The organism is Candidatus Tenderia electrophaga, assembly GCA_001447805.1.
Lineage (GTDB): Bacteria > Pseudomonadota > Gammaproteobacteria > Tenderiales > Tenderiaceae > Tenderia > Tenderia electrophaga.
On sequence record CP013099.1, the window covers coordinates 114290 to 171960 of the forward strand.

General features: G+C 59.4%; 49 protein-coding genes and 1 tRNA gene (2 of these 50 running past the window's edge). 18 read left to right on the top strand and 32 right to left on the bottom strand.

From position 1 onward, the window contains the following. The 6 genes from Tel_00595 to Tel_00620 all read right to left on the bottom strand — a co-directional run. A protein-coding gene (locus tag Tel_00595) for a hypothetical protein (protein ALP51756.1) crosses the window boundary here: on the bottom strand, window positions 1-264 show its 5' portion. The gene continues 84 nt to the left of window position 1, outside the view; only the first 264 of its 348 coding nucleotides appear in the window; its start codon is at window positions 262-264; its stop codon lies beyond the left edge, outside the window. 9 nt (window positions 265-273) lie between these two features. Then, window positions 274-1320, bottom strand: a complete 1047-nt coding sequence (locus tag Tel_00600) for a hypothetical protein (GenBank protein ID ALP51757.1) — start codon at window positions 1318-1320, stop codon at window positions 274-276. A gap of 63 nt (window positions 1321-1383) precedes the next feature. Next, window positions 1384-4482, bottom strand: coding sequence for an acriflavin resistance protein (locus Tel_00605; GenBank protein ID ALP51758.1), 3099 nt, complete (start codon window positions 4480-4482; stop codon window positions 1384-1386). Beyond that, window positions 4479-5657, bottom strand: a complete 1179-nt coding sequence (locus Tel_00610) for an RND transporter (protein ID ALP51759.1) — start codon at window positions 5655-5657, stop codon at window positions 4479-4481. Before Tel_00610 ends, Tel_00605 begins: the two co-directional genes overlap by 4 nt. Before the next feature lie 187 nt (window positions 5658-5844). Next, window positions 5845-9135 (bottom strand): IMP dehydrogenase, encoded by a 3291-nt coding sequence (locus tag Tel_00615; protein ID ALP51760.1) that lies wholly within the window; start codon window positions 9133-9135, stop codon window positions 5845-5847. A gap of 12 nt (window positions 9136-9147) precedes the next feature. Further along, entirely contained in the window at window positions 9148-9930 is a 783-nt protein-coding gene (locus tag Tel_00620) for a peptidase (protein ALP51761.1), read from the bottom strand. A gap of 284 nt (window positions 9931-10214) precedes the next feature. Between Tel_00620 and Tel_00625 the strand changes: the two genes are divergently transcribed. Both Tel_00625 and Tel_00630 read left to right on the top strand, forming a co-directional pair. Next, window positions 10215-10424 carry a hypothetical protein gene (locus tag Tel_00625; protein ID ALP51762.1) on the top strand — a complete coding sequence of 70 codons (210 nt, stop codon included), beginning with the start codon at window positions 10215-10217 and terminating at the stop codon, window positions 10422-10424. 117 nt (window positions 10425-10541) lie between these two features. Continuing rightward, window positions 10542-11417: a hypothetical protein gene (locus Tel_00630; GenBank protein ID ALP51763.1), complete on the top strand. Its 876-nt coding sequence runs from the start codon at window positions 10542-10544 to the stop codon at window positions 11415-11417. Here the strand turns inward: Tel_00630 and Tel_00635 are convergent. From Tel_00635 to Tel_00655, 5 genes are all read right to left on the bottom strand, one after another. Next, window positions 11414-12118, bottom strand: a complete 705-nt coding sequence (locus Tel_00635; GenBank protein ALP51764.1) for a hypothetical protein — start codon at window positions 12116-12118, stop codon at window positions 11414-11416. The two genes, Tel_00630 and Tel_00635, sit on opposite strands and share 4 nt — an antisense overlap. Further along, the gene (locus Tel_00640; protein ID ALP51765.1) at window positions 12119-13006 is read right to left on the bottom strand and encodes a malonyl-[acyl-carrier protein] O-methyltransferase BioC; all 888 of its coding nucleotides are present in this window, start codon (window positions 13004-13006) and stop codon (window positions 12119-12121) included. A 149-nt stretch (window positions 13007-13155) separates the two neighbouring features. Beyond that, the gene (locus tag Tel_00645; GenBank protein ID ALP51766.1) at window positions 13156-13932 is read right to left on the bottom strand and encodes a hypothetical protein; all 777 of its coding nucleotides are present in this window, start codon (window positions 13930-13932) and stop codon (window positions 13156-13158) included. A 150-nt stretch (window positions 13933-14082) separates the two neighbouring features. Continuing rightward, window positions 14083-15231, bottom strand: a complete 1149-nt coding sequence (locus tag Tel_00650; GenBank protein ID ALP51767.1) for an 8-amino-7-oxononanoate synthase — start codon at window positions 15229-15231, stop codon at window positions 14083-14085. A 159-nt stretch (window positions 15232-15390) separates the two neighbouring features. After that, a complete protein-coding gene (locus Tel_00655) occupies window positions 15391-16428 on the bottom strand; it encodes a hypothetical protein (protein ALP51768.1) in 1038 nt (345 codons plus the stop codon). Between the two features lie 76 nt (window positions 16429-16504). Between Tel_00655 and Tel_00660 the strand changes: the two genes are divergently transcribed. From Tel_00660 to Tel_00680, 5 genes are all read left to right on the top strand, one after another. Continuing rightward, window positions 16505-17215 (top strand): hypothetical protein, encoded by a 711-nt coding sequence (locus Tel_00660; protein ID ALP54678.1) that lies wholly within the window; start codon window positions 16505-16507, stop codon window positions 17213-17215. A 213-nt stretch (window positions 17216-17428) separates the two neighbouring features. After that, the gene (locus Tel_00665; protein ALP51769.1) at window positions 17429-17962 is read left to right on the top strand and encodes a hypothetical protein; all 534 of its coding nucleotides are present in this window, start codon (window positions 17429-17431) and stop codon (window positions 17960-17962) included. A gap of 47 nt (window positions 17963-18009) precedes the next feature. Continuing rightward, window positions 18010-18384 carry a hypothetical protein gene (locus tag Tel_00670; protein ID ALP51770.1) on the top strand — a complete coding sequence of 125 codons (375 nt, stop codon included), beginning with the start codon at window positions 18010-18012 and terminating at the stop codon, window positions 18382-18384. Window positions 18385-18391: 7 nt separating this feature from the next. Beyond that, on the top strand, window positions 18392-18886 hold the full coding sequence (locus tag Tel_00675) for a hypothetical protein (protein ID ALP51771.1): 495 nt from the start codon (window positions 18392-18394) through the stop codon (window positions 18884-18886). Between the two features lie 185 nt (window positions 18887-19071). After that, entirely contained in the window at window positions 19072-20013 is a 942-nt protein-coding gene (locus tag Tel_00680; protein ALP51772.1) for a thiamine monophosphate synthase, read from the top strand. A 196-nt stretch (window positions 20014-20209) separates the two neighbouring features. Here the strand turns inward: Tel_00680 and Tel_00685 are convergent, their stop codons facing one another. The 15 genes from Tel_00685 to Tel_00755 all read right to left on the bottom strand — a co-directional run bounded on the left by Tel_00685 (window position 20210) and on the right by Tel_00755 (window position 39075). Further along, window positions 20210-20407, bottom strand: coding sequence for a hypothetical protein (locus Tel_00685; protein ID ALP51773.1), 198 nt, complete (start codon window positions 20405-20407; stop codon window positions 20210-20212). After that, window positions 20404-21246: a hypothetical protein gene (locus Tel_00690; GenBank protein ID ALP51774.1), complete on the bottom strand. Its 843-nt coding sequence runs from the start codon at window positions 21244-21246 to the stop codon at window positions 20404-20406. Before Tel_00690 ends, Tel_00685 begins: the two co-directional genes overlap by 4 nt. A 99-nt stretch (window positions 21247-21345) precedes the next feature. Then, window positions 21346-21960 carry a dephospho-CoA kinase gene (gene coaE / locus Tel_00695; GenBank protein ID ALP51775.1) on the bottom strand — a complete coding sequence of 205 codons (615 nt, stop codon included), beginning with the start codon at window positions 21958-21960 and terminating at the stop codon, window positions 21346-21348. An 899-nt stretch (window positions 21961-22859) separates the two neighbouring features. Further along, window positions 22860-23735: a methyltransferase gene (locus Tel_00700; protein ALP51776.1), complete on the bottom strand. Its 876-nt coding sequence runs from the start codon at window positions 23733-23735 to the stop codon at window positions 22860-22862. 15 nt (window positions 23736-23750) lie between these two features. Beyond that, window positions 23751-24977, bottom strand: a complete 1227-nt coding sequence (locus Tel_00705; GenBank protein ALP51777.1) for a type II secretion system protein F — start codon at window positions 24975-24977, stop codon at window positions 23751-23753. Between the two features lie 3 nt (window positions 24978-24980). After that, window positions 24981-26669, bottom strand: a complete 1689-nt coding sequence (locus Tel_00710; GenBank protein ALP54679.1) for a type IV-A pilus assembly ATPase PilB — start codon at window positions 26667-26669, stop codon at window positions 24981-24983. 665 nt (window positions 26670-27334) lie between these two features. Continuing rightward, window positions 27335-28288, bottom strand: a complete 954-nt coding sequence (locus Tel_00715) for a hypothetical protein (GenBank protein ID ALP51778.1) — start codon at window positions 28286-28288, stop codon at window positions 27335-27337. Next, window positions 28289-29317, bottom strand: coding sequence for a hypothetical protein (locus Tel_00720; GenBank protein ALP51779.1), 1029 nt, complete (start codon window positions 29315-29317; stop codon window positions 28289-28291). Next, window positions 29304-30572, bottom strand: a complete 1269-nt coding sequence (locus Tel_00725) for a hypothetical protein (GenBank protein ID ALP51780.1) — start codon at window positions 30570-30572, stop codon at window positions 29304-29306. Before Tel_00725 ends, Tel_00720 begins: the two co-directional genes overlap by 14 nt. A gap of 781 nt (window positions 30573-31353) precedes the next feature. Continuing rightward, window positions 31354-32241: a glycosyl transferase gene (locus Tel_00730; protein ID ALP51781.1), complete on the bottom strand. Its 888-nt coding sequence runs from the start codon at window positions 32239-32241 to the stop codon at window positions 31354-31356. Window positions 32242-33004: 763 nt separating this feature from the next. After that, on the bottom strand, window positions 33005-34999 hold the full coding sequence (locus tag Tel_00735) for a hypothetical protein (protein ALP51782.1): 1995 nt from the start codon (window positions 34997-34999) through the stop codon (window positions 33005-33007). A gap of 43 nt (window positions 35000-35042) precedes the next feature. Next, a complete protein-coding gene (locus tag Tel_00740; protein ID ALP51783.1) occupies window positions 35043-35474 on the bottom strand; it encodes a hypothetical protein in 432 nt (143 codons plus the stop codon). A 362-nt stretch (window positions 35475-35836) separates the two neighbouring features. Next, window positions 35837-37114: a two-component system response regulator gene (locus Tel_00745; GenBank protein ID ALP54680.1), complete on the bottom strand. Its 1278-nt coding sequence runs from the start codon at window positions 37112-37114 to the stop codon at window positions 35837-35839. Between the two features lie 59 nt (window positions 37115-37173). After that, complete coding sequence (locus Tel_00750) at window positions 37174-38799, bottom strand: hypothetical protein (GenBank protein ID ALP51784.1); 1626 nt, start codon at window positions 38797-38799, stop codon at window positions 37174-37176. A 63-nt stretch (window positions 38800-38862) separates the two neighbouring features. Beyond that, window positions 38863-39075, bottom strand: coding sequence for a hypothetical protein (locus Tel_00755; GenBank protein ALP51785.1), 213 nt, complete (start codon window positions 39073-39075; stop codon window positions 38863-38865). Window positions 39076-39265: 190 nt separating this feature from the next. Between Tel_00755 and Tel_00760 the strand changes: the two genes are divergently transcribed. Both Tel_00760 and Tel_00765 read left to right on the top strand, forming a co-directional pair. Next, window positions 39266-40090 (top strand): hypothetical protein, encoded by an 825-nt coding sequence (locus Tel_00760; protein ID ALP51786.1) that lies wholly within the window; start codon window positions 39266-39268, stop codon window positions 40088-40090. Between the two features lie 40 nt (window positions 40091-40130). Beyond that, window positions 40131-41948 carry a hypothetical protein gene (locus Tel_00765; GenBank protein ALP51787.1) on the top strand — a complete coding sequence of 606 codons (1818 nt, stop codon included), beginning with the start codon at window positions 40131-40133 and terminating at the stop codon, window positions 41946-41948. A gap of 11 nt (window positions 41949-41959) precedes the next feature. Here Tel_00765 and Tel_00770 read toward each other — a convergent pair. Both Tel_00770 and Tel_00775 read right to left on the bottom strand, forming a co-directional pair. Then, window positions 41960-42036 (bottom strand) — tRNA-Pro (locus tag Tel_00770). A gap of 7 nt (window positions 42037-42043) precedes the next feature. Continuing rightward, window positions 42044-42973: an octaprenyl diphosphate synthase gene (locus tag Tel_00775; protein ID ALP54681.1), complete on the bottom strand. Its 930-nt coding sequence runs from the start codon at window positions 42971-42973 to the stop codon at window positions 42044-42046. 269 nt (window positions 42974-43242) lie between these two features. Here Tel_00775 and rplU point away from each other — a divergent pair, with 269 nt between their 5' ends. The 4 genes from rplU (at window position 43243) to Tel_00795 (ending at window position 46188) form a co-directional block, all read left to right on the top strand. Then, window positions 43243-43554 carry a 50S ribosomal protein L21 gene (rplU, locus tag Tel_00780; GenBank protein ID ALP51788.1) on the top strand — a complete coding sequence of 104 codons (312 nt, stop codon included), beginning with the start codon at window positions 43243-43245 and terminating at the stop codon, window positions 43552-43554. Window positions 43555-43580: 26 nt separating this feature from the next. Beyond that, window positions 43581-43838, top strand: a complete 258-nt coding sequence (gene rpmA, locus Tel_00785) for a 50S ribosomal protein L27 (protein ALP51789.1) — start codon at window positions 43581-43583, stop codon at window positions 43836-43838. A gap of 157 nt (window positions 43839-43995) precedes the next feature. After that, window positions 43996-45021, top strand: coding sequence for a GTPase Obg (obgE, locus tag Tel_00790; GenBank protein ALP51790.1), 1026 nt, complete (start codon window positions 43996-43998; stop codon window positions 45019-45021). Window positions 45022-45060: 39 nt separating this feature from the next. Next, entirely contained in the window at window positions 45061-46188 is a 1128-nt protein-coding gene (locus Tel_00795) for a gamma-glutamyl kinase (GenBank protein ALP51791.1), read from the top strand. Between the two features lie 237 nt (window positions 46189-46425). Here Tel_00795 and Tel_00800 read toward each other — a convergent pair whose 3' ends face one another. Beyond that, window positions 46426-46689 carry a 30S ribosomal protein S20 gene (locus Tel_00800; GenBank protein ALP51792.1) on the bottom strand — a complete coding sequence of 88 codons (264 nt, stop codon included), beginning with the start codon at window positions 46687-46689 and terminating at the stop codon, window positions 46426-46428. A 225-nt stretch (window positions 46690-46914) separates the two neighbouring features. On the opposite strand from Tel_00800, the gene Tel_00805 reads away from it, so the two are divergent. The 5 genes from Tel_00805 to ispH all read left to right on the top strand — a co-directional run bounded on the left by Tel_00805 (window position 46915) and on the right by ispH (window position 54102). Then, entirely contained in the window at window positions 46915-48414 is a 1500-nt protein-coding gene (locus Tel_00805; protein ALP54682.1) for a murein biosynthesis protein MurJ, read from the top strand. A 49-nt stretch (window positions 48415-48463) separates the two neighbouring features. Continuing rightward, a complete protein-coding gene (locus tag Tel_00810) occupies window positions 48464-49393 on the top strand; it encodes a bifunctional riboflavin kinase/FMN adenylyltransferase (protein ID ALP51793.1) in 930 nt (309 codons plus the stop codon). Between the two features lie 405 nt (window positions 49394-49798). Beyond that, window positions 49799-52630: an isoleucine--tRNA ligase gene (gene ileS, locus Tel_00815; protein ID ALP51794.1), complete on the top strand. Its 2832-nt coding sequence runs from the start codon at window positions 49799-49801 to the stop codon at window positions 52628-52630. Window positions 52631-52643: 13 nt separating this feature from the next. Next, window positions 52644-53165, top strand: a complete 522-nt coding sequence (locus tag Tel_00820; GenBank protein ALP51795.1) for a signal peptidase II — start codon at window positions 52644-52646, stop codon at window positions 53163-53165. 10 nt (window positions 53166-53175) lie between these two features. Further along, window positions 53176-54102 (top strand): 4-hydroxy-3-methylbut-2-enyl diphosphate reductase, encoded by a 927-nt coding sequence (gene ispH / locus Tel_00825; GenBank protein ID ALP51796.1) that lies wholly within the window; start codon window positions 53176-53178, stop codon window positions 54100-54102. 20 nt (window positions 54103-54122) lie between these two features. Here ispH and Tel_00830 read toward each other — a convergent pair whose 3' ends face one another. The 3 genes in view from Tel_00830 to Tel_00840 are tightly spaced (at most 37 nt apart) and all read right to left on the bottom strand, a layout consistent with a single transcriptional unit that may run on beyond the window. Continuing rightward, window positions 54123-55154, bottom strand: coding sequence for a hypothetical protein (locus Tel_00830; GenBank protein ID ALP51797.1), 1032 nt, complete (start codon window positions 55152-55154; stop codon window positions 54123-54125). A gap of 37 nt (window positions 55155-55191) precedes the next feature. Then, a complete protein-coding gene (locus tag Tel_00835; protein ALP51798.1) occupies window positions 55192-57603 on the bottom strand; it encodes a hypothetical protein in 2412 nt (803 codons plus the stop codon). Window positions 57604-57619: 16 nt separating this feature from the next. Continuing rightward, a protein-coding gene (locus tag Tel_00840) for a hypothetical protein (GenBank protein ALP51799.1) crosses the window boundary here: on the bottom strand, window positions 57620-57671 show its final stretch. It continues 482 nt past the right edge of the window; 52 of the gene's 534 nt are visible here — the last part of the coding sequence; its start codon lies beyond the right edge, outside the window; the stop codon is at window positions 57620-57622.

The following is a 57671-nucleotide window of genomic DNA, read 5'->3' on the forward strand; positions in this document are numbered from 1 at the left end:
TGCCGCCGGTGTGGGGTCGTCTGCACAGCTGCAGCCGGCGACCGTGCCGGCATAAAAGATCCCCGCCTTCACGCCGACAACTGCGCCGCGATCCGACACGGCGTTGACCATCACCTGGAACGGTTGATCCAGGGCATAGCTGCTGCTGGACAGGGCTTGTTGCAAGGGCAGCTGCGCCACCGACAACTGCTCGATCTCCGACTTCAGGGTGTCTTCGAAGTCGGCTGTTCCCCAGCGCGCCATGGCATTGCTAAGCTTGAGCACGCTTGCCGCCTAAAAGTTCGGTGTGCCCCACTCGCCATGGCTGGCGTTGAGCCGGCTGTTGCCGGTGGGGGCGGTGTCCGCCGTCACCAGGCGGTAATGGGTGTTGACCGTACCGCCCGGCAGACTGTGCTCCAGTTCCAGCATGCGCCGGTCCAGGATGGGTGGGGCGCCGTAACTGCGTACCCCGGCCCCGGCGAGCACCTCGCCCAGGGCGGCGCCTACGGCATTCATGTCGCTGCCCAGGGTGGCGAGCTGGGTCGTGCCCTTCACCGCATTGCGCGCCCAGGAGCGCTTTTCCAGCTGACGGGTCAGTATGCGCAGATCTCGCTTCAGGGCGGCCTTGTTAGTTTGAATGCTGAAGAATTTTTTCAGCTTCGACGAGGCCTCCAGCAGATAGGCGTCTTCCAGGATCTCGGCGAGCCGTTCACCGATCAGCAGATTGCGGTTCGGTGCGATGCTTAGGCCCGGCACCTCTTCCACGCGCGTATAAGCCGAGAATATGGATTCCAACAGCGCCAGGCGGGCCCCGGCCTCGCCCTTGACCTTGCGCGCCTCCAGCCGGGCGAAATTCTGGCGCGGCACATCCAGGTTGAAGGTGACGCCGGCACCGCTGCGCGAGGCGACGATCATCAGATACAGCGGCCAGGCGATGAAATCCAGATACGCCGGCCGCGCCACCGCCTGCTGGATGGGCTGGAAATATTTTTGCACCGCCTTCCAAACATTCTCGCTGCGATCGGCGAAGCCGGTGTGCTTGCGCAGGGTCGGTGAGAGCGTCGCGCGAATGCGCCGCGGCTGCATCCACAGGGTTGGATGGGGGCGGGGAATGGTGAGCTTGGTGGAGAGGGTGGCCACTAAGGCGCGCGCGTGCAGTTCAAAGGCGTCGCTGTAGCGCTTGAGAAAATGGTCGCGCCACTGGGGCAGCGGCGGCTTGCGGGTGAGGAAGTTGACATTCCATTGGCTGAATCGCTCGTCCTCTTCCGTTTCTTTTTCGTCGCCGGACGGTGGTGGGGGCTCCCACAAGGTCAATGTGCTTACCAGCCGGTGATCGCTCATGGTTGAGGCGTCCCTGAATCCTTTAATTCAGTAACTATAGTGCAAACACCTCAATACCGCGCCTCACGTCGTCGACGGCGCCGCGTGCCGCTGCGCCCGCCCGCCGTGCACCAGGGAGTAGACCACCGGGATCAGCGCCAGGGTGATCAAGGTCGAGGAGAGCAGACCGCCCACCACCACGCGCGCCAGCGGCGCCTGAGCGTCGGCCCCTTCGCCGATGCCCAGGGCCAGGGGCAGCAGGGCCAGGATGGTGGTGCACGTGGTCATCAGCACCGGGCGCAGCCGCCGCCGCCCCGCCTCGGCCACGGCGGCGTCGATGGCCAAGCCCTCGCGCCGCAGCCGTCCGGCCTGGTCCACCAGCAGGATGGCATTGTTCACCACGATGCCGCCCAGCATGATGCAGCCGATGCCGGATTGCAGATTCAGGGTCGTGCCGGTGAGAAACAGGGTCAGCAGCACGCCGATGGCCGCCAGGGGCACGGTGAGCATGACGATGAGCGGGTCGATGAAGGACTCGTACTGCGCCGCCAGCACCATGTAGACCAGCGCCAGGGCCAGGATCAGGGCCGCCAGCATCTCACCAAAGGCCTTCTGCTGCTCCTCGACGTTGCCGGCGATGGTCAGGTCGTAGCCCTCGGGCCGGGGGATGCGGTCCAGGCGGTCCTGGATGGCCGCGGCCACCGAGCCCAGGTCGCGCCCGGCGACATTGCCGCTGACCGTCACCACGCGCTGCTGGGCCTGGCGCTGGATGGTGACCGGGCCGGTGCCGGCCGCGCTGCTAACCAGGTTGCGCAGCGCCACCAGACCCTCCTCCGGGGTGCGCAGGGTGAGGTCGAGTATTTCATCCAGGGAGCGCTGCTCGGCGTCGGCCAATTGCACCAGGATGCGATAGGAATTGCCCGCCACGCGGTACTCGCTGGCCTTGGCCCCGGCCACGGCGATCTGGATGGCCTCGCTGACGTCGCGCACGCTCAGGCCCAGGTCGGCCACTTTGGCCCGGTCCACCTCGATCTCTTGCTGCGGGATGCCGGCCTCGCGGCTCAGCGCCACGTCGGTGATGCCGTTCACACCTTGCATGGCCTCGGCCACCTGGCGCGCCAGCAGGTCCAGGGTCTCCAGTTCGAAGCCGCGCACCTCCACCGTCACCCCTTCCTCGCTGCTGAGCAGCCGCTCCAGCAGGAACTGGCCCTGGGGGGCGCGGGTGCGGATGGTCATGCCCGGGATCTGGCCCTCCAGTCGTTGACGCAGGGCCTCGGCGATCTGTGTGTTGGAACGCTCACGCGCCTTGGCCGGCACCAGGGAGAGGCGGATCTCCGTTTCCGCCTTGGCGCTGCCGCGGGTGCCTGAGGCGGTGATGCTCACCACCGAGGAGACCGCCTCGGGCACGTGGGCGAAGACGATCTGCTCCATGAGGCGCGACTGGCGGTCGATCAGCTCCAGCCGCGTGCCCACCTCCATCTCGCCGCTGACGCGCACCTCGCCCTCGTCGCTGGGCGGGATGAACTCGGTACCCAGCAGCGGTGCCAGCGGCAGGCTGGCGGCGAACAGCAGCAGGGCCACCAGCAGGGTCGGCCAGCGCCGCCGCAGCAGGCGGGCGAGCAGAGCGCCATAGCCGGTCTCCAGCGCCGCCAGACCGCGGCCGCTGGTGGCCGCCAGGCGCGCGCGCCAGCCCTGGCGTTGGGGCTTTGCGCCGCGGCGCAACAGGCGCGCCGCCAGCATGGGCACCAGGGCCAGGGCCACCAGCAGGGCGCAGGCCAGGGAGAACATGATGACGTAGGCCAGCTCCTTGAACAGCACCCCCGAGACCCCTTGGATGAAGATCAGCGGCAGAAAGATCACCAGGGTGGTGAGGGTGCCGGCCAGCACCGCTGAGGCCACGCCGTCGCTGCCGCGCACCGCCGCCTCTTCAGGGGGTTCGCCGCGCTCGCTGTGGTGGCGGAAGATGTTCTCCAGCACCACCACCGAGCTGTCCACCATCAAGCCCACCCCCAGGGCCAGGCCGCCCAGGGACATGAGATTGAGGGTGAAGCCGCCGAAATAGAGCAGCCCGAAGGTGGCGATGAGCGAGATGGGGATGGCCAGGGCGATCACCAGGGTGCTGCGCAGATTGCCGAGAAAGAACAGCAGCACCAGCACCGCCAGCAGGCCGCCGTAGAGCAAGGACTGGGCCACGTTGGCGATGGCCCGTTCGATGAAATTGCCCTGGTTGATCACCGGCACCACCTGGATCTGGGGAAAGGCGCGGTTGATGGCCTCCACCTCGGCCAGGATGCCCTGGGCTACCTCCACGGTGTTGGCCCCCGGCTGTTTGCGGATGGCCAGGCGCAGGCCGCGCTCGCCATTGATGCGGATGATGCGGGTCAAACGTTCGTAGGTGTCTTGCACTGCGGCGACCTGTCCCAGGGTCACCGGCACGCCGTCGCGGCGGGTGATCACCGTGGCGCGGATCTGGTCCAGATTACGGAACTCGGCCGGGGCGCGCAGGGTGACTTCGTATTGGCCTGCCTCGATCTTGCCCGCCGGCAGGTCCAGGTTGGCGTCCTCGATGGCGGCGGTGATGTCGTTGAGCGGCAGGCCCAGGGCGTTGAGCTTGACCGGGTCCAGGGCCACGCGCACCTCGCGCGTGAAGCCGCCCCAGGGGTCCACCTGGGCCACGCCGGGCACGCGCGCGAAGCGGTAGCGGATCTGGTCCTCCACCAGCTGGGTGAGTTCCACCGGGTCGAGGCGGCTGGAGATGCCCAACAGCACCACCGGAAAGGTGTCCACGTCGAACTTGCTCACGCGCGGGCCGATGATGTCGTCCGGCAGTTCGCTGACCTCGTCCTCCAGGGTGGCCTGCACGTCCATCGCCGCGGCGTTGATGTCGGTGCCCCACTCGAAGCTGACCCGTACCCGGCTGTTGCCCTCGTAGGACTCGGAGGTGAGCTCCTCCACCCCGGGCACGGTGGCGATGATCTCCTCCACGATTTGGGTCACCAGGCGCTCCATTACCACCGGATCGGCGCCCGGGTATTCGGTGCGCACGGTGATGGTGGGCAGCTCGATGCTGGGTAGCAGGTCGATCTGCAGTCGGCTCAGGGCCATGCTGCCCAGCACCACCACCATCAGGGTCACCATGGTGGCGAACACCGGGCGGCGCACGCTGGCACGGGCCAGATTCATTCGGCGCCGCTGCGGGTGATGGCGCTGCCGTCGTCCAGCAGCTGCTGGCCCAGGGTGACCACCCGGCCGCTCAGCCGCTCACCTGTGATCTGGACCCTGCCGGCGTCGCTGATGCCCACCGTTACCGGCCGCCAGTGTGCCCGCCGGCCGTCGGCGCCGACGACGAACACCCCGGTCTGACCGTCGCGCTTGGTCAGGGCCTGTTCCGGGACCACCCTGGCCTCTGCCACCGACGCCAGTATCACCTGGGCGCGGGCGAACATGCCGGGCTTGAGGCGCAGGTCGGGATTGGCCACGTGCACCTCCACCCGCGCCTGACGGGTGTTTTCGCGAAACACCGGGGCGATGCGGGCGATCCGGCCGGAAAAGGTCTCACCGGGGTAGGCGTCGGTGCTCAATGCCACGGCCTGTTGCGCTTGCAGCCGGGCGTAGTCGCGTTCGGTGACGAAGAACACGGCGGTGACGGGGTCGAACTCGACGATGCGCAGCAGCGGGGCGTTGGCCGACACTGTCTCGCCCTCGTCCAGAAAGCGTTCGGCCACCACGCGACTGTCGTTGCCGCCGCGCCAGGCGGCGCGCACCTGGGTGTAGCCCAGGCGGATGCGTGCCGCCTCCAGTTGCGACTCGGCGCGCATCACCTGGGCCTGGGTGACCTGGACGTGGGCCTCACGGGCCAGTTGCGCCGCCTTGGCCACGTCGCGCTGGGAGGCGGAGCTGACGCCGCGTTCGCTGAGCTGGTCGAGACGCTCCAGCTCGCGCTCGGCGATCACCCGCTGGCTGCGCGCCTCGGCCAGATTGGCACGCGCCACCGCCAGGTCGGCCTCGGCCTGGGCCACGCTCTGGCGATACTCGGCGTCATCCAGGCGCGCCACCACCTGGTCGCGGCGGACGGCGTCGCCCAGGTCCACCTCCAATTCGACCAAGCGACCGTCGACCTTGGGCGAGACGGTGAACTCGGCGTGCGCCTCCAGGGAGCCGGTGAAACCGCGCCGCAGGGCGATGGGACGCTGTTCGATGAGGGCGGTTTCCACCGGCACGGGGCGTGTCTCGTCACCCCCGGCGGGTTTGGCGTCGCCATCATCAGGGGCCTGCAAGCGCGGGTAGGCGAGCCAGCCGAGACCCCCGACCACCAGGACCAGCAACAGGGTCGTCGGTAACAGTTTTTTGAAAGGCATGCGGGTTCCGGGTAACTCCAAAGTGACGTGCCTGGCAAGATAACCGGAGTGGGGCGGTTTGTTAAGCGTTTGTCCGAACCGGTCACAGGGGCCGGGCGACCCATATATCTCCTCTCCCCCTTGAGGGAGAGGGGCACCCGCTAGCCGGTGGCATAGGATGGGTGGCGCGCAGCGTCACCCATCCGACTCAGCCTGGCCGGTAACGCAGATCCAGGGTGCAGGGAAATTCGGGATTGGGCAGTTCTTCGCGCGGCAACAGGGGGCCGGTGGAATGGCCGTGATCCCAGAAGCGGGCGATGCGACGCGCCTCGGCCTCATTGGCATTGACCGGCAGGCGTTCGTAGTTGCGGCCGCTGGGGTGGGCGACGTGATAGGTGCAACCGCCGATGCTTTTCCGGTTGGCCAGATCGACAATGTCGAACACCAGCGGGGCGTCGGCGGGCAGGCGCGGATGCAGGCCGAAGGTGGGCTGCCAGGCCTTGAAGCGTACCCCGGCGACGTATTCGCCGTTGACCTCGGTGGCCTGCAGCGGCACGCGCCGGCCGTTGCAGGCGATGCAATAGCGCTCCGGGTTGAAACGGCTCACCTTGACCTGCAGCCGTTCCACCGACGAGTCGACGAAGCGCGCCGTGCCCTGGGAGGTGACCTCTTCGCCGAGCACGTGCCAGGGTTCGATGGCGCCGTGCAGTTGCAGCTCCATGCCCTGTCGTCGCAGTTCGCCGTAGTGGGGAAAGCGGAATTCGAAAAAGGGGGCGAACCAGGCCGGGTCGAAGTTGAAGCCCGCCTGTTTTAAATCCTCCAGCACCTGATGAAAATCCTGCTGCACGTAGTGGGGCAGCATGAAACGATCGTGCAGGGTCGTGCCCCAGCGCGCCGGACGTTGCCGGAAAGGCCTGTGCCAGAAGCTTGCCACCAGGGCGCGCAGCAGCAGCATCTGCACTGCGCTCATGCGCCAGTGGGGCGGCATCTCGAAGGCGCGGAATTCCAGCAGGCCCTGGCGACCGTGGGGGCCGCCGGGGTTGTAGAGCTTGTCGATGCAGAACTCGGCGCGGTGGGTGTTGCCGGTGATGTCCACCAGGAGGTTGCGGAACAGACGGTCCACCAGCCAGGGTTCGGTGACCTCGCCGGGTGCCAGCTGCTGGACGGCGATTTCCAATTCATACAAGGCATCGTCGCGCGCCTCGTCCACCCGCGGCGCCTGCGAGGTGGGTCCGATGAACATGCCGGAAAAGAGATAGGAGAGCGCGGGGTGGTGCTGCCAGTAGAGCGCCAGGCTGGCCAACAGATCGGGGCGGCGCAGAAACGGGCTGTCGACCGGGGTGGCCGCGCCCAGGGTGACGTGATTGCCCCCGCCGGTACCGGTGTGGCGGCCGTCGAGCATGAATTTTTCCGTGCCCAGGCGGGTCAGGCGTGCCTCTTCGTAAAGGGTCGCGGTGTTTTCCACCAGTTCGCGCCAGTGGTGGGCGGGGTGGATGTTGACCTCGATCACGCCCGGATCGGGGGTGACGGCCAGCTTGCGCAGGCGTGGGTCGTGGGGTGGCTCGTAGCCTTCCAGGTCGATGGCGAGATTGCACTGGCGTGCCGTCGCTTCGAGGGCGCCCATGAGCTCGATCCAGTGTTCCAGATGGGTGAGCGGCGGTAAAAATATCCACAAGCGGCCGTCGCGGGGTTCGACGCAGAGGGCGGTGGGCGGGATTTCCTCCAAATCATCAACATCCGCCGCGGCTTGCTCGCTGAGGGGCTGGGTCACGGGCGCCGTGGGTTGGAACAGGCTGTAGCGCCGCGCGATCTCGCTGGCCGAGACCAGCGGTGTGCGTGCCTCGAAGCCGTCGCGCGGCGGCTCGGTCTTGCGCCGCGTCTGTTTGGGCAGGGCGTCCAGCGGCAGGCGCAAACCCATGGGCGAGTCGCCGGGCAACAGGGTGAGACGCTCATTGCGCAGCGGCCAGCGGGCGCTGTGCCAGCGCCCATGTGCGCTGGCACAGCGCAACGGCAGGGCGTAGCCGGCGACCGCGTCCAGGCCCCGGTTGAGTAGCCGTGCCAGGCGCCGCCGTTCCAGCGGGTCCTTAAGGTCGGCCCGGTGCGGGTCCATGTCTACGGGCAGTGAATTTTCGGCGTGCAGGTAGTGGGCGGCGTCCTCATAGGCGGGCATGAGTGCGGCGTCGCTCACGCCCAATGTGCGCGCCAGGGTCTGGGCGAAGCGGCGCGCCTCGCCGATCCCGATCTTACGCGTGTCGGCCGGTGACAGCAGCGCCGTGTCATGCCACAGCGCTTCGCCGTCGCTGCGGAAAAAACAGCTGTAGGCCCAGCGCGGCAGCGCCTCACCCGGGTACCACTTGCCCTGGCCGTGGTGCAGCACACCGTGGGCGGCGAAGCGCCGGCTCAGCCGTTGCAACAGTTCGCGCGCCAGGCGCTCCTTGCGCGCTCCCAGGGCGGCGGTGTTCCACTCGGCGCCGTCCGGGTCGTCGATGGAAACGAAGGTGGGCTCGCCGCCCTGGGTCAGGCGTACATCCTGATCCTGCAGGCGCTGATCGACCTGCTCGCCCAGGGCCATCACCTGTTGCCACTGCGCCTCGGTGTAGGGCTTGGTGACGCGTGGGTCCTCGTGGATGCGGGTGACACGGTTGTCGAAGTGAAACACGGTCTCACAGGGTTCCACCAGGCCGGTGACCGGTGCGGCGGCGCCGGGGTCCGGGGTGCAGGAGAGGGGAATGTGACCCTCGCCGGCGAACAGGCCCGAGGTGGGGTCCAGCCCCAGCCAGCCGGCGCCGGGGACGAAGACTTCGGCCCAGGCGTGCAGGTCGGTGAAATCCGTGTCAGTGCCGGAGGGGCCGTCGAGGGATTTGACATCGGCGGCGAGCTGCACCAGATACCCGGAGACGAAACGCGCCGCCAGGCCCAGGTGGCGCAGGATCTGCACCAGCAGCCAGCCGCTGTCGCGGCACGAGCCGGTGGCGGTTTGCAGGGTCTGTTCGCAGCTTTGCACGCCCGGTTCCATGCGGATCAGGTAGCCGATCTCCTGCTGCAGGCGCTGATTGAGGTGGACCAGAAAGTCCACGGTGGGCGTCGCCTCGCGTTTGACGCTGGCGACCCACGCGCGCAGCAGGGGGCCGTCCTCGCGAATCTTGAGATAGGGGGACAGTTGGTGGCCCAGCTGTTCGTCGTATTCAAAGGGCCAGTTGTCGGCGTACTCCTCGACGAAAAAGTCGAAGGGATTGATCACCGTCATCTCGGCGATCAGCTCCACATCGACGCTCAGACGGGTGATCTTTTCCGGGAACACGTAACGGGCGACGAAGTTACCGAAGGGGTCCTGCTGCCAGTTGACGAAGTGGCTTGAAGGCTCGACCTTGAGGCTATAGCTGTGGATCGGTGTGCGGCAGTGGGCCGCGGGACGCAGTCGGATCAGGTGGGGCGACAGGCGTACCGGCCGGTCGTAGTCGTAACGGGTCTGGTGACGAATGGCGACGCGGATCGACATACCCTAAGCGCGCTATGTGTTGTTTTCGTTGCTGATGGCCTGCAGCGGTGGGATCTCTTCGCTGCGCTCCTCCCAGTCCAGTTGGGGCAGTTCGGCAAAGGACAGTTTGAGCGCCTCATTCCAGGCCTGGCGGATGTCACGCAGGTATTCGTCGTCCTCGTCCAGGCGCATGTAATGATTTCCCTCGAAGGTGTCGCTTTCGTAGACCAGCAGTTCGATGGGCGGGCCCACCGTGGCATTGGACTTGATGGTGGAATCCATGGAGACGATGCTGCAACGCGCCGCGTCACCCAATGAGGTCTCGCGCGTCAGGATGCGATCCAGAATGGGTTTGCCGTACTTGCTTTCGCCCACCTGAAGAAAGGGATTTTCGTCCGAATCGGTGATGAAGTTGCCGGCCGGGTAGATCATATAGATGGCCGGCGCAAAGCCCTTGATCTGGCCGCCGAAGATCAGGGTGCAGGAGGTGTCCACATTGCTGCCGGCGGCGGACGACTTGGCGCTGGCCTGCTCCTCGCCGCTGATCTTGCTGACATAGCGCGCCGCTTCCACCATTTTTTTGCAACTCAGCAAATTGGTGGTGTCGGGCTCTTCCAACTCGTGCTCGATACGGCTGATGATGGCCTGGGTGGTGGCCAGATTGCCCGCGGTCAGGATGACGAACATGCGGTCCGCCGCCGGGTTGTAGACATGCATCTTGCTGTAGGTCGAGATCATGTCCGGCCCGGCATTGGTGCGCGAGTCAGAACAAAACACCAGCCCGTCGTTGACCGAAATGGCAACACAATAGGTCATCGCAACATCCCTAAATTCGTATGTCGGGCTAGTTTAGCCGACTTCGGCAGGCCATGCCGCAGGTTTTTGCATAGCCACATGCCTGGCCGGGGATCCGGGGAATTTTCTAATGCGCTGAATGAATTGGATAAATTTGACTGATTTGGGCGGATATCGGCATGCAAATTTTTTCCATGCTGCGTCGCAATTGAGCTGTTATGATTTGCCCCAGGCCATGGGAGTCATGTGGATGGCAAGGCTATAGAGTCTTGCGCTTTGTTCAACCAAAAACAGGATCATTTGCCATGAGTGACACGCCTAAATCCGATGCCGGGAGAGATGTGCATGACAGCGTCATTGAATCGCTGGCCATGCAATACCAGTTGGACGAACACCATATCCGGCGCCTGTACGAACAAGAACTGAGCAAGCTCATGTCAGATAGTCGCGTCACGTCGTTTCTGCCGGTGCTTTGCAGTCGGCACGTGAAAGAGAGATTGACCACGGATAGTTAGAGTGGCTTCGGTGTGCGCAGTAACGCCGAGACATACACATGAGGCGCGCTTAGCCCGCGCCCTGTTATTGTGAGAAAATGCGCCGTTCGCCCATGAATGTCACCGCGATTTTCTTACATGACCGACAACACGCACAGTGCCGCCAAGGGAATAGTTTTATCGCTGCTGGGCTTTAGCCTGCTCTCCTTCGGCGATACCACCATCAAGTACCTGAGCAGTTATTATTCGACGTATTCCATCGTCTTCTACAATTCATTGTTCGGCTTGATCGTTCTGCTGTTGCTGTCGCCGTGGTTGGGCGGGATCAAGAACACGCTCAAGGACGGACGTCGCGGTTTGCATGTATTGCGCGGCGTGTTGGTATTCGCGCAGCTGTCTCTGATCGTCTATGCCTTCACGCAACTGTCCCTGGCCACGGCCTACGCCATGGCCTTTATGGCGCCCATTTTCTCCGCCCTCTTGGGCATACCCTTATTGAAAGATCGGGTCAGCCTGCGTCATGTGTTGGCCATCGTGCTGGGTTTTGCCGGGGTGTTGATCATTTTGCGTCCCGGCCTGATCCCCTTGGAGCCGGCCTCGCTGGCGGCGCTGGCCTCGGCGCTGTTCTTTTCCCTGGTCAATATCACCGCGCGCTACATGCGCGACAGCAATCACACCCTGCTCTCCTGGGCCTTTTATCCGCACCTGGTCATCATCGCCATCCTGATGCTGGTCTTTTTCGACAAGCTGCAGGGGCCTCGTTTGCAGGACCTGGGCTATCTGGCCTTCATGGGCGGGGTCTCCGCCTTCGGCGCCATCGCCATCGCGCGCGCCTTTGCCCATGCCCGCACCGCCACGGCGGCCTCGTTCCATTATGTGCAGATGGTTTGGGGGGTGGTGCTGGGTTATTTCTTCTTTGGCGACCGCATCGATCTGTGGACCGCCGTGGGGGCGCTGGTGATCATTGCCAGCGGCCTGTGGTTGATGCGGGTGGAGCGCAGTGTGGTGGTTTAGATGGCCCAGTCCGGTCTGAGCGTATTGCGCGCCGGCGGCAAGCTCAGCCGGTCGGCGATGGCATTTACATCCAAGTGTTCGAGATAGGGGATCCGACCCAACAGCGGGGCTTCGATCATGCGCTCCAGGGTGGCTATATTCTCATCCAGACGAGCCATTTCCGGCGTGAGTTGATTGGCCACCCAGCCGGCCAGCGGCAGGCCGCTGGCGCGGATCGATGCCACCGTAAGTAGGGCGTGATTGAGGCAGCCCAGACGCAGGCCGACGACCAGGCACACCGGTAACGCCAATCGTTTGGCCAGCTCGGCCATGGTCTGGAAATCATTCAAGGGCACCTGCCAGCCACCGGCGCCTTCCACCACCACGCAGTCGCTTTGGGCGGCGATGGCTTGAAACTGTGCGTGCAGGGTTTCGATATCCATGCGCATCGCCGCTTCGGCGGCGGCGATGTGGGGGGCGATGGCCGGTGCGAAGGCGTAGGGATTGATCTGGTCGTAGGCCAGTTCCACGTTGCTGTGCCGTTGCAGCAGCAGGGCGTCTTCGTTGCGCAGGCCGGCGCCGGTTTGCGCACAACCGGCGGAGACGGGTTTCATGACGCCGACCGTGTGGCCGCGGCGTTTCAAGGCCTCGACGATTCCCAGACTGGTCCAGGTCTTGCCGATGTCGGTGTCGGTGCCGGTGATAAAATAACCGTCCATCATCTATCCCCGTTTAAGTTGGGATAAGGGCACATGCACCGTACCGTCCTCGTGCACTTGTCCCGCCCCCACATCACTGCCCCAGGCGTGACCATACACCACCTCATAGGTCGCCGGCAGCAGTCCCGCGCTGTTCCTGAATTGCTCGTAGGCGGCCAGCATGTGTTGCAATTTTCGCTTACCGGTAAGCCCGTGATGGCGACCGGCCGAGACATTGTGCGCGCCCATGGCCTTGAGGTCGCGCATCACGCCCATGCCGTCGGCATAGGTCAGGGTGAGGCGCTCGGCGTCCATCACCGGTTCGGCCAGCTTGGCGCGCATCAGGGCATCGCCGATGTCGTGCATGTCGATGAAGCTGTTGACGTGCACGGCGTCGTCCACCGCGCGCCAGGCCTGGCGCAGCTCGGTGAGGGTGTCGGGGCCGAAGCTGGTGAACAGTAGCAGGCCGTCGGGGCGCAGCACGCGCTGGAATTCGGCGAAGGCCCGGTCCAGGTCGCTGCACCACTGGATGGCGAAGTTGGAGAACACCATGTCGACGCTGTTGTCGGCCAGGGGCAGCTGTTCGGCGTCGCCGCAGACGAAGCGCTGTCGGCCCAGCCAACGCTCCACCAGACGCCGCCGTTGGCGCGCCCGTTTGAGCATGCGCGGGGCCAGGTCGAGGAGGATCACCTCGCTGCCCTTGTAGCGCTTGGCCAGGGCCGCGCCCAGCTCGCCGGTGCCGGCCCCGATGTCGACGATGGCGCGCGGCTGCAGCTTGATCAGATCGAGCCGTTCCAGCAGGCGGCGGCCGACCTCGCGCTGCAGGATGGCGACTTCGTCATACGCGGCCGCGGCGCGGTCGAAGGCGTCGCGCACCAGGCGTTTGTCGAGTTGATAAAGCGTATTGTCCATATTTTTGTCTGCTAAAAAGTTTTACCGCAAAGGACGCGAAGGCGCGCTAAGCGTGTAGTCGGTCCGGTTCTCTGCGATGTGAATTCACGCTGCATGCTGTCCGCGCGGTTCGAAAATTCAACTTCGCGTTCCTTGGCGTCCTTTGCGGTTCAATAATTTTTCTCCATAAAGGCCCCGAGCGGTTTTAAAAATTCATCCGTATGCGAAAAAAACGGGATATGCCCGGCCTGGGGCAGGATGTCGATACGCGCCGTCGGGACCCGGGTCCCGATGGCCTTGGCCGCGGCCACCGGCACCAGCATGTCGCGCCCGCCGAGAATGAACTGCAGCGGGCGCTGTATCTGGTTAAGGCGCGGCCGCAGGTTGGTGCTGCGCAGGATCTCCAGCCCCAGCCGCAGTGCCTCGGCCTGCGGCGGGGGGCGGGCGTCGACCAGGGCGCGCATGGCGCGCAGTTGGTCCTTTTCGTCCGCCGTGCCGCGCACCTGCAGGGCGAGGAAACGTTTCAGGGTCTGGTCGGTGTGCTTGACCAGGTTCTCAGCGAACTGGGCCAGACTCTTTTCCGGTGTGGCATGGGGCCAGTCGTCGCTCTGGATGAACTGGGGCTGGGCGGCCACCAGGGTCACTTTGTCGATCTGTTGCGGCCAGCGCAGCATGGCATTGAGCGCGGCCATGCCGCCCAGGGACCAGCCGACCCAGGCGGCTTGGGGTGGCGCGCTGTCGAGCAGCAGTTGCGCCAGTCGGTCGAGATCGAAGCCGCCGGCGGGCAGCGGGCTGTGGCCGTGGCCGGGCAGATCGACGACGGTGAGGCGATAGCGATGTTGCAGCGCCTCGACGACCGACTGCCAGATGCCGCCATGCAGCCCCCAGCCGTGGATCAGGAAGAGGTCGGGGCCGTGGCCATGGGTTTCGGTGTGCAAAAATGCCATGGTGGTATCAGCTTTTTACCGCACAGGACGCGCAGGAACGCGAAGTCGGACGAATTGCATTTGCAGCACATGCCGGCTGTTTAATATTGATAATGACCAGAGTTACGATTTTATCTTGGCGACCTTCGCGTCCTGTGCGGTAAAACAATCTCATGCCACCATCTCCAGCACGGTGAGCAGTTGATCCACGTCCACCTCGCGATGGGCGGCGGAGAGGGTGATGCGCAGCCGGGCGCCGCCCTCGGGCACGGTGGGCGGGCGGATGGCGCTGACGAGGATGCCCTGTTTCAGCAGGGCCTGGCTCAGGGCCACGGCCTTGTCATTGTCGCCGATGAGCAGCGGCTGGATGGGCGTCTGGGATTGCATCAGGGTCAGCCCCAGTTCTTCCGCGCCGCGGCGAAAACGTTGGATCAGGCTCTGTAATTTTTCCCGCCGCCAGGTGTCGGTCTGCAGCAGCTTGAGACTGACCCGGGTGGCCTCGGCTACGGCCGGCGGCAGGGCGGTGGTGTAGATGTAAGGGCGCGCCTTCTGGATCAGGAATTCGATCAGCGCGTCGGACCCGGCAACGAAGGCGCCGAAGCTGCCGAAGGCCTTGCCCAGGGTCCCGACCAGGATGGGCAGCGCGTCCATGCCCAGGCCGAAGTGTTCGGCCGTGCCGCCACCGTTGGCCCCCAGCACGCCGAAGCCGTGGGCGTCGTCCACCATCAGCCAGGCGTCGTGCCGTTTGGCTGTGGCGGCGAGCTGGGGCAGGGGGGCGAGATCACCGTCCATGCTGAAGACACCGTCGGTGACGACCAGTTTTTCACCTGTGGTGCGCTGCGCCAGTTTCCCGTCCAGGGCCGCGCCGTCGCCATGGGCGTAGCGCTGCAGCCGCGCCTGGGACAGCAGTCCGCCGTCCAGCAGCGAGGCGTGGTTGAGGCGGTCCTCGAAGACATGGTCGCCGCGGCCGCAAAGGGCGGCGATCACCCCCAGGTTGGTCATGTAGCCGGTGGAGAAGAGCAGGGCGCGGGGGCGATTGGTAAAGGCGGCCAACTCCGCTTCGAGGGCGTGATGGGCCGTCGTGTGGCCGTTGACCAGGTGCGCGGCGCCGCTGCCCAGGCCCCAGCGTTCGGCCCCGGCCTGCAGGGCCTTGACCACCTCGGGGTGGTTGGCCAGGCCCAGGTAGTCGTTGCTGCAGAAGGCGAGCACCTCGCGGCCGTCGGCATGGCCGTAGACGCCGGCGGCGTTGGCCATGATGCGGCGTTGGCGGTAGAGGCCGGCCTGGTGGAGGCGGGTGAGTTCGGTGTTTAAGTCGCGCACTGGGTTAACGTCTGAGGTCGGCTAAATCCCCCCTAGCCCCCCTTTTACAAAGGGGGGAATAGGGCTGTGGTGGACTCGAGATGTGGCGATAGCAGCGTAGCCTCCCCCTTTTCTAAAGGGGGATTGAGGGGGATTTAACTGCTTTCCATGTCTCCTCACTCAAACGGCCGCCGCAGCCTTGTTCTGCTGTGCCCGCCGTTGCTGGGTGTCGCCGCGCACCTCGAGCTTGAGGTCGCGGATCATCTTCAGGTCATCGTCCACGCTGCGCCCCTGGGTGGTGAGGTAGTTGCCGATCATCACCCCGGAGGCGCCGGCCATGAAGATCATGGACTGCATGTCGCCCAGGAACTGGCGTCCGCCGGCGATGCGGATCTCGGCGCGCGGCAGCATGTAGCGGTAGCTGGCGATGGCGCGCAGGATCTCGTGGGGCGTCATGGGGGTACGGTTGCCCATGGGGGTGCCCACGACGGGGGCGAGGAAGTTGAGCGGCACCGATTCCACATCCAATTGGCGCAGGGTTTCGGCCATTTCGATGCGCTGGTCGAGGGACTCGCCCATGCCCAGGATGCCGCCGGCGCAGACGCGCAGACCGGCGGCGCGGGCGTTATTGATGGTGTCGATGTTGTCCTGATAGGTGTGGGTGGTGCAGACCTGGTCGAAGAAGCTTTCGGCGCACTCCAGATTGTGGTGGTAATTCTCCATGCCCAGGGCCTTGAGTTTTTGTGCGGATTCCTGGGTCAGGGCGCCCAGGCTGGCGCAGCGGCCGATGTCGCTGCCCGCGTCCATGGCGGCGAAGTACTCCTCCAGCTGGGCGCTCTCTTTGTCGGAGCGCACGCCCCAACCCTTGGAGACCACGCCGAAATCGCTGGCGCCCCATTCGCGCGCCTGTTGCGCCTGGGCGACGAGGTCGGTGGCGGGAATGTAGTCGTAGGCCGGGGCGGCCGTCTTGTGGTGGCCGGACTGGGCGCAGAACGAGCAGTTTTCGGAACAGTTGCCGGAGCGCACATTGGCGATGGCGCAGACCTCGATCTCGTTGCCGCGGAAGGTCTTGCGGATGCGGTCGGCGCCGGCCATGAGCCAGGGCAGATAGTCGTCGTCGAGGCGGATCATCCAGCGGCCTTCCTCGGCCGTCATCTCGCCGCCGCCCAGGATGCGTTGGGTAATCTGGTCAATCTTGCTGAAAATCGCGTTGTCCATGCCGGTGTCCTTGTAATAGAGTGGCTAAAACGTCATGGGGGTGATGTTAATGGCTCGGGGGCGGCTGTCAACCAAAATAACTCTGCAGGTTAACGGCTGGCTAAAACATGCTCACGACTGGCTGTTGCCGGCCCGTTGCATCCTCTGTGGTCGCGCGGGCCATAACGGTCGCGATGTGTGTCAGTGCTGCGCCATGGAATTGCCTTATCTGCGCAGCGCCTGCCGCCGCTGCGCCATCCCCCTGTCCGAACCCGGTATCTGCGGCCGTTGCCAGCAAAAGGCCCCCAGCTTTGACAGCGCCTACGCGGTTTTCGACTACGGCCCGCCCGTGGCCCAGTTAATTCAGGGGCTCAAGTTCAACGGCAAGCTCTACAACGCCCGCCTGTTGGGCGTACTCATGGCTGAGCGCTTGGCGCAAGTGACGGCGGATGCGCCGGATATGCTCATCCCGGTGCCCCTGCATCCCGTGCGCCTGCGCCAGCGCGGCTTCAACCAGGCGCTGGAGTTGGCCCGGCCCGTGGCCCAGGTCCTGGGCTTGCCGTTGCAGCCTGAATTCTGCCGCCGGCGACTGGCCACCACACCCCAGACCGGGCTGGACGCCAAGGCCCGGCGGCGCAATTTGAAGCATGCCTTTGCGGTGTGCGGCGCGCCGGTGGGCCACGTCGCGCTGCTGGATGATGTGATGACCACCGGCACGACGGTGGAGATGCTGGCACGGACCCTGAAACGGGCCGGGGTGGAGCGCGTGGATGTGTGGTTGTGCGCCCGCGCCGCGCTGCAAAGCTGACCTGGAAAACCGGCGGGTGGTGGTCTAATGTAATACGGTTGTGGTTCGAAAAGGCTCAGGAACTTTTGCGCTCTGGGTCTCGTCTACACCGTGATACTATTAGCCCGCTGCTAGGATGTGCGGCCCGGAATTGTTCCGCGGCCGATAGCAAAATACATTGAATTTTCAGGGAGTTTGGAAATGAAATTGCGAGCGAGTGTTGCGGCATTGTTAATGCTTGCGGGCGCCGAGGCCGGCGCGCGGGAGCTGGACCTGAGTCTGAGTAATGATACGGCGCTGGTGCGTTACGCCACGCCGATCAGCTACAGCGGTTATGGTCAAACCGACGCCGAAGTCGGGTTTATGTACACCGAGTCCGACGATGTGATGATTGTCGGCGGCATCGAGATGATGGGCGAGGCTGGCAGCCATGCCCCCGGTCTGCACTTCGGTGTGGGGGTAAAGGGCTATGGCGTGTCCCTCGACAGCGGCGCCGATGTGGGCTCCATCACCCTGGGCGCCAAGGGTTGGTACGTGCCGCCGCAGTTCAACCGCATGGGCCTGGTGGCACAGCTCTATTTCGGGCCCGATGTAACCACCTTCGGTGACGCGGAAAGGTTTTGGGATTTCAGCGGTCGTGCCGAATACGAGGTGCTGCCCGAGGCGGCGGTTTACGTGGGCTACCGCAAGGTGCGCACGCGCCTGGAGAACAATGTCGATGTGGACCTGGATAAGGGCTGGCACATCGGCTTGAGGATGTCGTTCTAATCTAATCCCGCCTTGACGCGGGTGGTGTCGCAACAGACGGTAAGCATATGAGCGCAGCGGCGATCGCACACTATGTCGGTAACATGGTGAGGTATGATCCTCAGGCCGTGCAACGGCTGCGGGATGCCACCGCCCAGGCGCGCCAGCAGCAGCAACAGCCCAGGCTGGTCCAGCGCGAGGCGGGCGCTGCCGCCGAACACACCCTGGAAGGGGAACTGCTCAACAAGCAGGGGCGGCAACACGATCAGTCGCCGGCGCTGAGCGAAGAGGAATACCTGGCACGACATGAGCAACAGCATTCCCGTGCCTCAGAGGGCTATCAGGCGCCGGCCCAGCGCGCCATCGCCGCCTATGAGACCGCGGCGCAGCTAAGCCAGCCGGCCGATGTGGACCGGGTCGGCAGGTTGGATGTCTACGCCTGAGGGCGGTATGACGCAACAGAGCGCCGCCATGAAACCGATGGATCCCACCCGCTTGGCGCAGTTGCTGCGCGGCCAGCGTTGGGCCTGCCTGGGGACCCAGTCTGACGATGGACCCTATGTCTCCTGGGTGGCCTTCGTCGCCGTGGCGGATTTTTCTGCGCTGATCATGCATTTGAGTCGCCTTGCTCAACACACCCGCAATCTGGAGGCCGATGCGCGGGTTTCTCTGGCGTTGAGTGAGCCGGACGACGGACGGCGTGACCCACAGCAGCTGGCGCGCGTGAGCTTGCAAGGGACGGTTACAGCGGTCACGCCCGAGCACCCTGATTACGAACACCTCAAGGCGCTCTATCTCGCCCGCTTGCCCGACGCCGAAGGGCTGTTCCAGTTCTCCGACTTTTCCCTGTATCGCTTTGAGCCGCGCGCCGGTCGCTATGTGGAAGGCTTTGCCAGTAGTCACGCCATCAATGCCGAAAAGTTGAAGGTGGCGGCGGCGTGTTGATACCCCATGCCCCGATGCCATCTCCATGCCCATTCCCCCCCTTTGAAAAAGGGGGTAGGGGGGATTTAACCAGCGGTTGGATATAGCTCCATCGTCTAAATCCCCCTCGTTCCCCCTTTAATAAAGAGGGAGGTCGATAGCCAGGCCTGTCTTTAGGTATAGAATCAATATAAGTTTTTAAACGTATGGATTATATTCACGTCGCCGCCGCCCTCATCTGTAATGATCAAGGCCAGGTCTTGATCGCCAAACGTCCGGCGCACAAGCACCAGGGCGGCCTGTGGGAGTTCCCCGGCGGCAAGGTGGAGGCGGGCGAGGATGTGCTGGCCGCACTGACGCGCGAATTGGATGAAGAGGTCGGCATCCAGGTCGGGCGGGCCCGCCCCTTGATCCGGGTCAAGCATGCGTATCCCGACAGGTCGGTATTGCTGGATGTCTGGCGCGTGGACGGCTTTCGCGGCACGCCGCACGGGCGTGAAGGTCAGCCGCTGGCGTGGTGCCATGTGGATGAACTTTCCCGATGGGATTTTCCCGCCGCCAACCGGCCCATCATCGCCGCGGCGCAACTGCCCGACTGTTACCTGATCACCCCTGAGCCTGACGCGGTGGATGCGTTTCTTGCCCAGTTGCAGCAGGCCTTGGCGCAGGGCATTCGCTTGCTGCAGTTGCGTGCCAAGGGGTTGGCCGCTGAGGCATACAAGGCGCTGGCCCAGCAGGTGGTGCCACTCTGTCATGCCCACGGCGCGCGCGTGTTATTGAACGGCGAGCCGGACTGGGTGGCCGAAGTGGGGGCCGACGGGATTCAGCTCAGCAGCGGGCGGTTACACTCTTTGAGCCAACGCCCGTTGGATAAAAGTCTGCTAGTGGCGGCCTCCTGTCATAGCCGTGAAGAGCTGCACAAGGCGCTGCAGCTGGAGGCCGATTTCGCCCTGTTGTCGCCGATCAAGTGGACTCAAAGTCATCCCGATACCGAGCCCCTGGGCTGGGATGAGATGCGCCGCCTGGTGGATGAAATGCCCATCCCGGTGTACGCCCTGGGCGGGGTGAGTCGCGATGATCTGGCGCAGGCCTTCGCCGCCGGTGGGCAGGGGATTGCGGCGATTCGCAGTCTTTGGCCGGCGGGGTGAGGCGAGGATTAAATCCCCCCCGCCCCCCTTTAAAAAAGGGGGGAACAAAAAATCAGACCGAGTCGGGATTGGAGGATATTCAACAGCCGATCGATTATCTTAGTCCCTGACGGCGACCCCCTGCCTGCCTGCCCCCTTTGTAAAGGGGGCTGGGGGGATTTAAGGCCACCAAGCCCCGCGAAGTCTAAACACGCGTCTATTTGTTGCGCAAGAAGTCCTCGTTTTCTTCCGTCGCTGGCAGCTCTTCGCCGGGAATACGGTGAGATTCGCTGGCCCATTCCCCCAAATCAATCAATTTGCAGCGCTCGCTACAGAAAGGGCGCCATTTCGATGTCTCCTCCCATACCACTTGCTTGCCGCAGCTCGGGCAATTGACGACGGGCGCTTCGCTCATAGCATGCAGCAGGTGAGCTTGAAGGGGGTGTCCTGGTCGACTTGGGTGGGCCGGTCGCTGAAGCCGGTCTGCATGAAGCGGATGGTGAAGCGGTGTTTGCCGCCGCTGATCTCGGCGAAGTGGGGTGTCTCGCCGTCCAGGGTCACGCGGATCATCTGGCAGGCGCTGCTGGGGTCGAGGGATTTTTGGAAGAAGCCCGCCTCGGCGATTTCGCGGCTGGTCTGGGCGCTGTCGCGGATCAGGCGCAGGATCAGGTTTACGGATTGCTGGATCGGGTCGAAGGGTTTTAACCACTGCTGCATGTCGAGGATGCGTTGTTCCTGCGGACGCGACAGCCAGAAATGATAGGCCGGCAGGTCGAAGTCGCAGGCGCCGCCGGCGATGTGGTAGCGCTGCTTGATGCTGCCGAGGAAATCGTTGTTGCGGATGTCCATGTCCTGGGCCTTGAGGCCGTGCAACTGGTCGATGAGGATGTCCATCTCGTCGAGCACACTTTCCAGCCGGGCCTTATCGACCTGGGGGTTCTCGGCCAGCTTCTCCAGAAACAGGGCCTGGCGTTCCAGCTCTTTCATGATCTCGGTCTTGAGATCGGTACGGCCGAAGACATTGATGATGTCGAACAGGGCGTTGACGGCGGCGCGGTTGTCCCAGTTGCTGTGGCGATAGAGATGGGCGTTGGCCTGGGCGAACAGGAATTCGAGCCGCAGCAGGGTGCGGATGCGTTCATTCAGCGGTTGTTCATAGGTCACTTGTTCAGGCACGGTCTGCTGTCGCCCATAAGGTTCCACGGTTTGAGTTTGATGCTTCGGCTGCATGGCGGTCGCGGAATGCTTGCTCACGTTGGTGTTTAATCAAGTCAGGCTGTGCCTAATCTTGAGTAGTTTACGCGAACATCTCTGCCTGTAAACACGCTGCCACGCGCCATGCGGCGAAGTCGGTCATTTTCCTTGAAATTTTTCCAGTTGCGCCAGTTTTAAATAGCAGTCGTGTAAATCAAGCACTTGAGCGCGCAGATGCGCCAGGTCGGCCGCGTTGTGGATGATATCGTCGGCCTGGGCCAGGCGCGCTATCCGCTCGAGTTGGGCGGCGAAGATGGCGTCGATTTGGGCATCGTCCAGGCCGTCACGTTGTTTGAGACGCTGGCGGCGCAGCGCATCCGGGGCATCGACCACCAGGACGCGGTCCACCATGTCGGTTTGCCCCACCTCGATCAGCAGGGGGATGGCGAACACACAGTATGGCGCTTGAACCTGGGCCGCCTGTATGAGCATCTCGCGGCGGATGGCGGGATGGAGGATGGCCTCCAGCTGTTTGCGTTTGGCCGGGTTGGCGAAGATCAGAGCGCGCAGCCGGGCGCGATCCAGTAGGCCGTCCGGGGTCAATATCTCATCGCCGAAGGTGGCGCGGATCTGTTCCAGGGCAGGTTGGCCGGGTTCGACCACCAGACGCGCAATCACATCGGCGTCGATGACGGGGACGTCGAGTTCCGAGAACAGGGCGCAGACCGCGGACTTGCCGCTGCCGATGCCGCCGGTGAGGCCGATGATCAGCATAGTCGGGTATCTAGGTTTATTCTTGAATCGACCACTATAACCTCCCTCTTTGGAAAAGGGGGGTAGCGGGGGTGAAATCCGTCGCGGGTCCCCGACAATTTAATGTAGCCTGAGAGACTAAATCTCCCCTAGCCCCTCTTTGAGAAAGAGGGGAACATAAACGCTTAAGGTTGATGTGTTGGCGCTGACATCTGGAGTAGCTCCGTAACACATCCCCCTTAGTAAAGGGGGACTGAGGGGGATTTAAGGCCTTGCTGGCTCCCAGATCCTAGTAAAGTTATCACCCCTCTCGCATCGGTAGAGGCACCCAGGAAACCAATCAAGCCATCCCGCTAAACCGCAAACAGGCCCCGGTAATGTCATCAGCCCAATATAAAGACAATCAATCCGGTTAACGTGGCCTGAGAGACTAAATCTCCCCTAGCCCCTCTTTGAGAAAGAGGGGAACAAAACACCTCAGCCCAGGTGTTGGTACGGTCAAACCTCCCCCTTTGAAAAAGGGGGATGGAGGGGGATTTAAGCTCACGCCGGTGTCTCGTTGTTGTGAAATCCTTGCCCCATTTAAATGCTGATGCAGCCCGCTCAACGACCGCGAGACAGGCATCCGGTCAGGTCAAACCACTAAAGCGCAAACAGGCCCCGGTAATGTCATCAGCCCAATATAAAGACAATCAATCCGGTTAACGTGGCCTGAGAGACTAAATCTCCCCTAGCCCCTCTTTGAGAAAGAGGGGAACAAAACACCTCAGCCCAGGTGTTGGTACGGTCAAACCTCCCCCTTTGAAAAAGGGGGATGGAGGGGGATTTAAGCTCATGCCGGTGTCTCGTTGGTGTGAAACCCTTGCCCCATTTTGAGTGCTGACGCAGCCCCGCTCAACGACCGCGAGACAGGCATCCGGTCAGGTCAAACCACTAAAGCGCAAATAGGCCCCGGTAATGTCATCACCCCAATAAAAGACAATCAATCCGGCGATGGCGAGATAGGGCCCAAAGGGGATCGGGATGGTATGATCACGGCCGCGCATCAGCACCATGCCGATTCCAATCGCGGCGCCCACCACTGACGAGAGCAGGATGATGGCCGGCAATTGCTGCCAGCCCATCCACGCCCCCAGCAGGGCCAGCAGCTTGAAATCGCCGTAACCCATGCCCTCCTTGCCGGTGAGCAGCTTAAAGCCCCAGTAGACACTCCAGAGACTGAGATAACCGGCGATGGCGCCGATAACCGCCGCGCTGAGATCGGTGTAGAGCCCGAACAGGTTCAAGCCCAGGCCGAGCCAAAGAAAGGGCAGGGTGATACTGTCGGGCAGGAGCTGATGATCGATGTCGATCATGGTCAGCGGGATCAGGCCCCAGGTCAGCAACAGGGCGCCGGCCGTCTCCCAGGCCAGGCCGAAGTGCCAGGCGGCAAGGCCGGAGAGCAGGGCGGTGACGGTTTCGATAATGGGGTAGCGCGGGGAGATCTTGGCACCGCAGCCGGCGCAGCGGGCCTTCAAAAACAGGTAACTGAGGACGGGGATGTTTTCCCAGGCGCGAATCTTGTGGCCGCAATGGGGGCAGCGCGAATCAGGCTTGGCCAGGTTGAACGGTTCCTGGATCTGTTCGGGTGCCTCCGCATGCTCCAGCTCGGCGCACTGCTGGCGCCACTGCCGTTCCATCATGATGGGCAGGCGGTGGACGACCACATTCAGAAAACTGCCGACGGTCGCCCCCAGGAGGGCGACGGCCGTGATGAAAAAGGCGGGATTACCGGCCAGGTATTCGAGAATCGTCATCCCTGACGGCGTCGTTTAAACGACCTCGCCCATCTTGAAGATCGGCAGGTACATGGCGACGACCAGACCGCCGATAATGACGCCGAGAAAGGCCATGATCAGGGGTTCCATGAGACTGCTGAGGCCGTCTACGGCATTGTCGACCTCTTCTTCATAGAAATCGGCGATCTTGGCCAGCATGGCGTCGATCGATCCGGCCTCTTCACCGATGGCCACCAGCTGCACCACCATGTTGGGAAACAACTGGCTCTGGCGCATGGACTGCTGCAGGGAGATGCCGGTGGAGATTTCGTCACGCATACGCAGGATGGCGTTGGAGTAGACCACGTTGCCGGCAGCGCCGGCGACGGTGGTCATGGCCTCCACCAAGGGCACGCCGGCGGCGAACATGGTGGAGAGGGTGCGGGCAAAGCGGGCGATGGTGGCCTTGCGGATGATTTCACCGAAGATGGGGGCCTTAAGGGCAAAGCGATCGAGAAAATCTCGAAATTTTTGAGATTTCTTTTTTGCCTGGGTAAATGCGTAGACGATTGCTGCAATGCCCCCGACCACGATATACCAGGATTCGACCATGAAGTTAGACATATCAATGACGATCTGGGTCATGGCAGGGAGGTCGGCGCCAAATCCTTTGAATAATGCAGCGAATTGGGGCACGACAAAATACAGCAAAATACCGGTTACGATGATGGCCGCGACGATAACCGCTGCGGGGTAAAAAAGGGCCTTTTTGATTTTGCCCTTAATGGCCTCGATTTTTTCTTTATAAATAGCAATCTTGTGCAGCAGGCTTTCCAGTATACCCGCCTGTTCACCGGCATTGACCAAGTTACAGTACAGACCGTCGAATTGATTGGGATACTTGGCAAGTGCTTCTGCCAGGGAAGCACCGCCCTCGATATCGGTTTTAATCCGCATCAACATTTCCTGCATGGCAGGATTTTCGTGGCCACGGCCGACGATTTCGAAGGCCTGTACCAACGGCACCCCTGAACTCATCATGGTGGCCATTTGGCGACTGAAGACAGCGATGTCCTTGGCGGTGATCTTTTTCTTTTTGGCGGCCCCCCCGAATAGCGGTTTAGGCTTCTTTTTGACTTTTAGCGGATTGACGCCCTGACGACGCAGTTCCGCCTTCACTAGGGTGGGTGAATTGCCTCGGATTTCACCCTTGGCGCGATTGCCGCGCTTATCTGTGCCTTCCCAGATAAAGGTGTCGAGTGAAGCCGTTTTTTCAGCCATACATTACTCCGTGATGACCCGGTTGATCTCTTCCAAGCTGGTGACGCCTTGGCGTACTTTTTCCAGGGCAGAATCATGCAGATCCGGGATGTCTTCCTTTTTGGCCTGGTCAGCGATGTCGATGGCATTGCCGCCGGCCATAATGATTCTACCCATCTCTTCCGAGATTGGCATCACCTGGTAGATACCGACCCGGCCTTTGTAACCCTCGGTACACTGATCGCAGCCCACCGCCTTGTAGGTTTTCAGTGTGTCGACCTCGTCCTCGCGGAAGCCTTCCGCAATCAAGGTCTCTCTGGGTATATCGGCCGGTTGCTTGCAATGTGAACAGAGGCGCCGGCCCAGGCGCTGGGCGATGATCAGGGAGACGGCCGAGGCGATATTGAAGGGTGCTACCCCCATGTTCATCATGCGGGACAGGGTCTGGGGGGCGTCGTTGGTATGGAGCGTGGATAGCACCATATGGCCGGTCTGTGCCGCCTTGATGGCGATTTCGGCCGTTTCCAGGTCACGAATCTCCCCCACCATGATAATGTCCGGGTCCTGGCGCAGGAATGCCTTCAGGGCGGCGGCGAAGGTCAGTCCCACCTTGGGATTGACGTTGACCTGATTCACGCCGGGCAGATTGATTTCGGCCGGGTCTTCCGCGGTGGAGATATTGCGTTCCGGCGTGTTGAGAATGTTCAAGCCGGTGTAAAGCGAAACCGTTTTACCGCTGCCGGTGGGGCCGGTGACCAGGATCATGCCGTAGGGTTTGTGCAGGGCCTCCATGTACAGTTGTTTCTGTTCCGGGTCGTAGCCCAGGGCGTCGATGCCCAGCTGCGCACTGGTAGGGTCCAGGATACGCATAACGATCTTTTCGCCGTAAAGCGTCGGGCAGGTGCTGACACGGAAGTCGATGGCCCGGTTCCTGGACAGCTTCATCTTCATGCGGCCGTCCTGGGGGACTCGCTTTTCGGAAATATCCAGACGGGACATGACCTTGATACGGGCGGCCAGCTTGCCGGCCAGATTGATGGGGGGGGCGGCCACTTCGTGCAGCATGCCATCCTGGCGGAATCTGACCCGGTAAGTTTTTTCGTAGGGTTCGAAATGGAGGTCGGATGCGCCCTTGTTGATGGCATCCAACAGCACCTTGTTCACAAATCGAACAATTGGCGCGTCTTCGGTGTCTTTTTCGCTGACATCCTCGCCGGAAGATTCTTCTTCACCGCCGGAGATGTCAAGGTCATCCAGATCCTCGTCATCCAGGCCTTCCATGGAGGTGTCCATGGCCTCGAGGATCTTCTCGATGAGCTTGGCAAGCTTGTCATCTTCGACGATGACGGCCTCGGTGCTAACGCCGGTGGCGAATTTGATTTCGTCCAGGGCCTGGAGGTTGGTGGGGTCGGATACGGCTATATAGAGGCGATTGCCGCGCTTGGTAAGAGGCAACGCGTTGTGTTTTCTGATTAATTTCTCATCAATTAGTGAGGCGGCGGCCATTTCCATGTCCATGACGTCCAGGTCGAAGACTGGGGTGCCGAATTCGTTGGCGGCGGAGACGGCTATATCACGGGCATTAAGGGTCTTGTTTTCGACTAAATGACGTACGAGAGGGATTTTTTGTTCAGATGCCTCCTGAAACGCCTTCTGGGCGTCTGTCTCGGTCAATAGTTCATCTTGAACAAGTCTTAGCGCTAGGCCGGTCAGCATCGTTAATATTCACCAGTGGAAAAATGACTGTCTAAGGAGCATTCTGCTCTCGATGTATAGTCGACCATGAGCGATGTTTTCTTTAGGGCAAGATGAAGTGATATGTATCTAAGTTTTCAAAGAAAAATGACGTAAACATAAAGTGGGTCACGGGTTTGGCGGATAGCGTGGTGAATGAATAAAAACTTGCGAAGGCCATCACAATTGGAGCGAAGATATTCGCAAAGGGGCGGGTAGACATTGAAAATTTAATTCCAGTCCGGTCCACTACAGGTGGCATAGACTAAACTCGGTTAAGTTGCCACGAAGGTGATATTAGCCAGCTACAGCCGGCTCGCGCTAAAGCTAAAGAAATGTAGTCATGAGGTTCTGATGACGAGTGCGTTCCTTGCGTTGCTGCATGGCTAGTATTTGTTCTGGTGTATATTTATTAATGGGGTTGTTAGGGCAGTCTCCGATTTCTATCCAGTGCTTATAGAGTAATCCACCACTAGAGTAAACTCCAAGAACGCTTCCGCGAGTAACGCGGGGCGATTCATCATAAACATTTTTGCTATTTTTATTGGCATGGCGTGCCTGTGACTAGGCTGATCAAGCATGAGGGGTAAAGGCCCTGTGAGTGGGCTAAGCAGTCCTGATCGATCGTTCTAACCGGTCGAAAATCAAGGCTGCGTGGATGGCCGTGCTTGATTCGGCCGCCTGTCTAGCATGTTAGCGATCACATAAAAGAGCACATCAATCAGGGAGGACCAGAGGCGACTATAGACGACCAGTATCAGTGAGATTTCCTTCGGGAACACGGCGCTCAGGAGGACCAGTTGTACGCCATCCCTGACACCCAGACCACTGGGCAGTAGTGGTACCGCCATGCCAAGCGCACCGGCCAGGCTGTATGCTCCGACAATGTAAAAAAACAACTCCCAAGACGTACCTTCCACCAGAGACAGGGTCAGGAAAAAGTAGGAGGCGCCGGAGACGAATGCTCCGATGCTGTAAAGAATGAATGATGAATAAACGGCCTTTTTGTTGCTTTGCAATTCTGGGTGGGCCGCTTTGCGAGCCAGAGTTCGGTAAGTGAATTGCAGTATCCCGTTAAAAATGCGTGGATGCAGCAAGACAATCATTATGCCTGCAAGCAGAACCAGGAGTATCTTTACCTCGGGCAAAACCACCCTGGTACGAACATCGAGTCCCACCAGCAGCAAAGAGACAGTGGTTATAGCGACAATCTGCACCACTGCCTCGAGGGTGGATGCTACCGCCAGCCTGCTTTTTGAAATGCCCAGTGAGCTCGCTAGGTAGATCTTTGCAGCAATCCAGGTAATCTTTCCGGGGACATATCTCCCCATCCAGGCTTTGGCGTATATAGAGGAAAGGGTTCGAAATCTGGGCATTTCCTTTGCCCCCAGGTCGAGCAAGATCCGGCGCCAGACGAAGACACCCATGTATCTGAACGCCAGGGCAATGAGCGAGGCCGCGGTCAGCCAGGGCCATGACGGCTCAATCCCCTTGATTCGGGAATAGTCAATATCACTCAGATAAAGTGCAAAGGAGGCAACAATCAGCGCAATGAGCAGGAAATTCAAGAGTGTCCGGTGAAATCCAGTCATTTTCACTTAGAGATGGTTGTGGATAAAAGAACCTAGATTGTTCAGATCGAGTTTGCGCGGATTGACATAAGTAAGCACACCGACCTGGGATAGCAATTGCCCCACGACTGCGCGTTCCTGCTCCCTGATAGAATCTATTTCATTCGGGTCGTTAATAATTTTGTACAGGCTGTCATTCAAATCCGCTGACTGGATAATTTCTTCCGCTAGGCTCGCGCGATTCTCGTTTGTAATCGGTTGAGGCTCGACAGCATCGCCGGTTTTTCGCAGGAAAAATATCTTTTTATAGGGTACCGGAGTGCCAAAAGGTGGGGTGCTAAATACTTCATCGGCGTGAATACGTGTTGAGATTAGAAATTCTGTTTTAAGCACCCTTTCCAATATAAATCGAATTACGTTCTTCAGGTATATTCTCGCCCTATAGGGCAACGAAATTTTGGCCCCGGCCAGATTGTTCACATTGTAGGTGAATATGTGCATGGGACGAGGATAGGGATACACAATGCCCTCATTGAGAGCCACGAACAATAGGTCATCCCCCAACAATTTAAATCCATTGTTCAGCAGGACTATGCTGAAAGTCGTTTTCCCGGTTCCGCCATGAGCCGGGAACAGAAATCCTTCAGAATTTCTGGATACTCCGGCAGCGTGCATAAAAAAAACATTATTGTTGAGCAGCTTCAGGTACATCACGGGCTCCAGGACCTGAGCTTGCAGGAATACGGCAATAGCATTCATGTAGAGGCTATCAAGCCAATGGCGTTTGAAATAGATATCGACTTCTTCGCTATTAATACCTCTAATGAGATAATGGAATGTAAAGAGTTTTTTTACATTAACGGTGCGGTGTAAGTCATTTGAGCTTGGTTCTGGCAGCTCTTTGACTATGTGAATATTAATGGAAACGGCATCTGGGTTGATTGATTCTTGTGAGGATATTCTTGCATACTCGTTGCTGAAATATTTCTCATAACCGGCGTGGTGGCCGGAATACAATCTCAGTGTCAGATAGCCGAAAAAATTAAATTCCATCATTACAGCACTTCAGGAATATAGAGTAATGTTGCTGAGATATCGTTCTCCAGTCATAGTTCAGTGCCAGCCTTTTTGCATTTGTCTGTAACTTATTTTTGCGAGACTGGTCTAGGGTTAGCACGTTTTCCAGCAGGCTGGCCAGTGAAGCTGCTGACTTTTCTGGAAATACGAATCCCGCATTGTACTCGTTGATAACTTTTTCAGCTCCAGTGACATTGCTGGAAAGGACAATTTTGCCTGCCGCCAAACACTCCATGATGGCAACAGGAAAGCCTTCCGCATCACCACTACTATCTATAATCGAGGGAAAACAGGCGTAATCCACGGTGTCGATCAGCGCCCATTTGTCCTGGCCGGTAACGTAGCCTGTAAAGGTAACATTGGTGAGGCCCAGGCGATGTGAGCGATCCTCCAGTTCACCTCTTAGCTGACCATCCCCGGCGATTATCAGATGCAGTCGACGAGCCGACGTCGATGGCAGTTGTGCAACGGCTTCCAGCAAGCATGACACGCCTTTTTTTTCAGCAAGTCTTCCTAAAAACAGCATACACTGCCTGTCCTTCGGTAATCTGAAGCGAGATAATACTTTCGTGCGTTCAGACTCTGAAATTCGGTGGACATCAGTTGAAACTCCCATCGGAATAATGGATAGCTTGTCGGTCAAGGCGCGCTCGTCTGACGCTCCGGCGAAAAAGTGTGTCAGCTTTTTAGCGGTGCTCTCTGATACCGCGATGTAAGAACACGCTCGACGGCATACCCAGTTCACCAGGGATTTACTGAATGGAAACCTGTTCAGCACTGAGACATCCGATGCATGTGTTGTAAAGACAAAAGGGATTTTTGTGATCCTTGAAACCAGCGCTGTTGTCATTGCTTGAGGTGTAAACCAGTGAGCGTATAGTAGTTCTGGTTTTTCTCTCAGCGTCACGGCCAGAAGTGAAATAAAATGGAAGAATATTAAAAAGGGAATCTGGAAATACAGCAGTGGGTTTTTCTTCAGTGCTGGCATGATTCCTCTCCCCGCCAGAAGCTCCCATTTGAAAGGCCAAAAATAGTGATAGCGATGCACCCGATAACTGCTGTTTTTCTCAGCGATTTTGACTGTGTTGCTGTAAGTGTTGTGTGGCGCGTGCATCACAATGTTCAGGGACGGAAAAAGTTTTTTCAGTTCGATGGCCTGGTCCATGACAAAGGCGGGCACCTCATCGGTTTCCGATGCGGGAAGCGTTGATGTGGTTATTAAAATGTTTTTCATGATTTATCAACCGCCACTTTATTGAGTCCAAGCGCTTGTTCGTTTCCCTAGTATCTTCTGAAGTTTTATAACGGCCCGAAGACGCGTTTTGATTAAGGTTCCTTGTGGTCTCAGGCTTCTGCCGGTCCACGGGTATCGGCCTGATAAATCGGTCATTTGGGTCAACGTCTTGGGCTTCGTCGCGGCAGTCCGGTCATTTTTGGTCTGGCTTTGGGTTCAATTTCCCAGTAATTCAGGCTGAAGGATGGTCCGCTCACACGGATAGTCAAGTCCGGAAAGATTACCCGTGCCGAGAGCCAGGAGCCGCCACGCCCGCTGGTGTTGAATCCGTGTTTCCATGAGCATAGAGGAATAGATGCCATCGTAGATTCAAGTTTCTAGTGAAACATCAGATTTAATTCCGAAAAATACCTGATTCGGTGCTTTGATACCAAGACAGTTTCGGGGACGGTTATTGAGTTTCTCCATCCCCTGTTCAATGTGCTGCTAGGTAATGGTCGTGAAATCATGCTTCCAGCATTTAATCGCCCTTTCGGATAAATCTGTACCATGAACGCGAGCACCCCTATGAGCGAAAGCATGAATCCTTTCACCGCCGCCCCGCACACGATATAAAAGACTTGGTCGCTGCCTTTGGTATTCAAGAAATGCTGCTAGCCTCTTTGGGTGGAATGAGCCTTGCGGGAGTTTGTTGGCGTCCCGGTAGAATACCTTCATCTCTTCGAATTGGCTGTGCTGGTCTGGCAACGCAGGTATCTTAGGATTGTTTTGAGACGGTGCTTTATCGCTTGGTGCGTCTTTGCTCATCTTCAATGCCCTTGTAATGAAGGGATGATATTTGTTCCGAGATTACGCCGATCAGGAACGTAAGTAATGACGATATAAATAACAAGGCGCTCATATTGGTAAATCGATTGAAGTTGATATATGTATATCCATAGTACGCTAGCCCAATACAAAATAGTCCGGCGCTTATGGGCAGGAAAAATCTCATTGGAGAGAATAGCGCTCCAATTTTTAAAATAATGATAAAGAACCGTGTTCCGTCGTGGAGTATGCGTATGTGGCTTTTGCCTTTTCGCTTCTCCGCTCTGACTGGAATGTAGCCCACCGGTAGGCCGGAACGGAAAAAGGCCATTGTACTTGTTGTGGGGTAAGAGAAGCCATTCGGTAATAGGTATAAAAACTTTTTGAAATGGCGAGTTCTAGCGGCTCTAAAGCCTGATGTTAGGTCTTCTATCTTATGTCCAGTCATTAAGCTGGCAAGCTTATTGTATAGGATATTTGCGTAGCGTCTAAATACAGATGAGTGGGTGTCCAGCATGCGCGCACCTACCACCATATCGTAACCATCATTTACTTTATGAACTAGCCTCTCTATGTCTTCAGGTTTATGCTGACCATCGCCATCCATGAATATTATGATTTCACCACTCGCAGAGCGAGCTCCAGTTTTAATGGCTGCGCCATTACCCATGCTGTAGGGATGAGTAATAACGGTCGCACCAGCATCTTCTGCGACCGTTTTCGTGGCATCGGATGATCCATCGTTTACTATAATAACTTCGGCGTCTGGATAAAGCGTTTTAATGCTGGGTATTAATTGCCTTAGGTTTTCAGCTTCATTTTTCGCTGGAATTACGATAGACATGTCTTTTTTTGAATGCATTATTATAAACCTACGTAAATATTAATTTAGGTTTGTATCTCAGTAATTATGAATGGTTCGAGTTACTGAAGCAATATGTGAGTCATCTTAATAATCCTCTATTTGATTGATGTGAGTGTGATCATCATTCTTTAAATAGTATATTCTCTAGCGGTTCTATTTTTTTACTAATATCAATCAAAGAGTGTTTATTCATCTCTTTTAGCTTGTTAATTGATGCTCGGGCACCGGTAATATCGACGGAGTAAAATTGAGCTTGAGCTAAAAGATACAGGCCTTCATGTTGGTACATAATAGGGGCGCTTTTATTGTAAGGTAGAATCGTTTTGAGATGGATAATGGCGGCCCCGTTTCCCCATGCTATATGCGTGATTTATTACTCTTGTGTCGAACTTTTTCGAGAGACATTTTTGTTTTGTCTGTAGATCCATCATTTACTACAATGATTTCAGCGTTAGGGTACGATTTCTTAAGTATAGGTAATGGTCTTTCGAGGTTTTCCGCCTCGTTCTTTGCGGGAATGACTATACTAAGCCATTGGTCTAACCTGCCTGGGCCGGTATGTTGTGGGTGGGTCGTTCTGGGTTTAATTAAAGCTCGATATGCTTTTGTTTTTTTGTTACTACTATCATAAGTTGATTGGTTCATTCTAAAATCCCAATGACGTTATGTGTTTGATGCAAATATTTTTGTGTCTCGACATGTTTTCGCCATAATGCGTGGAGTCAATCGCTAGGCAGCAGAGCCGGGTTTGACCCCATGGTTATCCGTTCATTGCCATTGTGATTTCGTTGATGATGTCCAGGAGGCGTTTCGATTCGCTGCTATAGATACCGTATGCGTCGTCTAGGGTGGCTTGTTCTAGTTCCATCTTAGCATCATTTATTCTGTTCATAATGATTAGTAGGTTTACCAGGTTAAGCCGATAGCGTGGGTCTCTGGGTTGCGTGTTTACGGCCTCAGCGGCGAGATAGAGGGCGCTCTGGAAGTCTCTTGTGTGTACGTAGTGGTTACTGGCGGCAGTCAGTAGCTCTGCTTTTCTTCGGCCCTTGAGAAGTTCATTGCCCACAACTGCTTGTATTATTCTGTTTATTTTTTCATCATCTGCTTCGCAGGTAGGATTTGCGTTGCATTTAGCAAAATAGTCTATCCACGCTACTGTGTTGCTAGGGATGGGCTGATTGTTTAATCGCCTGATGAGTTCTTCGAACACGTCGTCGGGAAAGGGTTGGCTTGTTTGTGCGGCCATGGCCAGCTGTGCAAATAGTCCGCTGATAAAATAGGGGCGTAGGTCGACGGAACGTTTAAAGTGAGATGCGGCGGCGGAAAGAAGTATGGCGCTGTTTGCTTCGTCTTTTATGCCTAGATCCATATAGATCTGCCCGATTTCCAGATTTGCCCGTGGTGACTCGGGGTGGTTGTCCACTTCCATGGTGATGTGAGTGAGTGGGTCAGACCATATTTCAGCGCGGGCTGCGGTCACAAGTGCAAAGCTTGCGACCAACAGGATGGATGCAATTTGTCTAAGACGCAGTGTGTCAAGATACTTTAAAGAATGGGTTAGATAAAACACTAGTGCAAATAGTAGTCCAAATGAGGGCAAATAGTTGCGATGCTCATGAATAAGCTCCAGCGGCAGTATGGTGGATTCAAGGCTGTGTCCCACGATAAAGAACAGGATGCCGAATCCAAGTATGGGTAGGCGGTATGTGGAGTAAATTGCGAACGCAACTAGCAATAAAAACGAAATCACGGCTACGGAGGTCGTGGCCGGGTCAGTCATGGAGCGTGAGATAGGAAAGTCATCGTGATAGATGCCGAGCTGGGTATTCATAGGTGCAATGATCTGCGAGATATAAAACCAGAATGCACGGGCCTCGGTTAGGAGACGTTCCGGCAAAGTAAAGTCCCTCACATGGTAACCGCGCAGCATGGTTTCCATAGTGCCCGATATGAGCATTGAGGCAACTATAAGTATGGGTATGGCGACAATGGCGGCGTGCAGTGCGATTAAGGGATTTCTGTGCCGCCCTTGAGCGCTTTTGAAACGGAATATGGTGATTTCAATAACAGTTAGCAATGCGGGTAGCAAAATTCCGTTTTCTTTGCTGAATACGGCGAGCGGTGTGGCCAGCATAAGGCTGGCAAGTATCCATAGGGCTCCCGACTTGTCATTGATCTGACGAATTCTGCCGACACAATAGAAAATCAGCCCCGCTAGGCTGAACAATGCCGCTAGCGCGTTCATCCGTTGCACTACGTACAATACTGAGGTCAGGTTGATGGGGTGCAGGAGCCAGGCAGCCATGACGACCGCGCTGACAAATACGATTTGTCGGGATGAGATGCGCCCATCCTGGGTTTGCCGATAAGCATTTAGCAGTAGCTGGGTGAGTAAAAACACTAAAACGCCATTGATGCAATGAATCAGTAAATTAATGCTTTTAAATCCGCGGCTATCCAGCCCGGTCAGATAGTGGTTTAGGGCGAATGAGAGCATGGGGATCGGGCGCTTTAGCGGCCCCGCGGTCCCTGAAAATGTGGCTTGCTTTAGCTCGCCAGCCTCCAGTGAAGCGATCTGAATTGCTTCATTGTTAATAATGTTAGGGTAGTCGTCGAAGATAAATGCACCGGAGAGTCCGGGCTGGTATATCAGGTAGGTGAGCAGCAGGGTGCATGCTATTAGCAGCGCCTTCCCTGTGTTGGCTGTGATCTTCACTGCCTTCTCGATTATGTCGCGTTTAAAAACAAGCCCCATGTCACCATGGGGCTTGATAAGGTCTAACTAGGATGGTTGCTTATTAGCGGCAGTTGGATGGACGATATTTTGAATCCAGAGAGCCGGTGGCGCAGGTCCATTGAACGCCATTTGGACCGCCGGTGCCGGTGAAGACAATCGTTTCGCCAGCAGCGGCGTCACCGCCAAGCGCTCTGAATGCAACAGTAATCGTTCCAGTGGTTGAGCCGGTACGGGCTACGGTTACGCCTTGGACTACGTCGGTGGTGGAAGCATTAGCCACACCCGCTTGTGCTTGGGTGGGAAAGTCATTTTCGGACAAGTAGTACTCTGAGATGGCCGTGCGCGCAGCGTTGGCATAGCCAATCCCTTCAGTAACCTTGGCGCGAATGGTGTAATCCTGATATGCCGGAATCGCCACCGCCGCCAAAATCCCAATGATCGCCACAACGATCATGAGTTCGATAAGTGTAAAACCTTGTTGTACCTTTTTCATTTGCCTTTCTCCTCGTGCCAGAGTGTTGTGTATCGTTTAAGAACCAAGCATAAACCGTTCTTCGGTATCCATATCGGTCCGGGTGTTCCAGACTTTAATACGTTGAGAACTTTTTGCCTCGGTAGTTACAGAGCACTTCCCGTGCCAAGTTTTCGGTGAGGAGGGTGTGTGGAGTTGTTGTTACCCTTCCGTCCCTGGATTCGGATTTATTATGTCATATTTTTCTAGTTTGAATAGGGGGTTAGGGGTGTTCTTGTAGTTTGTTTTTCGGGCAAGCGGTGGGCGGATATTGGCGTGAGGGAAACGTTTATTCGACTGACAATGTGACAGATTTTGTCACTTTTTGACAATGCCGGTCGTAATTAATCGATACCGAGCTTTTTCAGCCGATAGCGCAGTTGTCTGAAGGAGATGCCAAGCAGTTTGGCGGCGGCGGTTTTGTTGTATTTGCTCTGTTCCAGGGCCTTTTGGATGGCCTCTTTTTCTTGGTCGCCGAGAAAGGAGTCCAGCGGTTGGTCGTCCATGGGTATGTCGTGGTTATGGTTATGCGTATCCGCCGGCAGCTGCAGGTCTTCTTTATTAATAGTGTCGTCCTCGCACAGTGTGAAGGCGCGCTCGAGTATGTTTTCCAGCTCCCTGACATTGCCAGGAAATGAATAGTTGAGCAGGGCCTCCCGGGCCTCGTTCGATAGCCGCGGCTTTTCCAGGCCGGCCTGCTGCGCGATCTTGGTGAGAAAGTGATCGGCCAGTTGGGGGATGTCGTCTTTGCGTTCCTGCAGCCCCGGCACCCGCAGTTCGATGACATTGATACGGTAGAACAGGTCCTGGCGGAACTCGCCCGCCTCTACCAGCTGGCTTAGATTCTTGTGGGTGGCGCTGAGGATGCGCACGTCCACCGGTACCTCGGTCTGGGCACCGACGGGGCGAATGGATTTTTCCTGGATGGCGCGCAGCAGTTTGACCTGCATGTGCAAAGGCAGGTCGGCCACTTCGTCCAGAAACAGGGTGCCGCCGTCGGCGGCCTGGAACAGACCGGCCTTGTCTGTGTTGGCGCCGGTGAAGCTGCCCTTTTTATGGCCGAAGAATTCGCTCTCCATCAGTTCTTGGGGGACGGCGCCGCAGTTCACCGGGACGAAGGGGGTATCGGCCCGCGGGCCCTTGTCGTGGATCAGACGGGCCACCAGTTCCTTACCACTGCCGGAGGCGCCGCTGATATAAACCGGTGCCTGGCTGCGCGCCAGCTTGACGATCTTGTTGCGGATCTTGCGCATCTGTTCCGACTCGCCCAGCAGGGTGTCGCGGCTGCGGCGTTCGACCTGGCTGGTCTCGCCGTGTTTGAGTTTGAGTGCGGTGGTGACAAGGTTGCGCAGCATCTGCAGGTCGACGGGTTTGGAGACGAAATCATAGGCGCCGGTCTTGAGGGCGGCGATGGCGGCCTCCATGTTGCCGTGGGCGGTGATCATGGCCACCGGGGTGTTGGGGTAGTGCAGCTGGATATGCTTGATCAGGTTGAGGCCGTCGCCGTCCGGCAGTTTCATATCGGTAAAACAGAGATCATATTCATTGCAGGCCAACTGTTTCTTGGCCGCGTCCATGTCGGCGGCGGTATGGACGATGATGTCCATGCGCTCGAGGGTCATCTCGAGCAGTTCCAGGATGTCGGGCTCGTCGTCCACCACCAGGGCAATGGCTTTGGGGCTCACTGGGCCGTTCTCCGTCGTCTCGGGTCCGCGAAGGTGATGCGGAAACAGCTGCCGCCGGTATTGGCGGGGAAATAACTCAAGTGTGCATAATTGCATTCGGCCAGCTCTTTCGCAATATATAGCCCCAGGCCGGTGCCTTTGTTGTCGGTGGTGAAAAACGGTTCGAACAGCTGATCGACGACCTCCGCGGCCACCCCGGGGCCGTAATCGATCACGTCCAGATAGGGCGTTGGATTGTCCGCCCTGGTCGTGGCTCGAATGGCCAGTCTTGGGCTGCCGCTGTGGGCCAGGCTGTGGCGCACACCGTTGTGGCACAGGTTCCACAAGACCTGGTGCAGCTGGCTGGGATCGAATTCGCAGCTCAATTGCTCCGGGATGACGTCCAGCTCGATCAGCCCGCGATCGATGTTCTGGCCGCGGCAGAATTCGTCGATAAATTCCTCCAGCCAGGGCTTGAGTGCGATGACCTCGGGTTGAGCCTGGTTGCGGCGCCCCAACTGCAGCACATTTTCGATAATGCTGTTCATGCGTCGTGTATTGCCGCGGATGATCTCGGTGAGGCGCTGCTCACGCTGATCGAGATGGTCGGACTCCGCGAGCAGCTGACCGGCGTGGCCGATGGCGCCTAAGGGGTTGCGGATTTCATGGGCGATACTGCCGGCCAGTCGGCCCAGGGAGGCCAGTTTGAGCTGCTGCGCCTGCTGACTCATGGCGGCCGTATCTTCGAGAAAGATCAGGGTGCCGGTGTATTCGCCCAGTTTGGCGAAGTGGGGCAGCACCTCGGTGGCGCCGGTTGCCGGCTTAAAGCGTTGCGGGGGGGCGCTTGGGTCAGCCAGCCAGCGGGCTTGCTCGGCGGCAAGCTCGGGACACACCTTTTCCAGCCGCGGTCGCCCGTTTGGTGGCTTGATATCCAACAGACGGCGCGCCGATTCATTGATCTGCCACAGGCAGGTTTCGTTGTCGATGACGGCCACACCGGTCTGCATCTGCTGAATGATGTACTGGGTCAGTAGCTCCATGTTGGCCAGGTCGATGCCGCGTTTTTCCGCCAGCGCCTCGCTTTCGCGAACGCGCCTCGACAATACATGGGCTAGCAGGGCGGTGGCGAAGAAGGCGGCGCCCAGTAGGCCGGCATGGGTGTAGGCCGTGGGCATGGTCGGATTGCTGAGCTGGATATAGATGTGTTCGCCCAGTATCAGTAGAGAGGCGATGGCGGCGAACCCCAGGGCGCTACGCCCGGGCAGCAGAATGCTGCCGCCCGCCACGGCGACGATGATCAGCATGCCCAGACCGCTTTGTACGCCACCGGAGGCGTGGAGCAGCAGCGTAATGGCAACGCAATCGACGACAACTTGAAAGTAGACCTGGATAGGAAATTCAGGCCGGCGCCAATAAATGGTGAAGACATTGGCGACGGAGACTATGAAATAGGCAATCGCCGTCAGCTGGAAGATCGTCGGGTCGTGTTGGCCGATGGATTGGATGCTGAAATCCATCATGGCGTTGATCAAGAAGGCGCCCGAGATCAACAGACGATAGAGATTGAACAGCCGCAGCGGCCGCCAGGTTTGCTGTGCCGGTGTGCCGTCGCTTGCCTTGAACTGGTTTGTCGCGCTCTGCATCAGGTCGATTCGCGTAAAGATAAGCCCAATTTTACTATCGGAACAGCCGGACGGAGTTGTAGTCTATTCTTGGCTGTGTTCTTCCGAGCAGTACAACCGGCCGTCCTTTTCCACGGCCTCGTCTTTGGGGACCAGGATGCCGCATTTGTGGCAGGCGACGGTTTCCGCGTAGGCGTTCGGGAGTTGGTCTTTGGTGCGCTTGCCGCGGCGCAGGCGTCGTATCAAAAAGAAGGCTAAGGCGACAAATAGGGTGGCGATGAGTAATCTGAATAACATACTGTGTGTGCCTGATCGAATTTTGTAGAGTCCCGAGACGAAGCGTCTCGGGGTGATTATTATATCCCATCATCGGGGAGACAGGGTTTATCATCGCCGCGGTGTCCCGGCACTCGTCCCACGGGAGATGTAGTATGGGGGTTTGTGAATTTTGCTGTAAGGAGTACCCGTGAATCGCTGGAATAATGGATTGCTGAGGCTGGGCATGGCGTGGCTGTTAATGGCGGTGGCCGCCGTGGGATATGCTGAGCCGCAAGTCTCATCGGCGCCTCGGGTATTGACGGTGGGCGTGGTGCCCCAGTTTGATGTACGCCAGATTCATGCGGTGTGGCGCCCCATCCTCGATGAGTTGGAGCGGCGCACCGGTTTCGCGTTCGTGCTACGCGGGGCGTCCACGATTCCATCCTTTGAGCGCGATCTCGCCGTTGGCGAATTCGATCTCGCCTATATCAACCCCTATCATGCAGTCACGGTGAGCGGTCGACATTACACCCCGCTGGTGCGGGATGTGGGCACCGATTTGCATGGTATTTTGGTGGTGCCGCGGCAGAGTCCGATCCAGTCGGTTCAGGAATTAGAGGGGCGGACGGTTGCGTTTCCCGCCCCGATGGCATTGGGGGCCACCTTGCTGATGCGCGCCGAATTGCTTGATCGTTATGGCGTTGAGGTCGTACCCCGCTATGTGCAGAGCCATAGCTCGGTCTATCTCAATGTGGCCTTGGGCGAAACCGTCGCCGGGGGCGGCGTACAAAAGACATTGGCGCAACAACCGCATGAACTGCAGTCGTCCCTGCGGGTGGTGTATCGAACCCAGACCGTGCCCTCCCATCCCGTTGTGGTCCACAATCGTATTCCGCCTGAGATTCGCGATCGGCTGCTGCAGGCATTGCTGGCGTTGGGGCGGGAACCCGGCGGGCGCGAACTATTGTCCGGCGTGCCGATCGCGGCGCTCGGGCCGGCGTCCGTAGAGGAGTACCGGTTCCTGCGCGAGTTGGGCCTGAAGCGCTTTCAATAGTGCCGTGACTATGGGGATACGCGCAAAACTACTCTGGCCTATGGTGTTGGCCTTCATGTTGTTAATGGGGGTGATCCACTTCTATTTCGTGCCCAGCCTGTTGGAGAGCGAGCGGGCCTCCGCCCTGCGCTATGAGCATGAGATATTGACTGCCCTGGAGATGGGCATGGTTCAGGATCTGTTGCGCGGCGATCTGGCGGCCATCTATGCCACCCTGGACGGTCAAATCGAAAACCGCAATGGGGTGTGGGTATGGTTGGAATTGCGTAATGCCGATGGCAAACGGCTGTATCCCCTGACTCCTCGTCCGCGCCCCAGCGGTGAATATCTGAATGCAATCGAGCATGTCATGGTATGGGACGGCGCCCAAGTGGCTCAACTCAGCCTGGTGGCCGATTTGGAGGAAAAATACATGGCTGCGCTTACCCAGGTGCGCGGCCTGGAACAGATGGTGCTGCTGGTGTTGGTGCTGCTGCTGGGGATGGGCTTATGGTTGCAGGAACGGTGGGTGCGGCGGCCATTGGCGCGGCTGGAGCACGCCGCAGCGCGCATCTCCGGTGGGGATTTCGATGTCGCTCTGCCGGCGGCTTCGCGTGATGAGATCGGCCGTCTCACCTCGGAATTTGATGTCATGCGCAGCAATCTGCGCTCTGCCCAACAGGTGTTGATCGACGCCAAACGGGAGGCGGAGCAGGCCAGCCAGGCAAAATCCGAGTTTTTATCCCGCATGAGTCATGAATTGCGTACGCCCCTGAATGCCATTCTCGGTTTTGCCCAATTGATGGAGCTGGATGCGCGCGACCCCCAGAGTCGGGAATATATCGGCGAGATCTTGCGGGCCGGCGATCATCTGCTGGACCTCATCGAAGAGGTGCTGGACTTGGCCCGGGTCGAAGCGGGCAAAGTGAATCTGCTCCTGGTCGAGGCCGATGCGCAGAAACTTTGCCGCGCATGCGTCACCCTGATGCAGCCCGAGGCAAAACAGATGGGGGTACAGCTGAACGCGCGCCTCGACGCAATAGACGGGGCTCGGGCGTATGTGGACGAAACCCGCTTCAAACAAGTGCTGATCAATCTTTTGTCCAACGCCATTAAATACAACCGCGAAGGGGGTCATGTGACGCTTTCTTGCGCACCCTATCCTTCCGGGCGGCTCAGGTTCTCAGTCACCGACACCGGCAAGGGCTTGGACCAAACGCAGCAGCAACGCTTGTTTAATCCCTTTGATCGGCTTGGCGCCGAAGGCGGGGCGGTGTCCGGTACCGGTATCGGCTTGGTGATCTCGAAACGTTTGATCGAGGCGATGGGGGGAGAGATCGGTTTTTACAGTCGAGTCGGCGAAGGGAGTACCTTCTGGGTCGAAGTCGACGCGGTCGATCTCAGCCACATCTCGAACGATGCGCAATCCGGTGCTAATGTTGCGCCAACTCCAGCGTTGGCCGAGCTTCCGATGGCGCCCAAGACCCTGCTCTATATCGAAGATAACCGCGCCAATCTGCATCTGGTGCAACGCATCATTGAGCAGCATACCCCCTACCGGCTGTTGTGGGCCGCGGATGCTAGCCAGGGCGTGGCACTGGCGCGCGAGCATATGCCCGATTTAATCTTGCTGGATATCAATCTGCCGGACAGGGATGGTTTCGCGGTCCTGGACGAACTGCGGGCCTTGGAAAAGGCCCAATCGGTTCCAGTGGTTGCCGTCAGCGCCAACGCCACGCTCAAGGACGTGGAGCGCGGCCAAGCGGTCGGGTTCGCGGCCTATTTGACCAAGCCGATAGGCGTAAAGGCCTTGTTGAAAACGATCGCTAACGTGTTGAGTGACTCCGAACGGCAGCGCAACAACGAGACGATGCAGTGACGCGGAGAAATTGGTCGGAGTGAGAGGATTCGAACCTCCGGCCCCTGCCTCCCGAAGGCAGTGCTCTACCAGGCTGAGCTACACTCCGAATTATATTAGTACGTCCGGTTGACCGAGAACTCGGCCAGCGCGTACAGGGCGTCTTTATATACGCTTGGGGCGAGATTGGCAATGGCTGCGGCGGCCATTTGTGCCTCTTCGCGGGCCAAATCGGCAGTGTAGGTGATGGCGCCGGTGTCTTGAACGGCGTCGATGACGGCGGCGATTTCATCCCGGCCGCCGTTTTCGATGGCGTGACGAATGACCGCCGCCTGTACGCTGCTGCCGCTGCGCATGGCGTAGATCAAGGGCAGGGTGGGTTTGCCCTCGGCCAGGTCGTCACCGATATTCTTGCCCATCTGGTCGGCATTGGCGCTGTAGTCGAGCACGTCGTCGATGAGTTGAAACGCCGTGCCCAGGTGCATGCCGTAGGCGGCCAGGGCGCGTTCTTCATCGTCCGGCCGTTTGCTCAACACGGCGCCCAATTGGGTGGCGGCCTCGAACAGCTTGGCGGTCTTGGAGTGAATCACCTCCAGATAACGCGCCTCGGTGGTATCGGCATCGCGGCAGTTGAGCAGCTGCAGCACCTCGCCCTCGGCGATGGTGTTGGTGGCATGGGCCAGGATCTCCATGACGCGCATGTTTTTCACGTCCACCATCATTTCGAAGGCGCGTGAGTAGAGAAAATCCCCCACCAGCACGCTGGCCTCGTTGCCCCAGATATTGTTGGCCGTCTCCTGGCCGCGGCGCATGTCCGAGCCGTCGACGACATCGTCGTGGAGCAGGGTGGCGGTGTGGATGAATTCTATTATGGCTGCAATATCAATATGTTGCGATCCGGTGTAGCCGAAGGCGCGCGCCGTCAGCAGCACCAGCAGGGGACGCAGGCGCTTGCCGCCGCTATTGATGATGTAGTGGCCCAGCTGGTTGATGAGCGCCACGTCGGATTGCAGCCGGTCCTGAATCACCCGATTCACTGCAGTCATATCGCCCTGGGTCAGGTCGATGATGGTCTGTATGTCAAACGGGGGCGCGGCCGCAGCTTGCGGGGCTTTATTTTGAGTGATAAGCATAGGTAAGCACATTTTAGTGGCGAAGAAGACGCACTTACAAGCGCTTATTTTGCGCCGCCGGGTTTGACCTTGGCCGCAACAGGGGTTAGAATTCGGCCTCTTTTGTATTTGTCTGAATTTATTGGGCCTTCGCCGCGCTCGTCGGGGGCGGCACTAGCTATAGAAATTTTGGAGAAAACGGCATGTATGCTGTCATAGTAACCGGTGGCAAACAGTATCGCGTGGCTGAAGGCGATGTGGTGCGTGTTGAGAGTTTGCCCGTTGAAGAGGGCGGTAGTGTGGAGATCGACAAGGTCCTGATGATCACCAACGGCGATGACGTCAAGGTCGGCGCGCCCTATGTCGACGGCGGCAAGGTCACCGCCACCGTGGCCGGGCACGGCCGCGGCGAAAAGATCAAGATCGTCAAGTTCCGTCGCCGCAAGCATTCGCGCAAGCAGATGGGACATCGTCAGAATTACACTGAGCTGAAGATCACCGGCATCGCCGGCTGAGCAGCGCGCTAAAGAGGTATTCAGAAATGGCACATAAGAAAGCGGGTGGTAGTAGTCGCAACGGTCGCGATTCAGAGAGTAAACGCCTGGGCGTCAAGGTCTTCGGCGGTCAACGCATCAATGCCGGCAGCATTATCGTGCGCCAGCGCGGTACGCGTTTTCATCCCGGCGTGAATGTGGGCTGTGGTCGCGACCACACCCTGTATTCCACCGTGGACGGTGAGGTGGTGTTTGAAGTCAAAGGCCCCCAAAACCGCAAGACCGTCAGCGTCGTTCCCGCCTAGATTTCCCGCTAAAGCGGATACGCGACTAAGGCCCCGTCAGCGACGGGGCTTTTTTAGTTATGCAGCAGCGAACAGAGAAAAGGGTACAGAATAGGGCACGGAAAACACCCTGCTTTCTTCTTTTATCTGTTCTCTGCGCTCTTTGTTCGGATTTGAAATGAAATTCATCGATGAAGCCACAATTCGGGTCCAGGCCGGCGACGGCGGTAACGGCTGTGTCAGTTTCCGGCGTGAGAAATTTATTCCCTACGGCGGGCCCGATGGCGGCGACGGCGGCGACGGCGGCAGTGTCTATCTGGTTGCCGACGAGAACATCAACACCCTGGTGGATTTCCGTCATCAGCGTGATTACCGTGCCGAGCGCGGTCAGAACGGCATGGGCCGCGAGCGCACCGGCAAGGGCGGTGACGATTTGTTCGTGCACGTGCCGGTGGGCACCTTGGTGGCAGACGACGAGACCGGCGAACAGATGGGCGATCTGGTTGAGCACGGCCAACAACTGCTGGTGGCCCAGGGCGGTTTTCACGGCCTCGGCAACACCCGTTTCAAGAGCAGCACCAACCGCGCGCCGCGTCAATCCAAACCGGGCACGCCGGGCGACGTGCGGCGCCTGCGCCTGGAATTGAAACTGCTGGCCGATGTGGGCCTGCTGGGGCTGCCCAATGCCGGCAAGTCCACCTTCATCCGGGCCGTCTCCTCGGCCACCCCCAAGGTGGCGGATTATCCCTTCACCACCCTGTATCCCAACCTGGGCATGGTCAAGGTGGATTACGAGCGCAGCTTCGTCGTCGCCGATGTGCCCGGTTTGATCGAGGGGGCCGCCGACGGCGCGGGTCTCGGCATCCAGTTTCTCAAACACCTGTCGCGCACCCGCTTGTTGCTGCACCTGGTGGAGGTTGCCCCGTATGACCAGACCGAGCCGGTGGACAACGTGCGCAAGATCGAACGCGAATTGGTGCAGTACAGCGAGACCCTGGCGCAGCGGCCGCGCTGGTTGGTGCTGAACAAGATCGATCTGCTGCCCGATGCCGAGCGCGAGGCGCGTTGCCAAAGCATTATCGATGCGCTGGACTGGGACGGACCGGTGTTCAGGATCGCTGCCATCAACAAGACCAACACCCAGCCGCTGGTCTACCAGATCATGGACTATCTGGAACAGCATCCGGTGACAAAGGACGCGTGAAGCGCGACAATAGCGCATCGATATTTTTGTAGATTCCTCATGACAACGCGCCAAGAACTGGGTCAAGCAAAGTGCTGGGTGGTCAAGGTCGGCAGCTCGCTGGTGACCGACAACGGCCAGGGCCTGAACCATGATCTGATTGCCGCCTGGGTGGCGCAGATCGCCGCCCTGCGCACGCGTGGCATCGACCTGGTCCTGGTCTCCTCCGGCGCTGTTGCGGAGGGCATGAAGCGGCTGGGCTGGACCAAACGTCCCCATGCCCTGTATCAATTGCAGGCCGCCGCCGCCACCGGCCAGATGGGTCTGGTGCAGGCCTATGAATCCCGCTTTCAAAAATTCGGCATCCATACCGCCCAGGTGCTGCTCACTCACGAGGACCTAAGTCACCGACACCGCTATCTCAACGCCCGCAGCACCCTGCGTACCCTGCTCGACCTGGGGGTGGTGCCGGTGGTCAACGAGAACGATACCGTGGCGGTGGACGAAATCCGCTTCGGCGATAACGACACCCTGGCCGCCCTGGTCGGCAATCTGGTGGAGGCGGAGCTGGTGGTATTGCTCACCGATCAAGCGGGTATGTATGAGACCGATCCGCGCCAGAACCCCGATACGCCGTTGATCCGCCAGCGCCAGGCCGGTGATCCCGAGCTGGAAAAGATGGCCGGCGCGGGCGGCATCGGCAGCCTCGGCCGCGGCGGTATGCTCACCAAGGTACGCGCCGCCGAGCGCGCCGCCCGTTCCGGCGCCGCCACCCTGATCGCCGGCGGGCGCGAGCCTGAGGTGCTGCTCAAGATCGCCGCTGGTGAAGAGATCGGCACCTTGTTGACGCCCGGCAAGCCGCCGCTGGTGGCACGCAAGCAATGGCTGGCCGGACATCTGCAGACCCGCGGCCGCCTGGTGCTGGATGCGGGCGCGGTGCGGGTGCTGCGCGAATCGGGCCGCAGCCTGCTGGCCGTCGGGGTGACGGCGGTGGAGGGCGGTTTCGGCCGCGGCGAAGTAGTGGCCTGTGTCGACCCCGACGGTCGCGAAGTGGCCCGCGGCCTGGTCAACTACAGTGCCGATGAGGCGCGCAAGATCAAAGGCCACGCCAGCGAGCGCATCGAATCACTGCTGGGTTATGTGGACGAGCCGGAGCTGATTCATCGCGATAATTTGGTGGTTGTTTGAATCCGCCAGCGAACGCGCATGGATGCACATAAATAACGCCTTTAGCCTCCCCCTTTCTTAAAGGGGGATTGAGGGGGATTTAAAAGTTTGGAGCGCTTAGCTTTAAATCTCCCCCAGCCCCTCTTTAGAAAAGAGGGGAGCCTTCAAAAACAAAACAGCCGGAGAAAAGAGGGGAGTCTCTCAGAAACAAAAAAGCCGGCTTGATAGCCGGCTTCTTCAATCCATCGCGCTTAACGCTTATGCCATAGATTTGATATGCGCATTCAGGCGGCTCTTGTGACGGGCGGCCTTGTTGCCGTGGATGATACCCTTGCGCGCCATCTTGTCGATCATGGGCACGGCGGCGCTGTAGGCGGCCTGGGCGTCTTCCTTGTTGCCGTTTTGGATCGCCTTGACGGCGTTCTTGACATGGGTGCGCATCTTGGAGCGCAGGGCGGCATTGTGTTGACGGCTCTTTTCAGCCTGACGGGCACGCTTTCTCGCTTGTGCAGAGTTAGCCAAGGTAAGACTCCTCAAATTCTGTGGTTGATCCGGCCACCTAAAGGCGGGGCCTCAAAGGCGCGTAAATATGCCTGATTCCGGCGCCGATGTCAAACAAGGGCGCGCAGTGTGTTTTGGCGCCGGAACGGTTAGAATCCGGAAGTCGCTGAGAACGCAATAAAAATAGACAGTTATGGGCAGAAAATGAGCAAAAAGCTGGTCAAATCGACGGCCACCGTGGGGGGCATGACCCTGCTGTCGCGGGTGTTCGGCTTCATCCGCGACATGGTGGTGGCGCGCATCTTCGGCGCCGGGCTGGGCACCGACGCCTTTTTCGTCGCCTTTAAGATTCCCAATTTCATGCGCCGGCTGTTCGCCGAAGGGGCCTTTTCCCAGTCCTTCGTGCCGGTGCTGTCCGAATACAAGACCCAACGCGAGCACGACGAGGTCAAGCGCCTGGTGGACGATGTGGCCGGTACCTTCGGCGCGGTGCTGTTGCTGATCACCATCATCGGTATCCTGGCCGCACCGCTGTTGATCGCCGTTTTTGCGCCGGGCTTTCTCGACGAAACTGAAAAATACGACCTGGCCACCGACATGCTCAGGTTTACCTTTCCGTATATCTTGTTTATCTCGCTCACCGCCTTTGCCGGCGGCATTCTCAACAGTTACGGTCGCTTCAGCGTGCCCGCCTTCACGCCGGTGCTGCTGAATCTGATATTGATCAGCTGCGCCCTGTGGCTGGCGCCGCAGATGGAGCAGCCCATCATGGCGCTGGCCTGGGGGGTGTTCGCCGCCGGACTGGTGCAACTGCTGTTCCAGCTGCCGTTCCTGGCGCGGCTGAGACTGCTGCCGCGGCCGCGCTTCGATCGCAACAATGCCGGGGTACAGAAGATCAAGACGCTGATGATTCCGGCCATCTTCGGGTCTTCCGTGGCGCAAATCAATCTACTGCTGGACACCCTGATCGCCTCGTTTCTGGTGACCGGCAGCGTCTCCTGGCTCTATTTCTCCGACCGTTTGGTGGAGTTTCCGCTGGGGGTATTCGGCATCGCTTTGGCCACCGTCATCCTGCCCAACCTGTCGCAGCAACATGCCGCCGCCTCGGCCGAGGCCTTTTCCCGCACCCTGGATTGGGCCTTGCGCTGGGTGCTGCTCATCGGTACCCCGGCCACCGTGGGCCTGTTCGTGCTGGCCGGACCCATGCTGACGACGCTGTTTCAATATGGTGAATTCAGTCAGCACGACGCCGAAATGGCCACCCGCAGCCTGATGGCCTACGCCCTCGGTCTGCAGGGCTTCATTCTGGTCAAGGTCTTGGCGCCCGGCTTCTTCGCCCGTCAGGACACCAAGACCCCCGTCAAGATCGGCATCATCGCCATGGTTTCCAATATGGTGATGAACGTGATTCTGGTATTTCCCCTGGCCCATGCGGGGCTGGCGCTGGCGACCTCGTTGTCGGCCTTTATCAATGCCGGGTTGTTGTACCGCATCCTGCGCCGCGAAGGCGTTTACATGCCGGAGGCCGGTTGGCTGAAATTATTCCTCCAGGTGCTGCTGGCCAATATCGTCATGGCGGCGCTGTTATGGTGGGGCGCGGGCGAGCTGGCGCAATGGTTCGCCTGGGACGGCCTGACGCGGACATGGCAGTTACTGCTGTGGATAGCGGCGGGGGCCGCGGTCTATTTTCTGGTGTTATTGCTGGTGGGGGTGCGCTTTGGCACGCTCTGGCGGCAGAAAGTCTAGCCAAGGTGCTTTATAATAAGTCCCCTTTGCGCGTTGAATCTGGTCAGGGATGGAATTAATCCGCGGTATTCACAATTTGCAGCCCCGCCAGCGCGGCTGTGTCGCCACCATCGGCAACTTCGACGGCGTCCATCTCGGTCATCAGGCGGTGCTGGGCCAGTTGGCCGAGGCGGCCGGGCGGCTCGATCTGCCCACGGTGGTGATCACCTTCGAGCCCCAGCCGCAGGAGTATTTCGGCGCCGCGGCACAGACGCCGCGACTGACCCGGTTGCGGGAGAAGTTGCAGGCGCTGCGGCGGTATTCGGTGGACCGGGTGTTGTGCCTGCCCTTCAATCGGCGCCTCGCCGCGTGGTCGGCGCAGGAATTCATCCACACCCTGCTGGTCCAAGGCCTGGGGGTGAAGTATCTGGTGGTGGGCGATGATTTTCGTTTCGGACATCAGCGCCGCGGCGATTTCGCCTCGCTCAAGCAGGCCGGTGAGAGCTATGGGTTTCAAGTGGTGAGCATGCACAGTTTTCACGTCGACGGCGAGCGGGTCAGCAGCACGCGCGTGCGCGAGGCCCTGGCCCAGGGCGATATGCGCACGGCGGAGAAGCTGCTGGGACGCACCTATCGCATGAGCGGGCGCGTGGCGCGTGGGGATCAGCGCGGTCGTGAGCTGGGCTTTCCCACCGCCAACATCCACCTGCACCGCCAGGCCACCCCGGTGCGCGGTGTGTTTGCGGTGGAGATGTTCGGCGTCAGCGGTGAGCCTGTGGCGGGGGTGGCCAATGTCGGTACGCGACCGACGGTGGACGGCACCCGCACCCTGCTGGAGGTGAATCTGTTTGATTTTGACGCCGACATTTATGGCGCCTATGTGGAAGTGGTATTTTTACACAAGCTGCGCGACGAGGTGCGCTTCGCTTCGTTGGAGGCCCTGAAGCAGCAGATCGCCCTGGATGTGGAGGCGGCGCAATGGTTTTTTGCCCGGCGTTAGGTGTAACGGTGATGTTGCCGGCTAACGCAATGTGACAACGAAGCCACTACCTACTTCCCCCTTTCCTAAAGGGGGACTGAGGGGGATTTAAATCTCCCCTGTCCCCTCTTTTGCAAAGAGGGGGACCTAATGGCAAGTGGTGAAGCCAGCTTGCTGGATATGATGAATTTAAACTGGCTATCGCAAGAATGACGGATATATGTTGGCGGCTAATGCGGTGTGACAACGAAGCCACTACCCGCTTCCCCCTTTCTTGAAGGGCACCCGCAGGGCATAAAGGACTGAGGGGGATTTAAATCCCCCTCTGTCCCCTCTTTTGCGAAGAGGGGGACCGAATAGCAAGTGGTGAAGCCAATTTGCTGGATATGACGAATTTAAACGACGATTGAAAGAACAACGGACGACATGGCTGATTACAAACACACCCTGAACCTGCCCAAGACGGCCTTCCCTATGAAGGCCAACCTGGCCAATCGCGAACCGGACATGGTCAAGCAGTGGCAGGCCATGGACCTGTATGGCAAGCTGCGCGCCCGCGCTGAAGGGCGCGACAGATTCATCCTCCACGACGGCCCGCCCTACGCCAACGGCCAGATCCACATCGGCCATGCGGTGAACAAGGTGTTGAAGGACATCATCGTCAAGTCCAAGGCCATGAGCGGCTATGACGCCCCCTACGTGCCGGGCTGGGACTGCCACGGCCTGCCCATCGAACTGCAAGTGGAGAAGAAAGTGGGCAAGGCCGGTCACAAGGTGGACGCCAAGACCTTCCGCGAGGCCTGCCGTGAGTACGCCGCCAAACAGGTGGATCAGCAGCGTGAGGATTTCAAACGTCTGGGCGTGATCGGCGACTGGGACCATCCCTATCTCACCATGGATTTCAAATTCGAGGCCGACATCGTGCGCAGCCTGGGCCGCATTATCGAGCAGGGCCATTTGCACAAGGGCTACAAGCCGGTGCACTGGTGCGTGGACTGCGGCTCCGCCTTGGCCGAGGCCGAGGTGGAATACGAGGACAAGACCTCGCCCGCCATCGACGTGCGCTTTACCGTGTTGGATGACGAGGCCTTCATGCAGCGCTGTCACCATGTCGAGGATCATGAAGGCGAAGGACCGATCTCGGTGGTGATCTGGACCACCACCCCTTGGACCTTGCCGGCCAACCAGGCGGTCGCGTTGAATCCCGAGCTGGATTACGCGGTCATCCAATGCGACGCGGAGCACGGCGCCGAGCGCCTGGTGATCGCCGAGCCCATGGTGAAGGACACCCTGGCCCGCTACGAGATCAACGACTACCGCGTGGTGGCCTATTGCAAAGGCGCGGAACTGGAAGGCCTGGCGCTGGCCCATCCGTTTTATGACCGGGAGGTGCCGATCATTCTCGGCGACCACGTCACCACCGAGGCCGGTACCGGCGCGGTGCACACCGCCCCCGGTCACGGCCAGGACGACTACGTGGTCGGTTCGCGCTACAAACTCAAGGTGGATAATCCGGTGGGCGGCGACGGCAAGTTCCTGCCCAGTACCGAGCTGTTCGCCGGCGAGCATGTGTTCAAGGCCAACGATCATGTCATCGAGGTGCTGGAGCGCCAAGGCAAACTGGTGCGCGCCGCGGCGCTGCGTCATAGCTATCCCCACTGCTGGCGCCACAAGACGCCCATCATCTTCCGCGCCACGCCGCAGTGGTTTGTCAGTATGGAGCAAGAGGGACTGCGCCGGCAGGCCCTGCAGGCCATCAAGGGCGCCCAATGGCTGCCCGACTGGGGTCAGGCGCGCATCGAGGGCATGGTGGAAAAACGCCCCGACTGGTGCATCTCGCGCCAGCGCACCTGGGGGGTGCCCATCGCCCTGTTCGTGCACAAGGAGAGCGGCGCATTGCACCCACGCACCCAGGCGTTGATCGAGCAGGTGGCCGCACGCATTGAAGCAGGCGGCATCGACGCCTGGTTCGAGCTCGATCCCGCCGCGTTGCTGGGCGACGAGGCTGAGCAGTACGATAAGGTCGGCGACACCCTCGACGTCTGGTTCGATTCCGGCGTCAGCCATGCCGCGGTGCTGGCGCGGCGTAACGAACTCGATTTGCCGGCGGATCTTTATCTGGAAGGCTCGGATCAGCACCGCGGCTGGTTCCAGTCCTCATTACTGACCGGCGTGGCCATGCGCGGGGCGGCGCCCTACAAATCCGTGTTGACCCACGGCTTCACCGTTGACGCCAAGGGCCAGAAGATGTCCAAGTCCAAGGGCAATATCGTGGCGCCGCAGAAGGTGGCCAACTCCCTGGGCGCCGACATCCTGCGCCTGTGGGTGGCGGCCACCGATTACCGCGGCGAGATGACGGTCTCGGATGAAATCCTGAAACGCACCGCCGACGCCTATCGGCGTCTGCGCAACACGGCGCGTTTTTTGCTGGCCAATCTCAACGGTTTCGATCCCGCCCGGCACGCCCTGCCGGCCGATCAGATGCTGGCCCTGGATCGCTGGGCGGTGGAGCGGGCCAGCGCCCTGCAGGCGCAGGTTAAGGCCGCCTACGACACATACGAGTTTCACCAGATCTATCAAAAGGTGCACAACTTCTGCGCCGTGGACCTGGGCGGTTTCTACCTCGACGTGATCAAGGACCGCCAGTACACCACCCGGGAAAACAGTATTGCGCGGCGCTCCTGCCAGACCGCCATGTACCACATCATCGAGGCCATGACGCGTTGGTTGGCGCCCATCCTGTCGTTCACCAGTGAAGAAATCTGGAGCAACATCCCGGGTGAGCGCGGCGCCTCGGTATTTCTCGAAACCTGGTACCCGCTGCCGCAGATCAGTGACGAGGAATTCGGCGGCGCTTTCTGGAGACAAGTGCTGCAGGTGCGTGAGCACGTCAAGAAAGAACTGGAACAATTACGCATCGCCGGCGGCATCGGCGGCTCGCTGGATGCCGAGGTGGAGCTCTACTGCGGCAGCGAACTGAAGGCGCAGTTGGAACAGTTGGGCGACGAGCTGCGCTTTGCCTTGATCACGTCCGAGGCGCGCGTTCACGGCACCACCGTGGTGCCGGACGAGGCGGCGCATTACCGCCTGGATTCCAACGACGAACTCTGGATCGCGGTGGCGCCCTCGCCGCACGGTAAATGCGTGCGCTGTTGGCATCACCGCGCGGATGTGGGCCGTCATGCCGAGCATGCGGAGCTGTGCGGCCGCTGTGTTGAGAATGTGGTGGGTGATGGAGAGCAGCGCCGTTTTGCCTGAACAACGCCGTTCCATGCTGCGCTGGACCTGGTTGGCCTTGCTGGTGATCGTGCTCGACCAGGTCACCAAGCTGTGGGCCAATGCCGCGCTGCAACTGCACATGCCGCAGCAGGTGTTTACCGGCTTCAACCTGACCCTGTCCTACAACAGCGGCGCCGCCTTCAGTTTTCTCGCCGGGGCCGGCGGTTGGCAGCGTTGGTTTTTCATCGTCCTGGCCCTGCTGGTGTCGGGATACATCGTCTACTGGCTGCGTCGTCTCGGGCCCCAAGACAGGCCCCTGGCGGTGGCGTTGGCGCTGATTCTGGGCGGTGCACTGGGGAATGTCATCGACCGCATCTGGCTCGGTCATGTGGTGGACTTTATCGATGTCTATTATCTGAGCAAGGATTGCCTGCCGTTTTTCGGCCAGGCGATCGGCAACCGCGGCGGCAGCTGTCACTGGCCGGCCTTTAACATCGCCGATTCAGCCATTACCCTGGGGGCGCTGTTGTTGGTCATCGACAGCTTCAGCAGCCGTCACAAGGCAACCAATTAAGGAACTCGTTATGTCGGTTTTACTCGCCAATCCACGTGGCTTCTGTGCCGGGGTCGATCGCGCCATCGGCATCGTCGAGCGCGCCCTGGAGTTGTTCGGCGCGCCCATCTATGTGCGCCATGAGGTGGTGCACAACAAATTCGTGGTCGGTGGTCTGCGCCAGCGCGGTGCCGTCTTCGTCGAAGAACTGGACGAGGTGCCGGACCAGGCCACGGTGATTTTCAGCGCCCACGGCGTCTCCAAGGCGGTGTGGGACGAGGCCAAGCGCCGCGGCCTGAAGGTGTTCGACGCCACCTGCCCGCTGGTGACCAAGGTGCACCTGCAGGTGGAACGCTTCGCCCGCGATGGTTATGGCGTGGTGCTGATCGGTCATGCCGGTCACCCGGAGGTGGAAGGCACCCTGGGCCAGTACCAGGGCGAGGCCGGCATGTATCTGGTCGAGACCCCCGCCGATGTGGCGACGCTGGAGGTGAAGGATCCGCAACGTCTCGGCTTCGTCACCCAGACCACCCTGTCGGTGGACGACACCCGTGCGGTGATCGAGGCCCTGAGACAGCGCTTCCCCGCCATTGTCGGGCCGCGCCAGGACGATATCTGCTATGCCACCCAGAACCGTCAAGATGCGGTCAAGGAACTGGCCGAGCAAAGCGATGTAATCCTGGTGGTGGGTTCGCCCAACAGCTCCAATTCCAACCGCCTGCGCGAAATCGCCGAAAAATTCGGCGCCCGCGCCTATCTCATCGACAACGCCGGTGAGATTCAGCGCGATTGGTTGGCGGATGCCGATAAGATCGGGATTACCGCCGGGGCCTCGGCTCCGGAAGTACTGGTGAACGAGGTGATGGAACGCCTCGAGGCCTGGGGCATGGGCGCGGCGGCACAGCTGGCCGGCAAGGAAGAAAACGTCGTCTTCACCATGCCCAAGGGGCTGCGATAAGCCGCCGCCCGCCGCGCGCTTTATTCCTGGCGCAATTCGCGCCAGGACAGGCGTCTGCCCAGCATGGCCGCGCCCAGATCGGTGGCGAGATTCTCGATGCCCGTCTGGGTATGAATCAGGGTGGCGCCGATGCCGCTGTTGCCGGCGCCCAAGCTCAATGACGGGCTGCTCAGCGCGCCTTCTAACAACAGGCCTGACGGTGGGCTGTCGCCACTGCCCAAGTCCACCAGGTCCATCACGGTGTCGTTGTTAATGCTGATGACCGGTGCGCGCGGCGTGCCGCCGGAGGCCGCGTCGACGAACATGAACCAGCTGCTGCCGCCGCTGTCGCAAGGCACGATGCTGGGGATGTAGGTGTTGAAAAAGACGGTGTCGTTAAGCACGACCGCATTGCTGATAACGCGCTCGCCCGCCGAATCGGCGTCCGGGCCGAGATCGAAATACCAGCCGAATTGCCCCTCTTCGTAATTCACCGCCGTGCCGCTGGTGGTGCGCACATCCTCACCCAGGGCCTGGCCGCTCATAATGCTCTGCTGATGCAAGACGGCACGGCTCAAGGGTGTGTCGCCGCTGCCGATCCGGCCGCTGTCCCACACACCGTAGAAGCTTTGGGTGGCGGTATCGCCCAGGTCGTCCGTGGTCAGATACTGACCGGTGCCGAAATACACCATCAGATTGGGGCCGTTGGCGCTGACCCTGGGTTGGAAGGGATGACGGATGACGCTCGGCTTGGCGGTGATGGGTTGGGGCGTGTCGTCAGCCGCGGCGGCCTTGAACAGCGGCACGGGTGTGCCATCGCTTTCTTGGTAGGCGACGTCCCAGTTGGCGTCGTCGGCATCCGTGAGATCAAAGGCCCACAGATTGCCGTGCAGGTCGCCGGCATAGACGCGGTCGACATAACCGTCGGCGTCGGTGTCCACGGCGGTGGGTGAGGACAGGCCGTTCTCGGCCGCGTCGACGCCGCCGACACCGGTGTCGATCTTGCGATAGTCGGTACCCGGGTCCCACTCACCGGCATCGCTGAGGTCCGCGTCCAGGTAAAGAATAAACAAGGATGCGGTGCCGTTGTCATCGGCCGCATCGGAGGAGTTAGAGCCGTTGCCGACGATGGCCGCCCAGCCTTGCTTGGTCAGGGCGATGACGGGGCGGCTGAAGCTGTAGCCCAGGTCCTCGTCGTCGCCGTGGTTGAATTCCCACAGTACCCGTTGCGCGGCGTAGGCCTCGACGGGCGTGGCTGACTGATTGATTGAGCGGGTCGGTAATATCCAAGGCATACACGCCGCGCCCGCCGGCCCCCAGGCCGCCCACCAGCACGGTGCGCCAGGCGTCGTTGGTGTAGACATCGCTGACGCTGGGGGTGTTGTCGACATAGAAACGGTGGTTGTAGGCCGGATCGGTCAGCAGCGGCAGGTCCGCGAACAGGGTTTCCGGCACATAGGCGAATACCTCTTCCCCTGTGTTGGCGTTGAGTGCGTGCAGCATGCCGTCGTTGGCGCCGACGTAGAGCAGGGGCGTGCGCCCTTTATTGGCGTCCCAGAAATCGAAAAAGCGGTTTTCTTCGACGCCGAAGGGGTCGCTGTTGGGATAGAAGCTGGCGGGGGCACCTACATACACCGCGCTGCTGTTGACAATGTCGCCCAGCAGCGCAGCGCGTGGTCGGAAGGCAACGTCGGCAAATTCATCGCTGGGCTTGCCGCGCAGGTAGTCCAGCCGCGCCTGGCCCAGGTCGGGGTCCAACGTGCCGTCCGAGGTGAGGGACAGGGCCTCGTTCATGGCGCTGCTGATGCAGTTGCTGCAGGAACCGTCATTCCAGTTAAATGCCACTCCGTCAGCGCCGTCGAAGGTGATGATTTCGCGGGTGCTATGGTCCTCGTTCGCTAGGGTCGAGTCGGTGCTCCAGGTCAATGTCAGGTTGCCGCTGCTGTCCATCGAGTAGGCCAACAACTCGCCCGTCCAGTCCGCGGCATTGAAGCGGCTCACATAGATCAAGGAATCGTCGTCCAGTCGGAACGACGAGCCGGTGACGGAGGTGGCGCTTTCGATCTGCTGGTCAATATCGTTCAGCGCCGAACGCAGGGATTCCACCAGCTCATCGGAGTTGTCGCCGCTCAGAAACAGGCCGTTGCCGTTGACGGCGGCATGCCACAGGTCGTCGATCTTGGCGGCATCCGAGATGGTAGGGTCCGGCCAGGTGAAATCGTCGGCATAAACGTCGGTATCGTGGTCCAATGTTCCCTGTACACCGAAGGCTACAGTATAGGTGTGCATGCGCTGTTCACCTTCTAAACTGCGCAAGTCTTGGTAGTAGAATTCCGCAGCGTCGGCCAGGGTTGCAAACTCTGGTGTATCAAACTCATCTCCATCGTAATAGCCGTCGGTCATGAGGATAGTATTATTGATCTGACACTGACCGGCCGGATCCGGCAAGATAGGATCGTGTGCGGTACCGAAGAAATCACCGTTCTTATAATATTTGCCGGCATTTTCCAGGGCGCTGCGTAAAGGCGTTCTGGCGGTAACGTCAGTTTTGAATACAGCATCTAGTAGAGTTTCCTTGTCACTATCGGCCGGCTGAATCGGAACCCTCCCTGAGGGGCCTTCCGGGGGAAGATTAATCGTCGCGGTGCCCATCCGCATGCCGTTAGTCTCGCTGATCACCTTGGCGATGGCGTATTTGGCCACGTATTCGCGTTTGCGATGGTAGGTGAACCAGTTGGCAAAATTCTGTTTGGTTGCGTCATCCTGGTCCTTGATCCAGTGAATCGAAAGTTCACCTTCGTCGATATCGTCTTCGCTGTCACTGTCAATCCAGGTGTAGTAGCGCCAACCCTTGCAGGTGCCCGCCGTCGATTGGTTGCTGGCGCACCAGTTTGTCCATTCTGAGGTTGCGTAATAGCCGCTGCGATTGCCATTTACTAGTAGCGCAGAGTCGCTGGTCAGATTCACGTAGCTTCCGGCAGTGGGCGATTCCGAGTCCCAATCGAATGTCGTCGGATCAATCGGCGCCTGGGTAATGCTGGAATTATTATAGCCGGGCCACGGTTCATACTGACGTTGGGGATCGAAGTAGAGGCGATTATAGGCACGGGTACGTGCGCGCCACTCCTCTTCGGCGACAGTTTGAGTGCACTCGTTACTTGAGATCTGGAGGATGCGTCCGTATTGCCTGGCGCGGTAATGCTCCGCAATCTTTTCTTCGGTGTCAATCTCGGAATTCAGCGTACAGGTCGTGTTGTGAATCAGTGGCGGCGTGAGATTGTCGCTATTTTCCGACAGCCGTCCGTCGGCACCCAGCTCTCCGCCGGGGAAAAGGATCTCCCAACTCATGCTGAAGGAGTTGTCGTTAACAAAAAGAACATTGGGCGGGACGTTGTTGGTGAGAAATAAAGGTTGTTGCGCCAGGGTGCCGGGCGCGGCCTGGGCGGTGGGCAGGCCGAGCGTCAGCAAGGTGAAAGCGTAGGCAAAGGTGGCGCTGGTAACGTGTTGTTTTTTTCTGCTCACGATATTATCCGAATTCTTATGGGGTGATGTTCTTTTCATAGGTGCTTTGCACCATGACGCGCGCGCCG

Bases quoted from the DNA above. Each gene is read 5' to 3' on its own strand.
- Tel_00775 (ALP54681.1), bottom strand. From the start codon at position 42,973: ATGACTGCAGTGAATCGGGTGATTCAGGACCGGCTGCAATCCGACGTG.
- ispH (ALP51796.1), top strand. From the start codon at position 53,176: ATGTCGGTTTTACTCGCCAATCCACGTGGCTTCTGTGCCGGGGTCGAT.
- Tel_00750 (ALP51784.1), bottom strand. From the start codon at position 38,799: ATGCAGAGCGCGACAAACCAGTTCAAGGCAAGCGACGGCACACCGGCA.
- Tel_00635 (ALP51764.1), bottom strand. From the start codon at position 12,118: ATGATGGACGGTTATTTTATCACCGGCACCGACACCGACATCGGCAAG.
- Tel_00685 (ALP51773.1), bottom strand. From the start codon at position 20,407: ATGAGCGAAGCGCCCGTCGTCAATTGCCCGAGCTGCGGCAAGCAAGTG.
- Tel_00725 (ALP51780.1), bottom strand. From the start codon at position 30,572: ATGAAAAACATTTTAATAACCACATCAACGCTTCCCGCATCGGAAACC.
- Tel_00705 (ALP51777.1), bottom strand. From the start codon at position 24,977: ATGGCTGAAAAAACGGCTTCACTCGACACCTTTATCTGGGAAGGCACA.
- Tel_00670 (ALP51770.1), top strand. From the start codon at position 18,010: ATGAGCGCAGCGGCGATCGCACACTATGTCGGTAACATGGTGAGGTAT.
- obgE (ALP51790.1), top strand. From the start codon at position 43,996: ATGAAATTCATCGATGAAGCCACAATTCGGGTCCAGGCCGGCGACGGC.
- rpmA (ALP51789.1), top strand. From the start codon at position 43,581: ATGGCACATAAGAAAGCGGGTGGTAGTAGTCGCAACGGTCGCGATTCA.
- Tel_00820 (ALP51795.1), top strand. From the start codon at position 52,644: ATGCTGCGCTGGACCTGGTTGGCCTTGCTGGTGATCGTGCTCGACCAG.
- Tel_00720 (ALP51779.1), bottom strand. From the start codon at position 29,317: ATGATGGAATTTAATTTTTTCGGCTATCTGACACTGAGATTGTATTCC.
- Tel_00675 (ALP51771.1), top strand. From the start codon at position 18,392: ATGACGCAACAGAGCGCCGCCATGAAACCGATGGATCCCACCCGCTTG.
- rplU (ALP51788.1), top strand. From the start codon at position 43,243: ATGTATGCTGTCATAGTAACCGGTGGCAAACAGTATCGCGTGGCTGAA.
- Tel_00730 (ALP51781.1), bottom strand. From the start codon at position 32,241: ATGCATTCAAAAAAAGACATGTCTATCGTAATTCCAGCGAAAAATGAA.
- Tel_00805 (ALP54682.1), top strand. From the start codon at position 46,915: ATGACCCTGCTGTCGCGGGTGTTCGGCTTCATCCGCGACATGGTGGTG.
- ileS (ALP51794.1), top strand. From the start codon at position 49,799: ATGGCTGATTACAAACACACCCTGAACCTGCCCAAGACGGCCTTCCCT.
- Tel_00630 (ALP51763.1), top strand. From the start codon at position 10,542: ATGACCGACAACACGCACAGTGCCGCCAAGGGAATAGTTTTATCGCTG.
- Tel_00625 (ALP51762.1), top strand. From the start codon at position 10,215: ATGAGTGACACGCCTAAATCCGATGCCGGGAGAGATGTGCATGACAGC.
- Tel_00795 (ALP51791.1), top strand. From the start codon at position 45,061: ATGACAACGCGCCAAGAACTGGGTCAAGCAAAGTGCTGGGTGGTCAAG.
- Tel_00665 (ALP51769.1), top strand. From the start codon at position 17,429: ATGCTTGCGGGCGCCGAGGCCGGCGCGCGGGAGCTGGACCTGAGTCTG.
- Tel_00640 (ALP51765.1), bottom strand. From the start codon at position 13,006: ATGGACAATACGCTTTATCAACTCGACAAACGCCTGGTGCGCGACGCC.
- Tel_00655 (ALP51768.1), bottom strand. From the start codon at position 16,428: ATGGACAACGCGATTTTCAGCAAGATTGACCAGATTACCCAACGCATC.
- Tel_00745 (ALP54680.1), bottom strand. From the start codon at position 37,114: ATGACCCTCGAGCGCATGGACATCATCGTCCATACCGCCGCCGACATG.
- coaE (ALP51775.1), bottom strand. From the start codon at position 21,960: ATGCTGATCATCGGCCTCACCGGCGGCATCGGCAGCGGCAAGTCCGCG.
- Tel_00740 (ALP51783.1), bottom strand. From the start codon at position 35,474: ATGAAAAAGGTACAACAAGGTTTTACACTTATCGAACTCATGATCGTT.
- Tel_00615 (ALP51760.1), bottom strand. From the start codon at position 9,135: ATGTCGATCCGCGTCGCCATTCGTCACCAGACCCGTTACGACTACGAC.
- Tel_00600 (ALP51757.1), bottom strand. From the start codon at position 1,320: ATGAGCGATCACCGGCTGGTAAGCACATTGACCTTGTGGGAGCCCCCA.
- Tel_00610 (ALP51759.1), bottom strand. From the start codon at position 5,657: ATGCCTTTCAAAAAACTGTTACCGACGACCCTGTTGCTGGTCCTGGTG.
- Tel_00755 (ALP51785.1), bottom strand. From the start codon at position 39,075: ATGTTATTCAGATTACTCATCGCCACCCTATTTGTCGCCTTAGCCTTC.
- Tel_00645 (ALP51766.1), bottom strand. From the start codon at position 13,932: ATGGCATTTTTGCACACCGAAACCCATGGCCACGGCCCCGACCTCTTC.
- Tel_00810 (ALP51793.1), top strand. From the start codon at position 48,464: ATGGAATTAATCCGCGGTATTCACAATTTGCAGCCCCGCCAGCGCGGC.
- Tel_00735 (ALP51782.1), bottom strand. From the start codon at position 34,999: ATGGGGCTTGTTTTTAAACGCGACATAATCGAGAAGGCAGTGAAGATC.
- Tel_00620 (ALP51761.1), bottom strand. From the start codon at position 9,930: ATGACCTATTGTGTTGCCATTTCGGTCAACGACGGGCTGGTGTTTTGT.
- Tel_00765 (ALP51787.1), top strand. From the start codon at position 40,131: ATGGTGTTGGCCTTCATGTTGTTAATGGGGGTGATCCACTTCTATTTC.
- Tel_00680 (ALP51772.1), top strand. From the start codon at position 19,072: ATGGATTATATTCACGTCGCCGCCGCCCTCATCTGTAATGATCAAGGC.
- Tel_00605 (ALP51758.1), bottom strand. From the start codon at position 4,482: ATGAATCTGGCCCGTGCCAGCGTGCGCCGCCCGGTGTTCGCCACCATG.
- Tel_00700 (ALP51776.1), bottom strand. From the start codon at position 23,735: ATGACGATTCTCGAATACCTGGCCGGTAATCCCGCCTTTTTCATCACG.